The organism is Bacillus sp. ISL-45, assembly GCF_018613195.1.
In the GTDB taxonomy this organism is placed as follows: Bacteria; Bacillota; Bacilli; order Bacillales; family Cytobacillaceae; genus Mesobacillus.
Genome location: NZ_JAGGQQ010000019.1, coordinates 230686 through 286076, shown reverse-complemented (window position 1 = coordinate 286076; position 55391 = coordinate 230686). Strand labels below are relative to the sequence as shown.

General features: G+C 38.1%; 75 protein-coding genes and 1 other annotated feature (2 of these 76 only partly in view). Of the genes, 12 read left to right on the top strand and 63 right to left on the bottom strand.

Going from position 1 to position 55391, the window contains the following annotated elements; all coding sequences use genetic code 11:
* The 4 genes from J7E35_RS20680 to J7E35_RS20665 all read right to left on the bottom strand — a co-directional run.
* On the bottom strand, nt 1-1115 hold the 5' portion of the coding sequence (locus J7E35_RS20680; protein ID WP_214783418.1) for an FtsX-like permease family protein. It extends 820 nt beyond the left edge of the window; only the first 1115 of its 1935 coding nucleotides appear in the window; the start codon lies at nt 1113-1115; its stop codon lies beyond the left edge, outside the window.
* The gene (locus J7E35_RS20675) at nt 1105-1869 is read right to left on the bottom strand and encodes an ABC transporter ATP-binding protein (protein WP_214783415.1); all 765 of its coding nucleotides are present in this window, start codon (nt 1867-1869) and stop codon (nt 1105-1107) included. Before J7E35_RS20675 ends, J7E35_RS20680 begins: the two co-directional genes overlap by 11 nt.
* Nucleotides 1870-2114: 245 nt before the next feature.
* Nucleotides 2115-3101: a sensor histidine kinase gene (locus J7E35_RS20670; protein ID WP_214783412.1), complete on the bottom strand. Its 987-nt coding sequence runs from the start codon at nt 3099-3101 to the stop codon at nt 2115-2117.
* A 1-nt stretch (nt 3102) separates the two neighbouring features.
* Nucleotides 3103-3795: a response regulator transcription factor gene (locus J7E35_RS20665; protein WP_214783409.1), complete on the bottom strand. Its 693-nt coding sequence runs from the start codon at nt 3793-3795 to the stop codon at nt 3103-3105.
* A gap of 273 nt (nt 3796-4068) precedes the next feature.
* Here J7E35_RS20665 and J7E35_RS20660 point away from each other — a divergent pair, with 273 nt between their 5' ends.
* A complete protein-coding gene (locus tag J7E35_RS20660; RefSeq protein ID WP_214783406.1) occupies nt 4069-5481 on the top strand; it encodes a PQQ-dependent sugar dehydrogenase in 1413 nt (470 codons plus the stop codon).
* A 127-nt stretch (nt 5482-5608) separates the two neighbouring features.
* On the opposite strand, the gene J7E35_RS20655 is transcribed toward J7E35_RS20660, so the two are convergent.
* Both J7E35_RS20655 and J7E35_RS20650 read right to left on the bottom strand, forming a co-directional pair.
* Nucleotides 5609-6916, bottom strand: a complete 1308-nt coding sequence (locus tag J7E35_RS20655) for a DUF4179 domain-containing protein (RefSeq protein ID WP_214783403.1) — start codon at nt 6914-6916, stop codon at nt 5609-5611.
* Nucleotides 6909-7433, bottom strand: coding sequence for a sigma-70 family RNA polymerase sigma factor (locus tag J7E35_RS20650; protein WP_214783400.1), 525 nt, complete (start codon nt 7431-7433; stop codon nt 6909-6911). Before J7E35_RS20650 ends, J7E35_RS20655 begins: the two co-directional genes overlap by 8 nt.
* 201 nt (nt 7434-7634) lie before the next feature.
* On the opposite strand from J7E35_RS20650, the gene J7E35_RS20645 reads away from it, so the two are divergent.
* Nucleotides 7635-8156, top strand: a complete 522-nt coding sequence (locus tag J7E35_RS20645) for a DinB family protein (protein ID WP_214783397.1) — start codon at nt 7635-7637, stop codon at nt 8154-8156.
* Nucleotides 8157-8241: 85 nt separating this feature from the next.
* Here the strand turns inward: J7E35_RS20645 and J7E35_RS20640 are convergent, their stop codons facing one another.
* A complete protein-coding gene (locus tag J7E35_RS20640) occupies nt 8242-8448 on the bottom strand; it encodes a ChaB family protein (RefSeq protein WP_167830650.1) in 207 nt (68 codons plus the stop codon).
* Between the two features lie 171 nt (nt 8449-8619).
* Here J7E35_RS20640 and J7E35_RS20635 point away from each other — a divergent pair, with 171 nt between their 5' ends.
* Nucleotides 8620-9456 (top strand): DUF1206 domain-containing protein, encoded by an 837-nt coding sequence (locus J7E35_RS20635; protein ID WP_214783394.1) that lies wholly within the window; start codon nt 8620-8622, stop codon nt 9454-9456.
* A gap of 118 nt (nt 9457-9574) precedes the next feature.
* Here the strand turns inward: J7E35_RS20635 and J7E35_RS20630 are convergent, their stop codons facing one another.
* The 4 genes from J7E35_RS20630 to J7E35_RS20615 form a co-directional block, all read right to left on the bottom strand.
* Entirely contained in the window at nt 9575-10036 is a 462-nt protein-coding gene (locus tag J7E35_RS20630; RefSeq protein WP_214783391.1) for a hypothetical protein, read from the bottom strand.
* Nucleotides 10037-10048: 12 nt separating this feature from the next.
* On the bottom strand, nt 10049-10276 hold the full coding sequence (locus tag J7E35_RS20625; protein ID WP_214783388.1) for a hypothetical protein: 228 nt from the start codon (nt 10274-10276) through the stop codon (nt 10049-10051).
* A gap of 70 nt (nt 10277-10346) precedes the next feature.
* A complete protein-coding gene (locus tag J7E35_RS20620; protein ID WP_214783385.1) occupies nt 10347-10796 on the bottom strand; it encodes a hypothetical protein in 450 nt (149 codons plus the stop codon).
* Nucleotides 10797-10862: 66 nt separating this feature from the next.
* Nucleotides 10863-11426 carry an AAA family ATPase gene (locus J7E35_RS20615; RefSeq protein WP_214783382.1) on the bottom strand — a complete coding sequence of 188 codons (564 nt, stop codon included), beginning with the start codon at nt 11424-11426 and terminating at the stop codon, nt 10863-10865.
* Between the two features lie 134 nt (nt 11427-11560).
* On the opposite strand from J7E35_RS20615, the gene J7E35_RS20610 reads away from it, so the two are divergent.
* Nucleotides 11561-11860 carry a hypothetical protein gene (locus J7E35_RS20610; RefSeq protein ID WP_214783379.1) on the top strand — a complete coding sequence of 100 codons (300 nt, stop codon included), beginning with the start codon at nt 11561-11563 and terminating at the stop codon, nt 11858-11860.
* A 160-nt stretch (nt 11861-12020) separates the two neighbouring features.
* Here the strand turns inward: J7E35_RS20610 and J7E35_RS20605 are convergent, their stop codons facing one another.
* Together J7E35_RS20605 and J7E35_RS20600 are read right to left on the bottom strand one after the other, a co-directional pair.
* The gene (locus tag J7E35_RS20605; protein WP_214783376.1) at nt 12021-12398 is read right to left on the bottom strand and encodes a VOC family protein; all 378 of its coding nucleotides are present in this window, start codon (nt 12396-12398) and stop codon (nt 12021-12023) included.
* A gap of 74 nt (nt 12399-12472) precedes the next feature.
* The gene (locus J7E35_RS20600; protein ID WP_214783373.1) at nt 12473-12922 is read right to left on the bottom strand and encodes a DUF4362 domain-containing protein; all 450 of its coding nucleotides are present in this window, start codon (nt 12920-12922) and stop codon (nt 12473-12475) included.
* Nucleotides 12923-13012: 90 nt separating this feature from the next.
* Between J7E35_RS20600 and J7E35_RS20595 the strand changes: the two genes are divergently transcribed.
* On the top strand, nt 13013-13738 hold the full coding sequence (locus tag J7E35_RS20595) for a hypothetical protein (protein WP_214783371.1): 726 nt from the start codon (nt 13013-13015) through the stop codon (nt 13736-13738).
* 311 nt (nt 13739-14049) lie between these two features.
* On the top strand, nt 14050-14490 hold the full coding sequence (locus J7E35_RS20590) for a cell wall hydrolase (protein WP_214783672.1): 441 nt from the start codon (nt 14050-14052) through the stop codon (nt 14488-14490).
* Between the two features lie 78 nt (nt 14491-14568).
* Here the strand turns inward: J7E35_RS20590 and J7E35_RS20585 are convergent, their stop codons facing one another.
* The 3 genes from J7E35_RS20585 to J7E35_RS20575 form a co-directional block, all read right to left on the bottom strand.
* Complete coding sequence (locus J7E35_RS20585; protein ID WP_214783369.1) at nt 14569-15327, bottom strand: SDR family NAD(P)-dependent oxidoreductase; 759 nt, start codon at nt 15325-15327, stop codon at nt 14569-14571.
* A gap of 63 nt (nt 15328-15390) precedes the next feature.
* Nucleotides 15391-16074: a type 1 glutamine amidotransferase domain-containing protein gene (locus tag J7E35_RS20580; protein WP_214783368.1), complete on the bottom strand. Its 684-nt coding sequence runs from the start codon at nt 16072-16074 to the stop codon at nt 15391-15393.
* A 258-nt stretch (nt 16075-16332) separates the two neighbouring features.
* Nucleotides 16333-18138, bottom strand: a complete 1806-nt coding sequence (locus J7E35_RS20575) for a S9 family peptidase (RefSeq protein ID WP_214783366.1) — start codon at nt 18136-18138, stop codon at nt 16333-16335.
* A 346-nt stretch (nt 18139-18484) separates the two neighbouring features.
* Here J7E35_RS20575 and J7E35_RS20570 point away from each other — a divergent pair, with 346 nt between their 5' ends.
* Nucleotides 18485-18901, top strand: a complete 417-nt coding sequence (locus J7E35_RS20570; protein ID WP_214783363.1) for a GNAT family N-acetyltransferase — start codon at nt 18485-18487, stop codon at nt 18899-18901.
* A 174-nt stretch (nt 18902-19075) separates the two neighbouring features.
* Here the strand turns inward: J7E35_RS20570 and J7E35_RS20565 are convergent, their stop codons facing one another.
* The 12 genes from J7E35_RS20565 to J7E35_RS20510 form a co-directional block, all read right to left on the bottom strand.
* Nucleotides 19076-19540 carry a hypothetical protein gene (locus J7E35_RS20565; protein ID WP_214783361.1) on the bottom strand — a complete coding sequence of 155 codons (465 nt, stop codon included), beginning with the start codon at nt 19538-19540 and terminating at the stop codon, nt 19076-19078.
* Nucleotides 19541-19602: 62 nt separating this feature from the next.
* Complete coding sequence (locus J7E35_RS20560) at nt 19603-20454, bottom strand: aminoglycoside adenylyltransferase domain-containing protein (RefSeq protein WP_214783358.1); 852 nt, start codon at nt 20452-20454, stop codon at nt 19603-19605.
* A gap of 135 nt (nt 20455-20589) precedes the next feature.
* A complete protein-coding gene (locus tag J7E35_RS20555; protein WP_214783355.1) occupies nt 20590-21213 on the bottom strand; it encodes a hypothetical protein in 624 nt (207 codons plus the stop codon).
* 60 nt (nt 21214-21273) lie between these two features.
* Nucleotides 21274-22215: a prenyltransferase/squalene oxidase repeat-containing protein gene (locus tag J7E35_RS20550; RefSeq protein ID WP_214783352.1), complete on the bottom strand. Its 942-nt coding sequence runs from the start codon at nt 22213-22215 to the stop codon at nt 21274-21276.
* Between the two features lie 87 nt (nt 22216-22302).
* Nucleotides 22303-23100 (bottom strand): hypothetical protein, encoded by a 798-nt coding sequence (locus tag J7E35_RS20545; protein WP_214783349.1) that lies wholly within the window; start codon nt 23098-23100, stop codon nt 22303-22305.
* Nucleotides 23101-23223: 123 nt separating this feature from the next.
* Nucleotides 23224-23712: an NUDIX hydrolase gene (locus J7E35_RS20540; protein WP_214783346.1), complete on the bottom strand. Its 489-nt coding sequence runs from the start codon at nt 23710-23712 to the stop codon at nt 23224-23226.
* A gap of 103 nt (nt 23713-23815) precedes the next feature.
* A complete protein-coding gene (locus J7E35_RS20535; RefSeq protein ID WP_214783343.1) occupies nt 23816-24424 on the bottom strand; it encodes a DUF5694 domain-containing protein in 609 nt (202 codons plus the stop codon).
* A gap of 154 nt (nt 24425-24578) precedes the next feature.
* Nucleotides 24579-25364 carry an ABC transporter permease gene (locus J7E35_RS20530; protein ID WP_214783340.1) on the bottom strand — a complete coding sequence of 262 codons (786 nt, stop codon included), beginning with the start codon at nt 25362-25364 and terminating at the stop codon, nt 24579-24581.
* Nucleotides 25364-26119: an ABC transporter permease gene (locus J7E35_RS20525; RefSeq protein ID WP_214783337.1), complete on the bottom strand. Its 756-nt coding sequence runs from the start codon at nt 26117-26119 to the stop codon at nt 25364-25366. Before J7E35_RS20525 ends, J7E35_RS20530 begins: the two co-directional genes overlap by 1 nt.
* A gap of 4 nt (nt 26120-26123) precedes the next feature.
* Entirely contained in the window at nt 26124-27068 is a 945-nt protein-coding gene (locus tag J7E35_RS20520; RefSeq protein ID WP_214783334.1) for an ABC transporter ATP-binding protein, read from the bottom strand.
* A 431-nt stretch (nt 27069-27499) separates the two neighbouring features.
* Nucleotides 27500-27934 (bottom strand): hypothetical protein, encoded by a 435-nt coding sequence (locus J7E35_RS20515; RefSeq protein WP_214783331.1) that lies wholly within the window; start codon nt 27932-27934, stop codon nt 27500-27502.
* A 52-nt stretch (nt 27935-27986) separates the two neighbouring features.
* Nucleotides 27987-28223 carry a hypothetical protein gene (locus J7E35_RS20510; protein WP_214783328.1) on the bottom strand — a complete coding sequence of 79 codons (237 nt, stop codon included), beginning with the start codon at nt 28221-28223 and terminating at the stop codon, nt 27987-27989.
* Nucleotides 28224-28626: 403 nt separating this feature from the next.
* On the opposite strand from J7E35_RS20510, the gene J7E35_RS20505 reads away from it, so the two are divergent.
* A complete protein-coding gene (locus tag J7E35_RS20505) occupies nt 28627-28818 on the top strand; it encodes a hypothetical protein (RefSeq protein WP_214783326.1) in 192 nt (63 codons plus the stop codon).
* A gap of 183 nt (nt 28819-29001) precedes the next feature.
* On the top strand, nt 29002-29907 hold the full coding sequence (locus tag J7E35_RS20500; RefSeq protein WP_251041128.1) for an ATP-binding protein: 906 nt from the start codon (nt 29002-29004) through the stop codon (nt 29905-29907).
* A gap of 241 nt (nt 29908-30148) precedes the next feature.
* On the opposite strand, the gene J7E35_RS20495 is transcribed toward J7E35_RS20500, so the two are convergent.
* The 10 genes from J7E35_RS20495 to J7E35_RS20450 all read right to left on the bottom strand — a co-directional run bounded on the left by J7E35_RS20495 (nt 30149) and on the right by J7E35_RS20450 (nt 36687).
* Entirely contained in the window at nt 30149-30355 is a 207-nt protein-coding gene (locus J7E35_RS20495) for a hypothetical protein (RefSeq protein WP_214783321.1), read from the bottom strand.
* A 101-nt stretch (nt 30356-30456) separates the two neighbouring features.
* Nucleotides 30457-30810: a YunG family protein gene (locus J7E35_RS20490; RefSeq protein WP_214783318.1), complete on the bottom strand. Its 354-nt coding sequence runs from the start codon at nt 30808-30810 to the stop codon at nt 30457-30459.
* Between the two features lie 34 nt (nt 30811-30844).
* A complete protein-coding gene (locus J7E35_RS20485; RefSeq protein ID WP_214783315.1) occupies nt 30845-31207 on the bottom strand; it encodes a hypothetical protein in 363 nt (120 codons plus the stop codon).
* Nucleotides 31208-31300: 93 nt separating this feature from the next.
* Nucleotides 31301-31789: a hypothetical protein gene (locus J7E35_RS20480; protein WP_214783312.1), complete on the bottom strand. Its 489-nt coding sequence runs from the start codon at nt 31787-31789 to the stop codon at nt 31301-31303.
* 115 nt (nt 31790-31904) lie between these two features.
* Nucleotides 31905-32099: a hypothetical protein gene (locus tag J7E35_RS20475; protein WP_214783309.1), complete on the bottom strand. Its 195-nt coding sequence runs from the start codon at nt 32097-32099 to the stop codon at nt 31905-31907.
* 77 nt (nt 32100-32176) lie between these two features.
* Entirely contained in the window at nt 32177-32704 is a 528-nt protein-coding gene (locus tag J7E35_RS20470) for a histidine phosphatase family protein (RefSeq protein WP_214783306.1), read from the bottom strand.
* Nucleotides 32705-32781: 77 nt separating this feature from the next.
* A complete protein-coding gene (locus J7E35_RS20465) occupies nt 32782-33621 on the bottom strand; it encodes a nucleotidyltransferase domain-containing protein (protein ID WP_214783303.1) in 840 nt (279 codons plus the stop codon).
* A gap of 144 nt (nt 33622-33765) precedes the next feature.
* Nucleotides 33766-34548 carry a class I SAM-dependent methyltransferase gene (locus J7E35_RS20460; protein ID WP_214783300.1) on the bottom strand — a complete coding sequence of 261 codons (783 nt, stop codon included), beginning with the start codon at nt 34546-34548 and terminating at the stop codon, nt 33766-33768.
* Between the two features lie 151 nt (nt 34549-34699).
* Nucleotides 34700-35926 carry an MFS transporter gene (locus tag J7E35_RS20455; RefSeq protein ID WP_214783669.1) on the bottom strand — a complete coding sequence of 409 codons (1227 nt, stop codon included), beginning with the start codon at nt 35924-35926 and terminating at the stop codon, nt 34700-34702.
* A gap of 104 nt (nt 35927-36030) precedes the next feature.
* Nucleotides 36031-36687, bottom strand: coding sequence for an ArsR/SmtB family transcription factor (locus J7E35_RS20450; RefSeq protein ID WP_353050389.1), 657 nt, complete (start codon nt 36685-36687; stop codon nt 36031-36033).
* A gap of 332 nt (nt 36688-37019) precedes the next feature.
* Here J7E35_RS20450 and J7E35_RS20445 point away from each other — a divergent pair, with 332 nt between their 5' ends.
* On the top strand, nt 37020-37217 hold the full coding sequence (locus tag J7E35_RS20445) for a hypothetical protein (protein WP_214783297.1): 198 nt from the start codon (nt 37020-37022) through the stop codon (nt 37215-37217).
* Nucleotides 37218-37534: 317 nt separating this feature from the next.
* Here the strand turns inward: J7E35_RS20445 and J7E35_RS20440 are convergent, their stop codons facing one another.
* The 9 genes from J7E35_RS20440 to J7E35_RS20400 all read right to left on the bottom strand — a co-directional run bounded on the left by J7E35_RS20440 (nt 37535) and on the right by J7E35_RS20400 (nt 43323).
* Nucleotides 37535-37819, bottom strand: a complete 285-nt coding sequence (locus tag J7E35_RS20440; protein WP_214783294.1) for a hypothetical protein — start codon at nt 37817-37819, stop codon at nt 37535-37537.
* A gap of 88 nt (nt 37820-37907) precedes the next feature.
* Nucleotides 37908-38300: a GNAT family N-acetyltransferase gene (locus tag J7E35_RS20435; RefSeq protein ID WP_214783663.1), complete on the bottom strand. Its 393-nt coding sequence runs from the start codon at nt 38298-38300 to the stop codon at nt 37908-37910.
* A gap of 49 nt (nt 38301-38349) precedes the next feature.
* On the bottom strand, nt 38350-39468 hold the full coding sequence (locus J7E35_RS20430; RefSeq protein ID WP_251041125.1) for a hypothetical protein: 1119 nt from the start codon (nt 39466-39468) through the stop codon (nt 38350-38352).
* 161 nt (nt 39469-39629) lie between these two features.
* Complete coding sequence (locus J7E35_RS20425; protein WP_214783287.1) at nt 39630-40196, bottom strand: GNAT family N-acetyltransferase; 567 nt, start codon at nt 40194-40196, stop codon at nt 39630-39632.
* Between the two features lie 65 nt (nt 40197-40261).
* Nucleotides 40262-40509: a binding site (T-box leader), on the bottom strand.
* A gap of 263 nt (nt 40510-40772) precedes the next feature.
* Nucleotides 40773-41567 carry a DUF2935 domain-containing protein gene (locus J7E35_RS20420; RefSeq protein ID WP_214783284.1) on the bottom strand — a complete coding sequence of 265 codons (795 nt, stop codon included), beginning with the start codon at nt 41565-41567 and terminating at the stop codon, nt 40773-40775.
* A gap of 378 nt (nt 41568-41945) precedes the next feature.
* Nucleotides 41946-42161: a helix-turn-helix domain-containing protein gene (locus J7E35_RS20415; RefSeq protein ID WP_214783281.1), complete on the bottom strand. Its 216-nt coding sequence runs from the start codon at nt 42159-42161 to the stop codon at nt 41946-41948.
* Between the two features lie 10 nt (nt 42162-42171).
* A complete protein-coding gene (locus tag J7E35_RS20410) occupies nt 42172-42663 on the bottom strand; it encodes a DUF2975 domain-containing protein (protein ID WP_214783278.1) in 492 nt (163 codons plus the stop codon).
* Between the two features lie 168 nt (nt 42664-42831).
* Complete coding sequence (locus J7E35_RS20405) at nt 42832-43035, bottom strand: DUF3934 family protein (RefSeq protein ID WP_214783274.1); 204 nt, start codon at nt 43033-43035, stop codon at nt 42832-42834.
* A 141-nt stretch (nt 43036-43176) separates the two neighbouring features.
* On the bottom strand, nt 43177-43323 hold the full coding sequence (locus J7E35_RS20400) for a hypothetical protein (RefSeq protein WP_214783269.1): 147 nt from the start codon (nt 43321-43323) through the stop codon (nt 43177-43179).
* Between the two features lie 203 nt (nt 43324-43526).
* Between J7E35_RS20400 and J7E35_RS23620 the strand changes: the two genes are divergently transcribed.
* Nucleotides 43527-43652: a hypothetical protein gene (locus J7E35_RS23620; protein WP_285290392.1), complete on the top strand. Its 126-nt coding sequence runs from the start codon at nt 43527-43529 to the stop codon at nt 43650-43652.
* 150 nt (nt 43653-43802) lie between these two features.
* Here J7E35_RS23620 and J7E35_RS20395 read toward each other — a convergent pair whose 3' ends face one another.
* Nucleotides 43803-45338, bottom strand: a complete 1536-nt coding sequence (locus tag J7E35_RS20395) for a DUF4145 domain-containing protein (protein WP_251041123.1) — start codon at nt 45336-45338, stop codon at nt 43803-43805.
* A 310-nt stretch (nt 45339-45648) separates the two neighbouring features.
* Between J7E35_RS20395 and J7E35_RS20390 the strand changes: the two genes are divergently transcribed.
* On the top strand, nt 45649-45828 hold the full coding sequence (locus J7E35_RS20390; protein ID WP_214783266.1) for a hypothetical protein: 180 nt from the start codon (nt 45649-45651) through the stop codon (nt 45826-45828).
* A gap of 141 nt (nt 45829-45969) precedes the next feature.
* On the opposite strand, the gene J7E35_RS20385 is transcribed toward J7E35_RS20390, so the two are convergent.
* The 15 genes from J7E35_RS20385 to J7E35_RS20315 all read right to left on the bottom strand — a co-directional run.
* Nucleotides 45970-46209, bottom strand: a complete 240-nt coding sequence (locus J7E35_RS20385) for a hypothetical protein (RefSeq protein WP_214783263.1) — start codon at nt 46207-46209, stop codon at nt 45970-45972.
* Nucleotides 46210-46284: 75 nt separating this feature from the next.
* On the bottom strand, nt 46285-47160 hold the full coding sequence (locus tag J7E35_RS20380; RefSeq protein ID WP_214783260.1) for a proline iminopeptidase-family hydrolase: 876 nt from the start codon (nt 47158-47160) through the stop codon (nt 46285-46287).
* Between the two features lie 112 nt (nt 47161-47272).
* Nucleotides 47273-48097, bottom strand: coding sequence for a VanW family protein (locus tag J7E35_RS20375; protein ID WP_214783257.1), 825 nt, complete (start codon nt 48095-48097; stop codon nt 47273-47275).
* Between the two features lie 160 nt (nt 48098-48257).
* On the bottom strand, nt 48258-49178 hold the full coding sequence (locus J7E35_RS20370; protein WP_214783253.1) for a DMT family transporter: 921 nt from the start codon (nt 49176-49178) through the stop codon (nt 48258-48260).
* A 112-nt stretch (nt 49179-49290) separates the two neighbouring features.
* Nucleotides 49291-50163: a phosphotransferase family protein gene (locus J7E35_RS20365; RefSeq protein WP_214783250.1), complete on the bottom strand. Its 873-nt coding sequence runs from the start codon at nt 50161-50163 to the stop codon at nt 49291-49293.
* A gap of 68 nt (nt 50164-50231) precedes the next feature.
* The gene (locus tag J7E35_RS20360; protein ID WP_214783247.1) at nt 50232-50864 is read right to left on the bottom strand and encodes a zinc dependent phospholipase C family protein; all 633 of its coding nucleotides are present in this window, start codon (nt 50862-50864) and stop codon (nt 50232-50234) included.
* Nucleotides 50865-51012: 148 nt separating this feature from the next.
* Entirely contained in the window at nt 51013-51720 is a 708-nt protein-coding gene (locus J7E35_RS20355; protein WP_214783244.1) for a class I SAM-dependent methyltransferase, read from the bottom strand.
* Nucleotides 51721-51740: 20 nt separating this feature from the next.
* Nucleotides 51741-51968 (bottom strand): hypothetical protein, encoded by a 228-nt coding sequence (locus J7E35_RS20350; RefSeq protein ID WP_214783241.1) that lies wholly within the window; start codon nt 51966-51968, stop codon nt 51741-51743.
* Nucleotides 51969-52068: 100 nt separating this feature from the next.
* Nucleotides 52069-52245, bottom strand: coding sequence for an amino acid transporter (locus tag J7E35_RS20345; RefSeq protein ID WP_214783238.1), 177 nt, complete (start codon nt 52243-52245; stop codon nt 52069-52071).
* A gap of 72 nt (nt 52246-52317) precedes the next feature.
* Nucleotides 52318-52485: a hypothetical protein gene (locus J7E35_RS20340; protein ID WP_214783235.1), complete on the bottom strand. Its 168-nt coding sequence runs from the start codon at nt 52483-52485 to the stop codon at nt 52318-52320.
* A gap of 67 nt (nt 52486-52552) precedes the next feature.
* Nucleotides 52553-52972 carry a GNAT family N-acetyltransferase gene (locus J7E35_RS20335; RefSeq protein WP_214783232.1) on the bottom strand — a complete coding sequence of 140 codons (420 nt, stop codon included), beginning with the start codon at nt 52970-52972 and terminating at the stop codon, nt 52553-52555.
* A gap of 138 nt (nt 52973-53110) precedes the next feature.
* On the bottom strand, nt 53111-54034 hold the full coding sequence (locus tag J7E35_RS20330) for an alpha/beta fold hydrolase (protein ID WP_214783229.1): 924 nt from the start codon (nt 54032-54034) through the stop codon (nt 53111-53113).
* A 161-nt stretch (nt 54035-54195) separates the two neighbouring features.
* The gene (locus J7E35_RS23810; RefSeq protein WP_353050388.1) at nt 54196-54432 is read right to left on the bottom strand and encodes an SdpI family protein; all 237 of its coding nucleotides are present in this window, start codon (nt 54430-54432) and stop codon (nt 54196-54198) included.
* 183 nt (nt 54433-54615) lie between these two features.
* On the bottom strand, nt 54616-55134 hold the full coding sequence (locus J7E35_RS20320) for an NUDIX hydrolase (RefSeq protein ID WP_251041122.1): 519 nt from the start codon (nt 55132-55134) through the stop codon (nt 54616-54618).
* Nucleotides 55135-55234: 100 nt separating this feature from the next.
* Nucleotides 55235-55391, bottom strand: the end of a protein-coding gene (locus J7E35_RS20315; protein ID WP_214783223.1) for a class I SAM-dependent methyltransferase. It continues 608 nt past the right edge of the window; the window shows 157 of its 765 coding nt (coding positions 609-765); the start codon falls outside the window, past its right edge; its stop codon occupies nt 55235-55237.

The following is a 55391-nucleotide window of genomic DNA, read 5'->3' as shown; positions in this document are numbered from 1 at the left end:
TTATTGAAGTCCTCTAGTGACATAAAGTGATAAGTTTGATATCCTTCAACATAAATCATTTTTTCATAGTAATTGAAGATCGGAATCTTTAAATGCTCTTCCCATTCAAATGTTTCTTTAAGTTCAGCATCTGAAATTATGTTCTTTGTTTCTGACTGAAAAAAAGCTGTGTCATATGGATTGTTATTAACAGCATCCTTTTCCGAACCCTTGTAAAACGTCAATAATAACGCGCTATAAAGAATCGTAATCATGATCATCACAGTCAAAAGCATAATAATGGATGTCAGTTGTTTAAACTTATACTCAAGGCTGCTCAGGAAAAGCAATCTGCGATAATAAAATCCCGGGAATTTTTTCGCTATATTGATAAGGAAACTGCCAGATTGGCTAAGGGAAATATATAAACCCAAAAACATCGCCATTGTCCAAAGCGGGAGGAGTGCCCCTGAAGATTCCTCAAAGGTAAAATACAGAATCAATAGAGAACCGATCATTATAAGCAGACCAAATGCTCCTATGAAAGGACTTCTCATTTTAAGCGTCTCCGCAAATCTGTTGCTTTTCATGCTTAAGATCAGGCTGCTTCTTAGCGTCTCAAACAATGATTTTCCGACAGCCAGCAAAAACACTGCCAGAAAAGCTCCTATTGAGAAAACAAACATTTTACCAGAGAAATGAAATGGAACATCTTTAAGTTCGATCAAATTCATTAACAGCATGAAAAATAGTCTGGAGAATACGGCTCCAGCAAGTAAACCCGAGAGAATGGAGAGTATTGCAATCACACCATTTTCAAGGAGCAGCAATTTAGTGATGTCTCTTCTTGCCATACCCAGAGTCATGAACAGCCCAAACTCACTCCTTCTCTGTTTGATAAAAACACTGTGGGCATAGCTGATGAAGAAAACAGTAAAAATGATCAGTGCAGCACCAGGTATAGAAAGAGCATCCTGAAGGCTCTCCAATTTCTTCCCTTGCTCAACCCTGTTGTTAAAATAAACGGTCGAGAACATAAAGAAGAACATCACCGCAAAACTGTTGCATAGGTAATAAAAGATATATTTCTTATAATTAACTTTCGCCATCTTCCAGACAATTTGGTTAAATGTCATAGGTTCTCCCTCCAAGGACGGCTAAGTTATCCATGATTCGATCCAGGAACTCCTTCCTGTCCCCTTTTTTCACGATACTCGAATGAATCTTCCCGTCTTTGATAAAAACAACCTTTTGACAATAACTGGCTGCGAAAACATCATGCGTGACAAGGAGGACAGTTGTCTTAAATTCGGTAACGATTTTTTCAAAACACTCCATGATGATTGCGGAGGCTTTAGAATCTAAATTCCCTGTTGGTTCATCAGCGAATATGATGGCAGGCTCATTTACCAGCGCGCGGCTGACCGCGGTTCGCTGCTGCTGTCCGCCAGATATGTTGTAAGGGTACTTATCCAAGGTAGATTGAATTTCGAAAAGTTGAGCCAACTCCTGTACTTTCACTTCCATTTCGCTCGCCGATTTCTTTTCCAGCACCATTGGCAGCATAATATTTTCCTTAACCGTCAAGCTGTCCAAAAGATTGAACTCCTGAAACACAAACCCTAGCTTCCTACGGCGGAATAGGGCAAGTTCATCGCCTGACATTTCGCTTACTTCCTGACCGGCAATTTTCACTTCCCCAGAAGTAAGCTGATCAATGCCGCTAAGAATGTTCAGCAAAGTTGTTTTACCGCTGCCAGAAGGCCCCATTATAGCAACAAACTCTCCTTCTTTAACCGTAAGACTGACCCCATCCAGAGCAGTGGTTGAACTATCTCCACTCGACCCACCATACACCTTCACTATATTATTTGCTTCTAAAATAGCCATCCTATTCCCCCTTAAATTTCTTTCCAAGTTGCGCCGGGTTCGGACATTTAACAGCTCACCCCGAAATCTTTAACCAAGGTGTCACTGACTTAGGCGATTCCATCAGTTCTTCCCACAATTTTTGTCCGAACTAGTTACCAGTTCACTAACCTGACCCTTATATCTACATCCTAATTGGTTCATTTTCAGGCAGCCATCGATGACGCCAAAAAATACCTTACACTTTTGTAAGGTATTCAATCACTTTAACCGGCTAGCCACTTGATTCGGACCGTCGTCCCTTTGCCTGACTTGGATTGGATCTCAATCGCAGCTCCGAGTTTGTCGGCAATTTTTTTACTAAGATACAATCCGATTCCAGTTGAGTTTTGATACTTACGTCCATTTTCACCTGTAAAAAATGGCTGGAACACCCGCTCTAAATCATAGTCTGGAATTCCCACTCCTTGATCAACAAGTGATAGACAAATGTGTTCGCCCTTTCTTTCAATCTGAAAAACCAGCTTTTTGTTTCCTTCCTTTTCCCCAGAGTACTTAATGGCATTGGAAATAATCTGGTCAATTAAAATCTCATTCCACTTTGGGTCGGTGATAATAATTGCTTGCTCTTCCTCAAACTCAATTGAAGGGAAAATGGACTGGTAAATGCACTCTCTTTTTCGGGCGTTAATCAGTTTCCGCAATGTTGAGAGCAAATCAACACTCTTAAGTTCATAGTCATTTTCAAAGCTGTCCATTCTGATCATTGTTAAACCTTGTTCTATAGAAGACTGCAGGCGTTTGTTTTCCTGTTGAATCTTATTAAGCACCTCTGATGTTTCTTCTTTATTGATGATCAATTCGATCACTGATACTGGTGTCTTTAAATGGTGCATCCAGTGTGACAGAAAATAGATTCTTTCTTTATTTTGCTCCTTCAATTCGTTGTATTTTTTTGAGTTTTCACTAACTGTCTTGGATATCAAATTCGTAAAAGCTTTCTGTTCCTCCGTATGAGCTTTGAGCTCTGCGTCCTGATTCCTAAACTGTTGTGCAACTGCAGAGTTCGCAGGGTAGAATCGCAGCCAGTCCATCACCAAATAAACCACCAGCAAAAACAGGCCAATCGACACCGGGTAGAAAAACTCCATATCCGCCGGTACACTAAGATAGAAAAACAGCAGGATACTGGCCAAATTCAATATGTATATCATAATCAGCAGAAGCCTGTCCTTTAAAAAAGCTTTGAGCATGTTAATCTCCCTCAGGATACTGAAGCATGTACCCTACTCCTCTTTTGCTTTTGATTAAATCCTTTAAACCAAGATCTGACAGAGTTTGTTTAATTCTCGTCACATTTACTGTTAGCGTGTTATCATCCACGAAAGTGACCGAATCCCATACTTCTTCAATCAGCTCTTCTCTAGAGACAAACGAGTTCTTGTTTTCCATCATTTTTTTCAGCAGTTTAAAAACATTTTTGGAAAGCTCAACTTTCATTCCCTTATACTCAAGACTCATTGTCTTTTCGTCCAGGCATAATGAACCTGCACAGATGTTTTTGTCATCCTTCACAGAATATTCTCCGTACACTCTTCGCAATGTAGCTTTGACTTTTGACTGCAGCATCACAAATGTGAAAGGCTTCGTGATAAAATCATCGGCCCCTAGTTCAATCGCCATGATTTGGTCCATTTCCTGGCTTCGGGCAGAGATCATCAGGATCGGGACGGTAGATTTCTGACGGAAACTTCTGCACAAATAATAGCCATCATAATATGGCAGATTTATATCCAGTAAGACTAAATCCGGATTGATTGTTAAGAACTCTTCTTCTATATTGGTAAAATGCTTTGGTAACACTACTTCGTATCCATAGCGCTCCAAACTTTCCTTGATTAGTCCACAAAGCTGATGATCATCTTCTATTAGCATAACTTTGTACATTTTCAGAACTCCTCTTAATCTATAACTCTCTATCAATAGTATAAATTTTTTCCATTATAAAATCAGCAGAATTTTCCACAAAAAAAAGAGACAAGCCATTGTACCCTCACGTCACAATTATTTGACAGTCCATCTCGATTTTTTTAATTTCATCAAAGGCGGGCAAACAACGTTCACGAAACGCTTCCGTTATAAACATCATCTTGATTCGGTACTTACGGATTAGTCCTGCTCATATTCTTATAAAAAACCATTAACAAGGAGGCGAAAAAGATGAGGAAAGTTAAAGTTAAATTACGTCCCATTGCAGGCAGGATAAATTTACCCACTGTCATAAAAACAGCTGTCCTGCCGGGTGACTCTATTGATAGCTTATTTATCGCGACCCAGCCAGGGGAAATATTTTATATAAGCAACGGAGTTATAAGAACTTTTTTGGATATTCGCCAGCGTGTAATTAAACTGGGTGTTTCCGATGGAGGATATGATGAACGTGGGCTGCTCGGACTGGCGTTTCATCCCGAGTTTAATTACAACGGTCTATTTTACCTTCATTATTCAGTAGCTGGAACTCAAGGTCCAGGGGCTCGTTCTGGATCTTTTCAGCCCGACCCCTGTGATCCGGAAACCTTAAATCTTAAGTGGAAGAATAGAGAAACAGAATACGATCATATCGATACAGTTGAAGAATGGATTTTTCAATCGAATGGCCAAACTCAAAGACGAAGGAAACTGCTTAATCTGAAGAGGCCTTTTTTTAATCATAATGGGGTCAATAGCTTAAACTTTTCACCTGAAACAGGCAGACTTGTTTTAACTACAGGTGATGGCGGGTCTGGTTATGATCCCTTTAATTTAAGCCAGGATGAAATGGAGATTGCCGGTAAGATCATCGAAATCGATATAAGCAAAAATGCTTTTAGCTCAAATCCACCTTCAGTTACCCGGTTTGATGAGATTCCCCCTTCTATTCAGGAGACACTTACTGTCATAGCCAAAGGGGTCCGTAATATTCCAGGTATCGCCTATCAAAGATTGTATAACCAGTACATCAAATATGCCGGAAATGTCGGACAGGATTTTGCCGAGTCCATTTTTTCATTCATTCATTATCGGCCCATTCCTGTAACCCAGCTTACTCATGCTTCTTCGCGGAGAACGAAGAACGAAGGGTTCATTAATTGTGGCTGGCGAGGTTGGGAAGGTGCTTTCCCTACTCCAATTATTAAAAGCTGTTCGGAGAATTCGACTCTGGATGAGAAAACAATTGCTTTTTATGCTGAAGCAGTAAAAACTTCAGTCAGGCGTCTGCCCCCTTTGACGAATTATTTTCATCAAGAACCTCGATCTGATAAATATGGAGGAACTGCACTTACTGGTGTCCAGCCCTATATGGGAAAATCAATCCCTGAGTTATCAGGAAGCGTGGTCTTCACCGACCTTTCCCGGGCTAAAAACAATGAAGAACCAGATCAGGGGTTTTTAGCTTATACCTGGTTCAGGCCAGATGGTATATTGAATGATTTTAGTATCATTGAAACAGATTATGACTTTGGCTCTCAATCTGCTTATTATGTCAGTCTAGGAACAAACCTCGATCAATCCAGGATGTTTTTAGGAGTCTATGGCTCAATGAAAGTGACGGATTATAACCAGGGAACTGTATTTGAAGTTGTTCCAGTCTAACAAATTGCTCGACTTGGAAATTTAAATTGACAATTAAAACTTAGTGTAATCGAAAAAAAGTGGATTAGACCCATTACAAAGAAATGACGTATGCGTAACTGCATACGTCATTCCTTTGCTGCTTCTTTTATTTCTCAGGAATTTCAATTTCAAATCCTTCAAACATTTCCGGTAAAGGCTGGTGACGTGTTTTCAGTGTCAATCCCTTCTTTTTGCCAGTATCGAATTCTTTTTTAAAACTTTGATCCTTGATTCGTTCTGCAAAAGGCTTTTCATCCAGTATCAGCTTCTTTCCATTTGAATCTTCAATCCAAAGCGGGTTCATGGATGCATAATTATCAAGGAGCGCTTCACTTTTGACATCATAGTAAACGATTGTACGGTTGTCTGTATAATCGATATCCGTAATAATAATCTCACCAAATTCTCCCTGGCTCATCGTAAAAGGCAACTGGATGTTATCCAGCTTAACCGATTCTTCTTTTAAATCTTCCAGCGGAAATTCTATACGATAAGGTATAACTTTAACTCTCCGTACACGATCATCAAGAGGCTCATAGAGTCTTTGAAGTGCGGCATACTCTTTTCCATCGACTGTCTCACCATTAACCCTGCCATTCAAGAAGTTGATGACACTCCCTTTATCATCGATCAAGTAGAATTCCAGATTATGAGGATCAAACAATCCCGAGTCTGCAATGACATTCATATTCAGAACTGTGCCAGCAGGCCCCACCTTCAATGAGTCAACATTTAGCTCAGCACCCTTAAGCTTTAACACTTCGGAAAGCCTGATTACCTTGACCTCGTTTGATTGTCTGACAGGGAACTGAAACGACCAAATACCCGGCACAAGACCTACAGCATCAAATTGAACCTTCATATCAAATTGCTCAGGAAGTTCCTCTGTCGGCGTAATTTCAACTACTCCCTTATATTTCTGCGGTGTTATAAATTCACCAGAAAAACCGGAACTGAAGTTGATATCCTTTCCATCTGCTTTGATTACCGGGCGCTCAAGTTCGCCTAGCGGCAAAAGGGATTCCTGCGTGTATCCTAATGTCAATCGCGTTCCATCGTAAAATACCTCATTAATGGTCAATGTGATACCATTATCCTTTGCTGTCTGATCAACTACCTGCGTTAATCCGTTTTGTCCAGCTATCTTTAGCCCCTCATCTCCTATATCATTGAAAAAGGTTCCAACGACCGGGATATTTGAGGCAACCTTCGCCATCGCAGGAGAGACCATCGCTGAGCCGATAAATAAGCCAAACCCTACAACCGCAGCACTCATTGAGTACCAAACTATTCGCTTTTTAGGCTTCTTCATCTTTGTTTCACTAACTGTCTGTTCAATAATGTTATCTAGTTTTTCGACTGGCACGGAGATTTGGTCCATTTCATTTTTTAAATCCGGGAATTGTCTACTCATTCACACAATCCTCCTTTAATCTACCTCTTAATAAGTTCACGCCTCGGTGGATTTTCGTTTTCACTGTACCCTCAGGGCAATCGAGGATTTCAGCGATTTCCTTTACCGATAAGTCCTTATAGAACCGAAGAATCAACACTTCTTTATACTTTTCCTCCAGCTCCATCACAGCCTCAAGCAATTCAGAGTGCCGGTCACTCTCAATATAGGCGGGACTCTTACTTTCAAGCGCATCCCGTTCCATCGGGATGACCCTGTTCTTTTTCCGTAAAAGATCAACGGCATTGTTGATGAGAATCCTCGTCAGCCACGTAGAGAAGTATCGTTCTTCCTTCAAATTTCCAATTGACACAAGAGCTTTATAAACCGTCTCCTGAAAAACTTCCAGCGCATCGGCTTCATTTTTCATATAAACATACGCTATCTTGTAAAGTTTCGCTTTCTCATCTTCCATTAATTCCTGGAATGCCTTTTTGTTCCCTTTGATTGCACGGCGTACCTTTTTGATATCTGCCAAACCAGTGCCCCTCCCTTCTTCCACTGTTAGACAAACGGGATATGTAAAACGTTTCAATAATTTTTCATAAAAAAAGAGCAAGACTGAAAAAATCAGTTTGCTCTGTATATTTAAATTATACCATATCTACCCATTTTTTATCAGTCTATTATTTTTCCTAATTGCTGTTACCCTTAAGTTAGACTGCTAGGAGGATGATATATGATTAGTTATAGGATTAGCTCCGTTGAGGGTTACACGGAAAGGATTGGCGAATTAGTTTCAATGCTTGAACACACCAGAGCAATTACCCTAAAGGATATCAGTGATCTAACTCAAATGGATTTAGATTATCTCACAGATGCAGAATCAAATTCAATTGGAGCACTGTTGATGCATATAGCCTCCATTGAATTTGTCCATCAGGTAATTACGTTTGAGGAACGTGATATTAACAGCAAAGAGCTATTGAAGTGGCAGGCTGCATTAGAACTTGGACACCATGCCAGAGAAACTATATGGTTTAATCATCTTGATTTTTACTTAAATGAGCTCGCACTAGTTAGAGAACGAACGTTGTCTCAATTAAAGAGTTATAGCGATGATTGGTTATTCGAAGAAAGACAGTGGGATAATGGTGTGCGACATAATTATTACTATCTTTGGTTCCACGTGCTTGAAGACGAAATCAGCCACCGAGGACAGATTCGCATTATAAAAAGAAAACTCCAGCAACACAATTAAAAAAAGATTCTATGGCAAAATTCTTTGTAAAAAGGGCTCCCTGTGGGAAGCCCTTATCTATTAAGTTTTAAAACTATACCATCTATTAATCTTCTTCTTTCCTTACCCATTCATCATCTTCATTCTTTTCATACTCATTTTTAACGGCACTCCATGCCACCTTAAAGGCTGTTTCTTCTTCATCGTATTGCTCTGAGGCTGAATTGAATGCCTCTTTGAAAATTTCCTGGGCATGATGTGGCAGGTTATCTTTTACTGCATCTGGCAGATCTTTTAATGAATTATATGGCATAGTGCGAACCTCCTAAGATAGAATGTATCTTTTACTTTTCCCGCAATGGAGAGTGTTGAAACCATTCAGGTTGTTTGAGGAAAACCCGACTTGATACGGCCGCAGGTTTCTTTTTATGGCAAAAGGGGAACATCTTATTAATCAGAGATTCATAGAGGAAGTGTTCAATCCATGAATACGCAGTCAACTATAGAAGTCAGAAGTAAACTGAGGGAAGTAAAACCGTGGGTTAGGCGGTTTGCTCGTTTTGGCTACATTGCCAAAGGTCTTGTCTACGTTATGGTTGGAGTGCTGGCTGCCTTAGCTGCATTCGGATCCAGCGGTGACACGACCGGAACCTCGGGTGCTCTTCAATCGCTCGCTGCAATTCCATTCGGTGAAGTTGCCCTATGGTTCATTGGAATTGGCTTAATCGGTTACATTATGTGGGATTTTATCAAAGCGATTAAAGATCCTGAAAATGAAGGAACGGATGCCAAGGGATTGATTAAAAGGACAGGCTATTTCTTAAGCGGACTTATTTATACGAATTTAGCTTTGGGTGCAATAAAATTAGCCAGCAATACTGGTTCAGCCAACGGCGGGAATTCGGAGAAAACGATTTCGGCCAAGTTAATGGAGCAGCCATTTGGCGTTTGGCTGGTGGGAATAGTCGGCGCGATTATTATGGGCTACGGCTTTTATGAACTATATAGTGGTGCAAAAGGAAAATTCATATCCAAATTCAAAACCTATGAAATGAATGATAAGGAGCGCAAAATCGCACTCCTTTCTGGTAAAATTGGTCTAATCTCCAGGGGAATTGTTTTAAGTATGGTTGGGTTTTTCTTCATCCGCACTGCATATACACACAATCCAAATGAATCAAAAGGATTGGGCGGTGCATTAACAGAACTCGCAAACCAGCCATTCGGACAAATTTTACTGGCAATTGTGGCAGCTGGTTTGATTTTATACGGCATCTACCAAATTATCAAAGGCCGCTACCAACATATGAATTATGGATAGGATAATTTAAAAGCTAGTAAGGATTAGATCCTGCTAGCTTTTTTAATACACCTTTTTTACATGGAGATTACAACTTAAAAAGCAATAGAGTTTTCTCCCTGCACAACGTGATCTCTAATCATTCACCTTTCAACTTAATTTTTCCCTCTTTACCATTCCACTTAATGATTACTTCAAATGTAGTATCCTGATTATCGAGTGGTTTATAATTAGAGTCTTTCGGGATATGGGTAGTGCCTTCGCTGGAACTTGATGAAGTGAAGACCTCATTGACATCAAACGGATCGCCTTCTAATACTTGTTGAGTTGCGTTGCCATAATCATATGAAAATTCCACAGTACGCCCTAAATGTGGTTCATTGCCAATATACTTTAGCTTTAAAGTATGTTTTCGTTCATATTCCATTTCATAATGGTTTTCGAATTCTTCATGATCTCTATATTTGACCTTCCCCTCTTGGATCAACTCTGCAGACCAGTGTTCACTTGTACCTTTAAACGACTGATAGTATTCCTTTGTAGTTGTGCAGCCAGATAATATCAATAAAATACAGACAAACAGAATAGCGAATCTTTCCATCCAATCCCCCTTTTATAAATACTTCCCAGTCATCCCCGTATAATCTCGACTATCTTCTTGGTGGTAATGATTGATGCAGGAAATAGGATCACAATTGAAAAGCCAATTTGTAAAATGAATAATCAGAAGCCCATAAGGCGCAAACATCATTTCAATATATCCAAAGAAATAATCAAATATGAATATATAACCCACAAAAAACACCATAATTAAGAGTAAATATATAAAATTCTTTTCCAAAACAGCCCTCCTCTTTATTGAAAATACTTGATAGCAAAATGCTGCCTTTTTTGATCAGCACGATAAATACTTAATATCCATATTTCTCATTCCATGGTTTAATCCATTCTGCATAGTCCCCCTTTAGTACCTCTTCAGCAGTTTTGCCATCGAGTGAATAAGGGGAGCCTCCAACCCCATTCCCAACGGGGCTAGATATGCCGCCAATTATTTTTCCGTTATACATGAAAACACTGACTGATACCTTGTAGGAAAAACTTTTCTGCGGGCCGTATATTTTACTTAGAGGATGATTTTTTACAATGAATCTCTCTTGCGTGATTTCCTTTCCAATATAGGCATCAGGCTCAACTGTTTGAACAGCCCAAATCGAACTGTCTGGCTTATGAATTAATTGTTCCCTTTCGATAATATAAGAATATCTCCCTTCATATGACCTAATGGAGTACCCTTGCTCCTTTAAATAATCTTTTGCTAATTGAGCATTTTCATCTAATCTAGGTCCACAGGCTGCAAGCAATAAGACAACAAATAAAATGACTAGTTTATTAATGTGAACTCCCCCAATTAGGATAGCTCCAACGATTTATTGTCGGGCTATCTGTAAAATTTCTAGAATAACAGTTTCAACTTCTGAGTCGTCCTTTATCACAAATAAGTGATCTGCTTCCCCCTCCACTGGATCGATTACATCCTCTTTTAAAGAATCAGCCATCTGCTTATTCAATACTTCTTCAAAATTAGTATAGGAACCTCTGAATATATTGGTCCCTCGTGTGGTTTCGGCAACACGGGCTTGAAGGACATGGTATGGGATGTCAAAATGGACAATTATATGTATAAAGTCATCCTTGGGAAACAGTTCTCCAAACAGGTATAACCGGTCTTTTAGACTTCGGTTCGAGTTGCAAATGATAAGATGATGATCAGTCTGTTCTATTGCGTAATTGACAATCAACCTGGATATAGCGTGCTTGAATGTATTTGGCCCGTCCTTGGGTTGAAGCTTTTTATAATAAGTATTGATGAATTCCGCGTGGGTGTCCTGGTCCATCACCGTAGAGTTACTCAATTCTTTTTCTAAAGCACGGGCAAATGTCGTTTTTCCACTGTGAGTTTTACCAACAGTTATAATCACAAGCCTCTTCAACCTTCTGCCTCCTTAAAAAAATGAATCTCTTGAACTAATTATCATATAAATTTACAAAAAATTGAAACTTTTCTTCTCGCTAATCGTAACTACTTCAAAAGGGGGTATTCATCATCGGTAAAATCATTAGCTTTTTGGCAACTCTGGCAGCCATTGGTTTAATTAACTTTGGGGTAACTTTATTGACGAATTTTAGTTTTATAGATATTTCAGTTTTTGTGGGATTGGCCAGTGTATTTCTCATTTATTTCTTCAGCTCTACAGGCGGAGTTGCAAGCCGCAGCATTGATATGCAAGTTCAGGGTGAAACGGGAATCAAAATGAACCACACAAAACAAACTTTTTCACCTTCATATGCTTTTTACGCTTCGATTCTCTATTTAATTGGATCAGTGATAGCCACATTTTTTATGTACAAAGAATACTTTATGTGATTGTTTGGAATAGAATTGGCATTCGAGTATGATTCGGACTTTTCATACTCGATTTATTTTTATACCAAAGTAAAAACTCAGCATGATCTTGTAAAATAAGGGGCATTAAAAAAGCCGCTTTCTAAAGAAAACGGTCAAGGCCAGCTGGCTTTATGCAATTTTATTTTTGCATCACTGCAAAGTAATTCTCCTCATCATCAGCAAAATTAAATACTTTTCCTGAAGGCATGTTTACAATTTCCCCGACTATAACATTTTTATTGGATAAGTCACTGCGCAATTCCTCAAGATTGTCGGAATAAAACATTAAAGATGGTGTACCAAGATGGAGTCCAGGCGACATTTTGGCTACAAATTCTTTATTATGGAGTACGATGCTTGTTTCAGAATCTGAGCTCTGAGCGATCTCAATCCATCTAAACCCTTGCCCATTATCCTCCTCTGCTTTAACAACAAAACCGACTTTTTCAGTCCAGAACTTTACAGCAGCATCCTGATCATTTACATACAACATAATTTGACCGATTTTTTTTATCATGAAATTTTCACTCCTTGTAAATAGTCTCTAGAAAGTTTCTACAATTATTGGCCAAAATCCTCCTGCATTAATTATTAATCTTCAATCACCAGGACTATTACATCCTGCTTCTGGTTGCTGCACTCCTCTAAAACATAGTCAGTGCGTGACTCTCTCTTAACCACTGTAACCCCTTTGCAGGTTACTTCTTCAATACTCCCTGTTCCGTATCCGTCTCTAGTAGAATCATAGATTGAATGGATTTCTGTGCCGTCAAATTCGAGGTCGTGGAGCATAGGAGCTCCCTCAGTTGTATAATTAACGATCCTGATTTTATCTTTTTCACCTTGCTCAACATGCTCCACAAATGTATAAAACCTCTCTAAATTCGTAATGTCCCCATGCATATCGACTATATCATCCGGTGCCTGAATGTATTCAGGAGGTTCAGGAAGATCGGCAGCTTCCTCTGGAATAGCTTGCTCCTCGGGTTGACATCCTGTAAGCACAAAAATTAACAGGATCAAGAATCTGAATCTTTTCATCATTGCCATATCACCACTTCCAAGTGTTCATTTAAATAATAATGGGTATTCTGTATGTATCTTTGATTTTAATAAAGGTGTGTTGTTTATATGAAAGATAAACTTTTCTCAGAGGTTGCTGTCCCAATTGAACCTCCTTTTGGCTTCATTCCAGGTAAGGAATCTGAGCGGGATTTTACATTCGATAAAGAAACTCGCTTTAAGGATTACATATTGGAAAAGAATGGTCAATCCCATGATATTAGTCTCGATGATAAGGGGAAATGGTACTTCTTCACACGATTCGAATGTGACACTCTCGATGAATTGAAGCTTTCGAGGCAGATTTTCAGGCCTCCCTATCTAAAAGATGAGGAACTAAAGCTGATTGATCTAATGGCCAAGTTGGATATCAAACCAATATACGAAGGACACGATAAAGCATATGGCCATGTCCTCTCGCTGGTCCCTGAGCTGGATTCTGTTTCAGCTTTTAAGCAGGCCAGGATAGCCAATTACGATGGCAGCGACGACCCGACGATTATCAAGAAAATCCATTTTATCGAGAATGAGTACAAAGGAGAGAAAACTCGTTTTATTTCAGGTTTCGAGACCAGATCCTTTGCAACAGTATCAGAAAACGAGTTTTATGCAAAAGAAATTCACCTTCCTGGCAATGCACTTAATTACTTGAAACTCTTTGTCTATTTCTCAAGATATGCCATCCTTCCATCACAGCAGATGATGCCAAGGTTCCTCGGAAACCTGTGGGCGTCAACCCAGAGTTTAAACACTACCGCCAACCCGGCGCTTTATAAGAGTGAAGGGATTGAATGATTTACACTCCGCCTCTTATGGTATTAGGTTTTTGACCTAAATTTGTAAATCTCCTCTTTCTCGGGCACAAGTTCGGCATTCTTGTGACCGAGTCATGTTTCTTCTCTTGTACGTTAACATGCTTGCTTTTTATAATTTCTAAACCATGTCATCCTTCGATTAGAGCCCTTGAGTTTTCAGTTCAGCGAAGCTAAATCAAAATGGAGCAAACGATTTGTCCCAGACCTCTAATGATGTTATCTCACGCTATTCTGAACCTCTTAACATTATTACAAGCTGTTTTTAATACAATTCTTGTAGAGGTGATAAAAATGCCAAGGGTAAAATATGTCGAGAGTGACGTTGCATTGATTGCAAGGATGATGAGGGCGGAAGCTGAAGGTGAAGGACCGCTGGGGATGCTTATGGTTGGAAATGTAGTTGTTAATCGACTGAAAGCGAATTGTCTGGATTTTAAAGATTTAAGGTCTGTACGAGACGTAATTTTTCAAATTCAAGGAGGAAATTATTCATTCGAGGCTGTACAAAAGGGCAATGTTTTTTATAACAGAGCAAGAAGTGTAGAAAAGAGATTGGCTAAACAAACCTTGGAATATTGGAGACAACAACCTTCCAAGTATGCACTTTGGTATTTTAATCCGTATGCTCCTTGTCCTCCTACATGGTACAACCAGCCATTCGCAGGACAATATAAGCAACATTGTTACTATGAACCAATTGCTAATACATGCGAAAATGCTTATAGATGGTAGACACCTCAACAACAAGGGTGATTCATAAAAATAAAATAGCCGGGGCAAAGTTCTCTATCGCCCCGGCTCATCTTCATTTTATTTCGTGTTAGTAAACCCGCCATCAATGCGTATGACTTCTCCATTAATATACTCTGCTTTGGATGTTAGCAGGAATGTTACCAGTTCAGCTACTTCCTCCGGCTTGCCCAAGCGTCTCTGAGGAATCCCTTTAGTTGCGTTTTCCTTCATTGCTGGATTTGCCTCGTAAAAAGCCTTTACCATTGGTGTCTCGGTTGGTCCCGGGGCAATGGCGTTCACTCGAAGTCCATCTTTTCCATACTCTGCGACCATGCTCTTCGTTAAACCGATTATTCCGTGTTTTGTAGCAGAATAGGTCACTACCGAATCCTGACCAATTACGCCTGCACTTGAAGCGGTGTTCACAATCGATCCTCCGCCATTCTTCAGCATAACCCCCGCCACATAACGGACACCATAAAGTGCTCCCAAAAGGTTGATCCCGACGATTTGTTCAATTTCTTCAATGGATGAATCGAGGAAATACGAACCGCTTCCTGAGATTCCCGCATTATTAAAGAAGTAGTCGATTTTGCCGAATTGTTCAACGGTCTGATCAACATAATTTTTAACATCTGCTTGCTTTGAAACATCTGCTTTGATGAAAATAGCTTCGACGCCGAGCTTTCTTACCATCTCGACTGTTTCATTTCCACCTTTCTCGCTGATATCAACCACTGCAATATTCACTTTTTCTTCGGCTAATCTAACTGCCGTCGCCTGTCCTAATCCACTTCCGCCTCCTGTGATAACGGCGACTTTATTCCCGTTTGCCATCTTACATCAACACTCCTTAACGAATTTTCCAACTTGAGTTATTTTTTCCTTAAGGCCGGAATTTTATTTCCCCTTCTTCTCCAGTGCCTTAACCAGCTCTTCTCCCATTAACTCAGAAGAAAATGGATCCCGGCTCGTCACAAGCTGCTCGTCTGCCCAGACAGCATGTCCTGTCTTTTCAAGGTCTCCCTGGTCATAATCGCTGATTTTTCGCATTTCCTGTTCGAGACTGAACGGAAGGATATCTAACAAACCTTCTGGCTCTATTTCATCTGGATAACCGGTCACTTTTTTACCAGCGATAAAGCTATCGCCATTTGGACGCTTTGCAAACACTAGCGGTGCAGGCCCATGACATTCTGCAGCGACAATGCCGCCGCCATCGTAAATACTGTTCAGGATATTGTGCAGATCCTCATTTTTCGCCAAATCATACATTGCACCATGTCCGCCTACTACAAGCACGACATCGTAATCATCAGCCTTCACATCTGAAAGCTTCATCGTATCATCCGCTTTCCCGGACTCATAAAGCTTCTTATATTTACCTTTCGGATCGTATTCTTCACTGATGCTCATTTTATCGATAACCGGCTTGCCTCCAAGCGGTGATGCCAGGTCTACCTGATGGCCTGCCTCTTCAAGAAGCTGCATAGGGGCGAATAATTCTTCTCCCCACCAGCCAGTTTCATAATTGTTTTCCTCATCCTTATGTCCACTTGATAAAACAGCTAATACTTTTGCCATTAAAAATTCCTCCTTTTACTGATAACAGAGTGTATTTTCCCTAATGCGCCTCACATTACTCTTAAAATCCACTTCCTCCTTTTGCCAATGAAAAGGTGTCATTGTAATTTTGAGCCTCTTGGGGATAATAGGAAGAAAAACCAGCTGGGCGTCCAGGCGGTTATGTCTGCTAAAATATGTGCTCTCTCTCGGCTGCTCTATAAAAAAACTCCCCTCCACGGGAATGTTCTCCGATGGATGGGGAGTGTTAGTAAAGATTTATTCTGCTAAAACCTTCGCTTCAACAAACTGATCAAAAAACTCAAGGATCGAGGTGTTCACAAGAATCTCGTTTTCCTTTTTAGAGAATCCGTGCCCCTCGTCTTCAAGTACAAGGTATTTTACATCGCGGCCTTTTTCCTGCAATGCTTTGACGATTTGGTCAGATTCCTGCTTGACGACGCGAGGGTCGTTTGCACCCTGGATGATCAGCATTGGTTTTGTCATCGTATCCAGATAAGTGATCGGCGAATACTCTGTCAGCTTATCGAAGTCCTTGACCGGGTCACCAACCCACTGATTCATGATTGGTTTCCAGTGCTCAGGCACGGATTCAATGAATGAGAAAAGATTGGATGGTCCGAAAATGTCCACTACTGCTTTAAAGTATTCCGGATGGCGGCCGTGCAAAAGCAATGCCATATAACCACCAAAGCTTCCACCCATCAATAATGTTTTCTCTCTGTCAGCCAATCCGTTTTCGTAAAGGTACTCAAGGCCAGCAATATTATCAAGGCGTGGTCCTTCACCCCAGTTGCCCTCGACCATCTTCGTGAAAGCCAGACCATAACCCGTTGATCCGCGGAAATTCGGTGCGAAAATACTGTAGCCTCTGTTCACGAGGAACTGGAACATCGCACGGAAAAATTTCCTCTCTGCAGCCTGCGGGCCACCATGCGGCCAAAGGATAATATGGCCATTGCTCACTTCTTGCTTGGCCTTGAAAAATAATGCTTCCATCACCATACCATCATAAGAAGGGTATGTCAGGACTTCAGGATCAACAAGCTCCTCTTCCTTGACTCCTGGAACAGCCAAGTTCGTCAGCATCTTCCACTCATCACTGCCCGCTTCCTTCATGTAAATGTTATTAGGCTTCGTTGCAGAGCCGGCTAAAATGTATACATTCCCACTCTTGGCGACTGTGCCACCCTGGATGATCGAAGCTGGCAATTGACTGTTTGTATATGTGCCTTCTGCCAAATCGTATTGATATAAATAATCATTGACGCCTTTTGAAGTGACAAAATAAAGGCTGTTTGAGCTCTTATCATATCGGATAGGGCCGAATTCTTCTTTTTCGATCGAAAGAACCTTGGTGAACTCATGAGTCTTGAGATTGAATTTTGCAAGATAATCAAAATCCTCACTATATGTGGTGACAAAGTAGTACTCCTCACCAACAAACACTCCCTCGCCAACGGTGAATTGCTCATCTGTTTCTGGTGTCAGAGAGTACGATTTTCCATCCTGAAAGATAAATCCTGGCGCATATGTATTCGCATATTGTTTTAGATAGGCGAAATTATTTTCTTCTTCGTCAACAGCCACTAAAAAGCAAGCAGCACCCTCACCCTCAAGGACAATGCTCTCCTCACCCGATTCAATATCATAACGGTAAATATTCAGATAGGTCTCATTTCCCTTGGTAGAAGTATAGTATAGACGTTGATCGTCCTTAGATAAAAACGGAAACATATGCCTGTGTCCTTCAGCCGTGCGGAGCGGCACCATCTCGCCACCTGCAGGAGGAAGTGCATATAACTGGCCATTTTCATCACCATCATTATCGAAACCAACCACCATAAAGCTTCCATCATGCGAATAACGCAAGGCCTGACAGGTCTGGTCAATGAATGTCAGCGGATATGGATACTGGTTCGGCAAATCCATTGCCCACAAATTGTATTTCCCTGTTAAATTGGTACTGAAAACCAACTGTTTCTCGTCTGGACTCACCGTAAATGATTGAATATTAAAGGTACGATAAAAATTCTTTACATCCGGCTTCTTAAATTTGATCACATTCCCCAACCCCTAATCTTTTTGAAATTTCTATCTATACAGAAAACTTAAACAGAAATAGGGCTAAATGTCCAGCTAAAGCCTTAATGGAAAATAGAAAAAGTGTCCGTCATAGGGGTTCTGAATAAATAACGCATTCTTCCACAATAACCAAAAAAGCGACAAAGTCTGAAAATAAAGTCTAATCCTGCGCTTTCCCGAGAAATAATTCTCAAACTTTCTGAAGGATTTCCCCTCTTAAAATTGAATTTTAATAATATAGAATACCGACTGGAGGGTCACTGATTTGTTACTTTACTTTTGATTCATATCAACTGCCTACTAACAATTGAGGAGTTGATAGATAATGTTATATAAAAATTCACTTGAGAGTATTACGCCTGAAATGCTTGAAGGTTTTTTTGTCGGTTGGCCGACACCGCCAAGTCCCGATACTCATTTAAAATTACTTAAAAACAGCAGCAAAGTGGTCTTAGCGATCGATAAAGATACTGACCAAGTTGTTGGATTCATCACCGCAATCAGTGATGGAGTACTCTCTGCCTATATTCCCTTCCTTGAAGTGCGGCCTGAGTACAAAAACAGAGGAATCGGCAAGGAACTAGTCCATCGAATGATGAACGAACTAGCTGAAATATATATGATTGACTTGTGTTGTGACGATGACCTGGTCCCCTATTACGAAAAGCTCGGCATGATAAAAGCAAATGGATTGCTTTTAAGAAATTATGAGAAGCAGTCAGGGAGTACGGAAGGATTTTAAGTTTATGAATTTAAATTTCATCCCAGAGTCTCTCACAACCAGATAGTGATCTAAGAAAAAAATTCAGTCCTTCCCGTTTAGGACTGATTTTTTTCCTGGCTATTATTTACCTGTATTCTTACTAAAGTTAATTATCGTCATACGCTATGCTTTCTACCCATTGTTCATCTCTTATCAGACAACCAGTTTGTTTGTATTTGTTTTTACAAAAAGAGTAAAATACATGGCCACAAGGATTATAAGTATAGTTGCAAAATATAAGGTTATTAAACCAGGAATTACTGTTTTCATCGTGTCAGAATCTTGAGCAATCCATAAAAGGATTGAACTGCTGAATGCTAGCAAGTGGCATCCCAGTGAAAAAAGGAAAGCTCTTTTTGAATTGGTAAAATTAGATAGCTGAAGCCTTTTTATTTGCTTTGACAGTACAACAGCAAAGACAATAATAGCCAGTAAATAGAACAGCCCAAGAATAAAAATTGGAAATGATGAAGGAGGAAGATGAATGTTTAAAACTCTTTCAGCAATGCCAACTTCATCTAACCAAAATACAAGATGTGCAACGAATATAAGAATACAAGCACCAAAGAAAATTAATTCACTAATTATAAGTCGAAAGAACATGCTTTTAGTGGACATAAGCCTCTCCTCTTTGATATAAAAACTAACTATAAAAAATAGCTATATGTACGGTTCACTAATTACTTGTTAATCAGACAGGTCCTTGAGGAATTTTTAGGTGAAGCATTATTACAGTGGTTAATAAGAAATTTAGAGAAATTTAAGGCGCTATCCAATCTAACCACTTCTGAGTCAAAAGTCTTTTCTTTTTTACCATTACGTATATTCATTGCTTCCTTAATTATATTGTGCCATTCCACCGGAAGTTCCGTTAATCCATATTCACCAGCGTCCAGCTTGGAAACTATATCGTTTTCCTTGATTGTGAAAAATTGACGGAGTAAGCCGAGAACGGTCCATTCTATTTCAAAATCGATTTGGCTGGTCGGCAGCTGAACCAAATGATCAAGTGATTTTTCTGCCATTTGTATTCGGTATGTCCAGTAAGAATTCATGTTTTCAACTACAAAAGCAGTTAACGTCTGTGGCTGAGTATCTAGATTAAAGTCTAGTATATCTGGTCCTAAAATCTTTATTCCTTTACTCATTAAAACCCACCAGGTTATCGGGTTAAAATTAAAGTAATCGCCGAATGCCAGCTCACCATTGTTATAGTACGGATATTCAATGTTATTATCACTGCTATTGTGGAGTTTCCCCATATCCTCGCGAAGAGCATATACACCGTCCATTTCCGGCTTACTATATTTGTTCTCAATTGTTCTATGAATATCTGTTAAAGCTTCTGAATCTCGCACTGTTAACCTGCGATTTGTTAACGTGATAAAGTCAATGTCACTTGAATCATCAACGTAGGCACCCAATGCGATGGAGCCATGTATATATAACCCTTCGATGGTGCCAGGCAGATGTTCATTTAATAGGGTTATATAATCCTTTAAGACATTTTCGACAATCTCAGGTAATACCATTACTAAATCCCCTTTTCAAAAACTTGCAATAGCAAATTCGAATTTGAAATTAATTTAGTTTAAATGTTAAAAATCAACATACAGTTACCTCGATCCTTTGAGGATTGTGACACATAATTTAATTAAATTCAGTCTCTATTTCTGATTTACATTCTTTTCTTCAATCTTAACTTTTAACACTAACACCGTATCATCTTGGTTAATTATTTCTTTAATAGTTTCCTCATCCTGTAAATTAACCGTACGAAGCGAATCATTTTCCGTTTCCCTGTATACCGCCAGGATTTTTGTTTCATCCATTTCCAACTCTACTTCTTCCTTACCTATGGCATAGTCCCATGTACTGAGACGATTAGCAGTAGATTCTTTTTTAATGATCTGGGGTTGAGTCCATACATCAGGACCAAAAAGAAATACCAAGGGGTCTTCAGAGTTTGGATTGATCATTCCAAAACCCATTGACCCTTCGTTAACTTTATTTGGACTGTTTCCATAGGATAATCGTGTTAGCGGTTGAGTTACTTTTGTTCCATCATTGTATCGTTCTACCCAAAGATTCACCCAGCTTTTATCTGCATTATACAAAGTGAAGTCAAAATCAAATAAAATCCCTAAATTCAAATCCTCAAAAGTATTCACATATTCAGAATCGGAATTAACAGAGATAGTAGCGACTTTGTCATCTAAATTAGAACAGCCAGAACTCAATACTAATACCAAAATGAAGATAAAACTGTGAATTAAATAGTTTTTATTCAAAGATCTGCATCCCCCAGTCTTTCAATGAATCAATTTAAATTTAAAATACTAGTAGAATATCTATTCCAAGTAACCGAACGCCCTTAATTGCTTATATCTATTAACAGCAAGAATCCCTTTCCAGTATCCCCGTGCAATTTCATATTCTTCTGGATAGATTCCCCAATTCCATGAAATGTCCCATATTCCTTCTTCAGACATTTGTTCTATATACATAAGGAGATTCTGGTCAACCAATGCCCCTAACCTTTCACGAAGAGGGTGGTCAGGATGATCGATAAAATCTAAAGGCAGTGCTTTATAGCCTTCAGACCAAGCGGAGACATCTTTATCAACACTTTTTTCAGCTATAATCAGAATGCGTTCATAAACATTTTCGAAAGAGATAGGATTTCTAGAGTTAAAAATTGCTTCTTGAGGCTTGATAATTATTAGAAATTGCTGATAGTTGTTAATTTCATGCCTGTCCATTTCCTTCTTGTTCATTAAGTGACTGACAGCTTTATCAATCGTACCCCAGCCTATTTCCGCTGCATCGCTTTGCTCATCTGACCAATGAACAAGAAAGGCAGCCAATTCAACGCTTGGGTTGAATGACCAATTTTCTTGAACACCTTCATGCCAATGCCACCAAGGTGCATGGGGAAAGTTATTGTTCTCGGGCAATATCGGATTCCACATTCCAGTTTCAGTATTAACTGTATTTAATAAGTAAGAAATCATTGACCTAACGATTGGATCGTTTTTTCCTGCACCAATCTCCATCAAAATTTGTCCGGCCGCCCATGTAGCCATTGGAGTAGAGTATGGTGACCAAAAATCTGGTTCAATGCCATGTCCAAAGCCACCATCATCATTTTGATAGATTTTTAGTTGTTCAATGACGCTCTCTTTGCTGCCATTTTCAAATATAAATACAAACCGGGAGAGTTCTAATTCTCTTGCTTTTGAAAGAATATACACTTTCGCTTTTTCATAACCAATTCTCGATAACTCGTTCACTTTTTAAACCTCTCTCCTTATTCATTGGAAATCAATCAAATCGTGAAATTTTAGCGCTTTCAAAACATCCATTGTCCAAATGCTCTTCTAAACGAATGCTCCCTCTTCATCAACATTCCAATTTAAGATAAAATGGCCATCTTCAGCTTGAGTATTTATTTCATTTGCTAAACTTTGGATCACATACTCATTAATAGCTGAAAACATTGGACTTTCAGGAGAAGAAGCAAAGAAGAAAGGCTTGGCGCAATAGGTGGTTGTCCACTTACTTGAGTCGGTTTCAATGATTTCAAATATATCCCTCTGTAATTGCCCTAGAATAATGGACTTTAAAGGTTCGTCTATTCTAACTGCCAGACGGTGGAGGGACAAAGCTTCCAAAAAGTAAAATCGCCTTTCTTCCTTTGAAGTGTGAATTGTACTCATAGAGTCTATCGCTGTGTCAATAACATCCTTAATCTCATCTTGTGGTACTAGTTCACGAAACTCGTATAAAAATCCTGCTAATTCAGCGCATGGGTTATCTGACCAACCATTGCACAGTTGATCCGGTCTCGGATGCCAGCACTTTAGCTCATTGTCAAATGTGTCAATTATGAACTTTATACCCTTTTGAACAATTTCTTCTTTGGATGTGGCACCCACTTCACTAAGATACTGAAAAGCCATACTCGTATCCATACTATTCGGAATAACACTATGACCTTCTCCCATATTTTTAAATCCGCCATTTTCTCCTTGATACTGTTTTAATAAAGAAATAACCTTTTCAGGGTGACCATTTTCAAAATGGAAACGAAATAATTCCTGTTCCAGGTCTCGTCCAAAAGTCATTAAATACCTGCGAGCCTTTTGGAAATTTTCATATGATAATTTGTGAACCATTATCCTTCTCCTTGAATGTTCTCCGTTATATTTAGAAAAAAAATATCTGCTAGACGTCTATTCAGTTATTCCAGAAAGTTACTCGTTTACTGCTTCACCGCTCTAATAGAATGGTAAAACCCTTTACTTCGTTATTCCAGTCTTGTATTTGACCGTAAAGCTGGGAGATTTCACATATTCCATGTAATTTACTTCTCCATTAAACTCCAAATAGGCTTGATAGCGAGTCCGAATGGCTGGATGTGTAATGAAGTCAAGAACGCGGTCTTTCTCTACCCAGCGGCTATCCGTTGTTTCTTCAGAAACGGCTAACTGGCCGCCAACAGGTTTACATGCGAAATCAAAAATCACTTGGGTAGGAACATCCGTCACGCCATCATACCATTTAAAAGTTCCTGTATTTGAATACACTCCCACTAAATGGCTCACCTCAACATTAATTCCACTTTCTTCTTTGATCTCACGAATTAATGCATCCAGCAGATTTTCTCCAGCTTCAACTTGTCCTCCTGGGTAAACCCAACCGCCGTCACGAGTTTTTACTATAAGGATTTTTCCTGCCGAATCTTCAACAAACCCGCCTGCGGACACGATATGCGTAGGGAATGACATGGTTCGACCTCCTTCCTTGGAACTCTTATTGCATTATAGTTCTTACGTGCTTGATCGTTTGAAGGGAAAGTATTTCTTCGAGTCACTTTTCTTTTTATCCTAACTAACAGAGGTAATCACTTACGACTTTCACATCAAACAAGTTACTCTCTTTTAAAAATTGCAGCAATAAATGAAGGTGTGCAGCACCATATAAAACAAATATTCGATCTTCATTTGAATCAATAAGACTAACCATGTTTTTATAGATTAGAAGATTTCGATAATACCAATACTTTGCAGTCCAAACAGCTCCAGTTGGATGATCCTTATCACCGACTAGAGACAATTTCAAATACATTTCTTGTCCTCTTAGAACATTTTGCGAATCATTCATCCGAAGCAAGAATTCTTTTATCGAGTGCTTTTTTTTATACGTATTTGATTCACATACTATTTCCTGTGCTAACATGGTAAATGCCTTATATTTGTCAGTGCCTTTCCATTCCTCTAAACCTGATAAATCCGGGATATCGTCTTCGTCTTTATTCCAATCCACCGCATAAACTCTTTTATGGCCGCAAACCTTAGCCAAACGGAACCCTATTTGATCGATCTCATTAATGGTTATCGTATAATCGCCCTTTATAAAAGTTTGATATTGATTATTCAGCACTTCCTCATTCTCATGTAATACTTCTAATGCAACTTTGGTTGGTTCGTATTTTCTCAAACAGTTGATGACATCAAGAATCTCGTTTTGCCTCGTTTTGATAAAATATCCTCTTTTTCAGTCATAAACAGATCACCATTATCTTGTTCGGAAAAATGGTCAGTACCAAGAATTAGTATAGATGGTTTAATAATTAACGACCTAAGTAAAACAATTATATATTCTTCAATAACGCCCCATTCTTCCGTGCCAGTTTTTCCATTACAGAGACTAGAAATACTGACAAAATTAAGTAACAGACCCCTATGAAAATTTCTTTACCAAGCAAATGATATACATCATAATTCTCCAGGCTATAGATCGAGCGTAGCGCTTCGATGCTATGGGTTAGCGGGAGCATACGGGCTAGCAATTCAAGGGGTTCTGGTAATAATGTGACTGAAAAGTTGACTCCGCAGAAAACCTGGAAAAACGCCAAAGATATATTCAGGAATAAGTTAACATTAGAAAACAAAAGGCTCACTGAGGCAAAAAGCAATGAGAAGCTTATGACAGAAAACATGGTAATCAGGATCAGCATTAGCAGGGTATCCATATTGCCGGCCGGCATTTTAATATCAAACAACATCCACCCTATAATCAAGCCTACAATGAATACAAATAACCCATCCAGCAGAGGTACAATCCCCTTCCGTAAGATGATTAGCAGTGTCGGAGTCGGTGAAGCAATATTCAGTTCCAACGTTCCATATCTTCGTTCCATCCTGAACATATTCATATAGTTGATCATGATGGTCTGACAGGTATAATAAGCAATGTTGCCAATCACAACGAATTTTAAATAATCCGATCCGACTAGTGAACTGGCTAATGTTGCAAAAAAGATATAATGCATGAACGGATCTACAATACGGAATAAGATAAATAATCGAATCGTTTGAAAGGAATAGATCGCTTTATATGATAGGTTAGTAAAACCATATTTATTGATTAAAAACATCAGATCGCCCCCAGACTGCCGGTCTTACGCAACACTACCTCGATTTTTTTCACAATAAAGTAAGCCAGCAATAAATAAATCAAGCTAACCAAAATTGAAATCCCCATAGATAAAAACATCGTTTGGGATAACCCCAATGTATCTTGTACTGACTTAATCCCCCAGGTCATTGGTATTAGGTAAGCAATGACTTTTAGCCCAACTGGAAACTGTTCAACCGGGATGAACACCCCGCAAAGCAAGATCATCGGTGTTAGAATCAGGTTTTGGAAATCGAAAACATTTTGAGAAGCAACAAATACAATGGCTAAAATAAGTCCAACAACACTTAAAGAAAACATCAGAACGAGTATGGAAAGTAAGAAGTAACCGTAGTTGGCGATTCCGATACTGAATTGAAAAATAAATCGTGCGTAAATAAAACTTAAAATCATGGAGATCAGGGCAATAACAGAATTACTTAATGCTTTAGTCAAAATGACCGCAAACAAGGAAGCCGGCGCAGCAATTAGCAGCTTAAGTGTGTCATTCCACTTCTGGGAGATCAATGCAGATCCTGATGAATACAATACATAGCTCCACATGCTGATCAAAGCAGATGCCAACACAAATTTGTCTGAATTAATATCTCCCCTTACTTGCTTTAAAAAGTAAACAATCGACAAAAACATAAGCGGCTGGAAAAATAGCAGAAATTGATACATCTTATTATTAAAGTTAGTAAAATATTTAATTTCTCTTATAAGCAGATACATATTCTCACCCTACATCCTTCATATGATAGATATAGGCATCCTCAAGCGATATGTCTCTCTTACTCAATTTTAAAATATCTCCATATTGGATTAAGTAGGCTGATACCTTTTCAAGATCATTTTCATTCACTTCAAAATTCAAGCTAAAATAAGGCTCTTTAATGACTTCGATTTCGAGTTTATTAAGGTAGTGGTCTGCTTTTAGCTTTTCAATATCATAAATACTCATCGTAGCTTCGTAAAGATTAAGGTGGTTACAGCTCTGCTTTATGAAATCTGGTTGGCCAATGAGGCTTATTTTCCCGCCTTTAATAAAAGCAATACGATCGCAAAGCTCATCGGCTTCCTGCATATAATGAGTAGTTAAGATGATGGTAATCCCTTTGCTTGATAAATCTCTTACAATATCCCTCAATAATTTTGCCCCGATAGGATCCAAGCCTATGGTCGGTTCATCAAGAAACAGGATCTCGGGGTTATTAATTAAACACCTTGCGATATGTAATCGTTGGGTCATACCCTTGGAATAGGTATGGATTTTTTGATCCTCAGCGTCCTCTAATTTAACAAGGTTTAATAAATCCTTAATTAACACAGCTTGTTCTTTATTTTTAATCTTATAAAGTGTACAAAAATAATGCATATACTCTTTTGCGGTAAGTCTTCCATAAACGCCTCTTTCGCCGCCGTAAACAAAGTTGATCCTATTGCGAATCATATGACTCTCAGATACTACATCATAGCCTAGAACTTTTGCTAACCCAGCAGTAGGCAGCAATAAAGTCGTTAAGATTTTGATCGTAGTCGTTTTACCAGCCCCATTCGGCCCCAGCAAACCAAATACTTCCCCCTTTTTCACATCAAAAGAAACATCATCCAAGGCATTTTTCAAGCCCGTTTTCAATTTATAAGAACGTGAAAGTCCCTTAACCTCAATAACCTTTTCCATTTTTATCCCCCTAAACTATTTTCTTTACTGATAAATATTACCATAATTTCTCATAACTTCTATATATTATTTAAATATTCTTACAAAAAAATTCATCTCTATTTACAGCAGGAAAAGTATATAACTACAGAAATGCAAAAAAAGCGCATTCCAGAAGGAGTACGCTTTTTAGCTTAATCAAAACCTAAGATATTCATTAGAAAATTATAAAATACCTCTAATAATCATCTGGATCAATTCTCTATATTGTGCTTAAATACCTTTACCATTTCTTCCACATACCTTTAAAATCATTTATCTCAGTGTATAATAAATTACTAATAATCAAACTAACCTCATTTGTCCCAATAGTTAATACATCATCACCTTCTGTTTTGGGTGCCCAGTAAACAAGTTGCTCCAATTTTTCTTTATAGGAGTCCTTCTGATTCCTATTCACTTGATAAAATTAACTTTCTTGTTTTGATATCATAAATTTTATAATCAATTTCGACCATATGATCTTTTGTAGCTGTAACCTCACAATAATAAGGAACTGACCTTCCATAAGCATCAAGGTCAGGTATATCACTGAATATAAAGATTTCCCCTGAATCAACCATTCTAAAGTCCGCTAATGAAGAACGGCCTGCTGAATCAATTTCAATCACACATTCTCCACTAATGATGTCATATTCCTTTAGTACAACATATTTTATGCTTGGTAGAGTTACCGCCAAAATTAAAACACCCATTGAAAGACCTAAAATGCTTTTCCCTACTTCTAAAACAGGGTAAGATTTTTCGCGAAACATTGCAATAAAACTAAATAAGGCAATGATGACAAACAAAGTTCCCATAAAGAGCATTAAATAATAAACAAACACCTTTTCACTTCCTAAAATGGATGAATGGAATTATGTATGAATAGGATCCAGCCTAAAAGAATGGAGCCGGAATTCCATATCCACCTACAATTAAACATAATAACCCACCGAACATAAACAAAATTTTAATAAACCAGAAATTAAAAGAAATAGACAATGGAGTAATATACCGAATATGGTCATAAGTTTTATTGTTGAAAAATCGCTCTTTTGTCGCATGGAAAAACATATATATTGCAAAAACTCCGACTAAAAAGCTGAAAATGCCAGCATAGAAATCTTTCCCCATTCTTCCACCTGTTCCTTTTAAAAGTCTTACCGCTTATTATACCTACTTCTTAATATCTATTTTAGTCTATGTCCTTCGGTTCTTTAAGGGGACAAAAAAAGGAATTTAACTAGATTTCGTTAATGGAAGGTCAATTAAATCGCACTCGTCTTCTGGTATCACCGCTTCCTGGAAATTTTGAGCCGCGGGGAAAGGAAACGAAATGGTATACACGATGTATCTAAGCAAGAATGATTAATCCTTTTACATTGCCTATTTTCCTATTTCATCAACTATGTTTAATGTTTCTGGAAATTCAAAAGGAACTAAAAATGTCTTTTGGTTGAATTTTCCTGCTATTCATGGTTCCCTACCTAAGATACAATAATTTCAGTGTTACTATCATTGAAAAGGGAAGAATCAAATGAAAAATAAAGAATTTGTTTTATCATTTAAAGAAATGGACCCGAATAATCTGCCTAATTATTATGAGTATGGCTATTTAATTCATCAGATTAAGGAAAAGTTGTTTGGTACCTATGGGATAGAATTCGGGTTATTTGCTGATGATCAAACATCTAACGAGATATGGGAGATCCTTGAAGAAGACCTCTAGTCAAAAAGCGAAAGGGTCCATCTGGCCTTCCATATACTTGATGTGATTGAAACAGAGACCGTTTCTTCTAATCATACAGAAAAAGTCATGGAGTTAATTACCAAGCCCAGAATGGATAATTCCGTTTATTATTATCCGGACTTTAAGGTCGCCCTTGCACGTGTTCCCATTTTCCAGAATCACATGGATACAACTCATGATTTGGTTTTATGTGAAAGTCGACATCATTTAGAGGAGTTTCTTCCTTATGTCCTAAGAAGAAAGCGAGAATACATCCGCAACTATGTGACCATTTATACAGATACAGACGATGGAGTAGAAACCGGGAAAGAAAAAATCACTAACCTGGTGAATAGGAATGAAGTATTCTTGGAAGAAAAAATAAAGAAAGAAATTTATCGTTCCATTGATGAATTCTTTTCCGAAAGTAAAGAGTTTTATACGAAATATAACATTCCTTTTAAAAGAGGAATCCTGCTTTACGGAAAGCCTGGAAATGGCAAAACCACTCTTGTTAAATCGATTGCTAACAGCATATCCGCACCGGTCGCTTATTGGCAGATTACAGAATATACATCTAGTTATTCGATTAAGGAAGTCTTTACATCGGTGTCAAAAATGGCTCCAATGGTCTTGGTAATTGAGGATATTGACTCTATGCCAGAACACGTCCGATCTTACTTTCTAAACACCCTGGATGGAGCCACTTCTAAAGAAGGAATCTTTCTGATCGGAACAACAAACTATCCAGAAAGAATTGATCCTGCTTTGATAAACCGGGCTGGACGTTTTGACCGGGCCTATGAACTAAAATTGCCATCAAAAGCAATGCGTTCTCTTTACTTACAACGTAAAAATATCCAACAATTTATTACAGCTGATGATTTCGATCGGGTCGTTCAAGCTTCCAAAGGATTTTCATTTGCACAGCTGAATGAATTATACACAGCAATCGCTCTTCAATATCATTATGAGCAGGTTGTGGACATTGAGCATATTTATACAGAACTCCAAGCCGCCAATAACAAATCCAAGAAAAAAGATTGGGAGATGGAATCCGAAAATCACCGTGTGGGTTTTGGTTTTTAGGGGAAAGATGTCGAATAATTAAGTTGAAACCTTTGATCAAGGTATATCTTGCATTTTTTATATTTTTCCACAAGAAGAAGCAAAGGAATGAGTCAGTGCTCCTCTGCTTCTTTTCTGGATGATATTTTAGTATTTTGCAGCCTTTAACGTTTTATAACCAAATTATGTGAAATTCAAATATTACACCAGTTTCTTGACTTTTTCTTTGGATGCTAGGAATTACTTCTTCGCTGTAATTTCTTTACTCTTTATCATTTCCCTTTTTTTCTATCTGTTTTACTTTATGCAGGATCTGAAAGAGTATGGTTGTGGTAAAAGAAAATTGAACTATAAATAAAAGTAAATAAATGAATTCAATATTTTCTCCGCCAATAACAGGACCCAATCCATAAACAAAAATAAAACTTCCTATGAAGGTTATGATGAAAACAAACAACCAATTATCCATAATCTTTCTCCTTTCACTAGAACTTCTCCCATTATGCTATTAGAGAAATAATGGAATATATTATGCTAACCTCCATTCCCAGTTATAGTTTACCGTACCGTTTATCTTCTATTTAAATGATCCATTACACTCTGTTTTAGAAACTCATATTGTTCCTGATTTGTATCCAAGAATGCTTCATCTCTATTCGACGGAATATCCATATACTTAATATCTTCATTGAACTGTGAATCCGTAAAATCATAATATTCATCATTGATTTCGTTATAATAATGCCATCCTCCAGATAATAGTGTCTTTCTTATTTGTCCTCCAAGCAGGTCATTCACTACTAATGCAGTAACACCGCACTGGCCTTTTGCTGGATTGTCTTTAGTCCATTTTGAACTTGAATTTATTGACCAAGAGTTTAATAATGCTTCTTGCATATCTGCATTAGATATAATTTTCCGCATTTTGTAAAATCCCCTTTATTAACTTCAGAATTAATTACTCATTGGTCAATCGTTTTGTTTCATCTACCAATGAAATTTTGTCCAAAAATCCAATAACATTTAAATCTAACATATATGCAGGATTCTCCAAGTTGCGATATTTTACTTCCCTCTTCATTACCAATGTGCCTGGTGAATATCCTCCGCTCGAAACTTGCATTGTAATCTCCTTGATTTCCCCGCCTTCCATCACTTTTAACTTAAATGCCTCACAATTATAATCTAAACAATTAACATCATAAGTTTGTTCCATCCATTTTACATAATCTGCTTCATTTGGTTTTGTTAAAACAAATGTAGTGCTAACAATCAAAATTACTCCTATGATAGACAAGCCAATCCATTTTCTTTTATTCATAAAACACTCTCCCTAATAGCACAGGTGCACCATTTGTTTAATAATGATTCCATACAAAGCACGGAAACCTGATAGATCAACAACCCAGAAGTATTAGATAACTCCTACAATATCTTCAGGCCCAATATATGCAAGAGTGTTATTCGGACACGCAATAACCTCCCAGCTTTCTTCTTCGATTGAATCTTTCATTACGCCTACTTGCCAGCTTTCATACCTTTCGTGATAGCCCCATATAAAGAGAACTTCACCTGTATCAAATGTCAATAATAAGTGAGGACTCATATGGTGTACTGAGATGTCTATGATTTCTTTTAATCTCAACTCACATATTAATTTTGAAGCTTCAGCCCACTCTAATTCAGGTAATTGATTATGAGACGGAATGGTTGTGGGCATTGAAGCGAATAAACAAAATTCACTCTCTATATTGATATACACCTGCCCGTTAATTCGCTTGGAATTTGTATCATTTTCTGAAAGGAGTATCTTAAGTCCGTAAAAATTAATTCCTTCTATTTTTGCCCCAACACATAAAGATTTTAATATCTTACTGGCATTGCTAATGTCATTACTATCCACTTACTTTGTTCCCCCTTATCTGATTATTGAGCTATCCAGCGGCATTGAATATGTTATTCAGAAAAAAAGACGATTAATCCTTTCTAGATTACCGCCCGGTAACGTAAATGGTAAATCACTTATCATTATCTACATCACTTTTATTAGCTTCTATTCCATAATTTTTTTCGATTAATTGGGTAACAACAGATTGGTTAATCCCTTCCCTGACTGCTTTTAAAATGACTAAATACAAAATAAGGACACTTACAATCAAAAAAACAATATTAAATAGCAGAATAAAACCTGGCACACCTACATTGGATATCATTTTTACACCCCATTGCTAATGTTAGCCTTGTTATCGATAATGATCTAAAAAAGATAAAGATTGTGGTACACCTGTAATCAAGAAAATTCATAAGTTTTATAATCACCAGTATCGGATGAAAACCTTAATATATTTCTGTCACTTGGTATTCCTTCGAAATAAGCTCCAATACAACCTGTTGTGCATCTGTGGCCAGCAATAAGAATATTTAACTCTCTTATTCTACGCTGATTCTCAAGTTCCCTCATAAAACTAAATACCCTATTTATAAACGCATCAGGGTCTTCAATCCCTTTATAAACCTTGGAATCAGGTAATGGACCAGCCATCTTAACCTCGTTAACGCTTAACCTGTCTGCTTCTCCTAAATCAAAAACATCCAGTCTGTCATCTTTAACAGCATTTAGGCCGGTAACTATTTCTGCTGTTTGCAAAGCTCGAGCCTGCGGGGAAGAAAAGACAAAATCGAATTTAATGTTTTGCAGCCTGTTTCGCAATGCTTTAGCTTGTTCTATTCCATGCTCATTTAATGGCAAACCCTTTCTCCCTTGCATTTTTCGTTCTTTATTCAGATCTGTTTGCCCATGTCTGATTACATAAATCAAGTATATTCCCCCCTTTTTTAACATTCTTCTTGTTAAACAATCATGATTACGAGAAATTGCCGTCTAATGCGTATCCATTAAATTACCATATCTATGACTTTTCTGATATGCCCTTCATCCTCCGCAATCTCCACTTGATTGCTTAAGTATTTATTCAGTCTAAAAATTTCCGGAACAATACTGACAACTGTTTTCATGATCAGATCTGCATTCCAGCCGCATTCCCAACTTTTTAAAAGCGATAATTGCTCTTTATTCAATTTACTTCTTTCGCCCTCAATCTTTGACCAAACACCGTAAGGGCTATCCAGATGTTCTTCCATTTCCATATACCATCCAGAAACGACTAACCATCGGACTCGATCTAAATTCGCTAGTGCGTAATATATTTCTCCCCTCATGACGGCACGATAAGTTTCTTGTATGAATGCCAGAAGTTTTCCTCGCCAAAACTCAACCTCGTCTGCTGAAGGTTTATAAACTTTATGAGATGATTCATGAATGACTTCACTAATGATATTATTCGGATCGTAAAGTACCTTATATCCTTTTAGCCAAATAGATGGAACAACATCTTCAGGTGCATGATACCAGCTGTCTATTTTTACAAAGGAATCATAATGGGTAACAATAACTGGTGACGAAGGATTAAAATCCTCGTAAAATAAAACATTTCCCCATTTAGCTGCCCTGTTACGTTTATTCTTAATAAAATCTGCTTTCAGTTTTGGATTAACAATAATGTGTAAATCTATATCCGAGTAATTATCAAAGTTCCCTCTCGCTAACGAACCCGCTTGATAAATAGCCAACACATCTGAATCTGAAGTTAAATCCATTAATGCATTCCCCAAAAGAATGCCACGATGTTTCGGCAAAGATAAATCCCTTTCAAAATGTTTACTTACAAATCCCACACATAATTCCCATCTCCTTATTTTTAGAAAACCTTTCTAGCTGAACTATTCTACATTTGGAAATGAAATTCCTTTTTTAATTAACCCACGTCCTCTTTTTCAAAGAAAAAAAGCGTTAATCCTTAGATCAACGCTTGATAAGATCTACACCTTACGACCAATATATAAGAAATGCTGACTTGTGCAAAAAAGATTTTCATCGGTGCTTAAACGATAACCGATTTCTATCCACTTTCTGTACTCACTTTCTTCTAAAGAGGTTATTTCTTTTTCCTTATAACCTAGTATATTTTCAATACCAGCAAATGTTAACTCCTTTAATCCACAGCTATCCATAAATTCTCTTGCTCCTTTAGGTTTTATAAAATACGCGGTCGTAAAACCTTTTCCTCCTTTATTTTCTCCATTTTGTAAATAACCGAGGATTCCTTGAACAGATTCAATCGGATATAAATTCATTATATGGTCCTGTACAGGTGCATAGCAGGATATAAACGTAGCTATCATAATTCCGTTGGGCTTTAATAATTTCAACGCCCCATCGACTGCCTTTCTCCTTTCAGGTTCCTTTAACAAATGGTATAACGGTCCCATTAATAGAATCACATCGTACTGATTCTCAAAACCCTCCAGCTCCAAGGCATTGCCGTGGATGTATCCCTCTAATGTAATTCCCCTTTCAAATGATTTTTGTTTTGCTATTTCAATATTTTTTTCCGAAAGATCTAAAAGAGTTACTTGATGTCCTTTTTCGGCTAAATAGATGGAATACCTGCCTGGTCCACCGCCAATATCGAAGATTTCTAGATTCTTCTCTTTTATAAAATCATCAAGGTATCGTTTGGTAACATCAAATTCAATTTTATGGCGATTCAGCCTTTCCCATTCGTTAAATTCATGATCATACCAATACTCGATTTCATTCATCTTACAGCCTCCTGATAAGGATTTTAAACAAAGTATAATCCTATAAAATTAGGAGTTCTTACAAAGTTTTGTATTTTTTCTTACATTTAAATTTGCCTTATAACTTAGGGAATTAAAAAAGTGCATCACCACATTGGGGTGATGCACCGATTTAATCAAGATTAATCGTTTCCTTCAAACGCACTTTTGAAAGTACTCCTGCCATGAATGGAAGGAGCGCAACCAATCCTATTGCCCAATTGACGCCAAGAAGATCGGCGATGATTCCTGCCATTAATGCCCCAAATGCATAGCCGCTGTCACGCCAGAAGCGGTATACTCCCATAGAGGAAGCTCTCCATTCCGGGTCGGCAACATCACTGATCGCTGCTTGTAAGGTTGGGTAAACCATCGCAGTGCCCAGACCCAACAAAATAGCTCCTATAAACCATAGTAAATATTGATTGGCAGCGAGTATGAACCAAAGTGCAGCAGCTTGCGTCCACATGCCATAAGTAATCAAAACTTTTCTGCCGATTTTATCGCTTAATGTACCCGTGAACAATTGAAAAATACCCCAAGCAGCTGGATATACCGCTACAATTGTACCGAGTTGCCCTACAGATAATCCTGCAGCAGTGAAGTAGATAGGGAAAAGACCCCAGGCCATACCATCCTTTAGGTTGGTTGATAAGCCGGCAAAACTAATGGTTGATAAGTTCTTGTTCTTCCAGGTTGTCAAAACAAAAACTTCTTTTGCCGATCGAGTTTTACCGGGGCTGACGGTGCCACTATTCTTAATCTGAAGATTCAAATGCTCAGCTGTATCCTTGACGATCAACGAAAGGATAATTCCGATCACAACAATACCAATTCCTATATAGAATGGCTCAGGCCTTAATGAATATGTTGAAGCAATATACCCGGAAACAGCAGCCATGATCGCAACACCAGAATAGCCGGCAAACTCATTCCAACCAACAGCGGAACCACGCTGGTTCGGTTTCGAAAGATCGATTTTCATATTCACCGTCATCGACCATGCCAGTCCCTGGTTAATTCCGAGCAGGATGTTTGCAACAATGATAACCCACCATGCATGTGCGAAGATAATGAGGATAGGTACGAAAAGGCCAACAAACCAACCGAGCAATAATACTTTCTTGCGTCCAAGCCAATCTGCAATTTGACCTGCGAAATAGTTTACAATGGCTTTAGAAAATCCAAAACTGATAACGAATGATAGTGCAGCACTTGCAGATGCCAGTCCGAACTGCTCTTTTCCAAGCAATGGTAAAACGGTACGCTCTATCCCGACCATTGAACCGACGAACAGATTTGTCACGACCAACAGGACAAATTGCACGATGTTTTCCTTGATTCCGTTTTTCGGCTGTATCCTGATCACCTCCAAAAATAAAGCCCCGAAAAATTCTTCCGGCTCTTATATTTGCTACTTTCAATTTAACTGCTTATGAAGCAGGTAAATGTGTTAAAAAGTTTTTAGTGCTGTATTTGTTTCCATTCATTAATTCCTGCATCCAGCAATGTAGCTTGATATCCTCTTGATTTTAGAAACTCTACCGCTTCAGTTGCATATACACAATAGGGTCCCCGGCAGTATGCTACAATCTCTTTTTCTTTTGGCAATGAATCCAGATGTTCTTCTAATTCCGAAATCGGCACCGATAAAGCGTGAGGCAAATGACCATGCTTATATTCTTCAAACGGTCTTACATCCAATAAAGTGACAGCACCGCTATTCAACTTTTCACCTAACTCCTCAAACGAGATAGGATTTAGTGAATTTTCTCTCAGGATGTGACCTTCCCTTACAAGCTTCACATCTGATATTCGCTCCTCAGCCGTTCCTCTTAACGCCAATACAAGCATCAATACTTGTTCGCTGGCCAAACGATAAATAACATAATTTTTGTCCTTTGAGTAAGTGACAAGCTTAGAGTCATGCAAGGTCTGGAGATGCTTTGAGGTGTTGGCTATGCTCATTCTCGTATCCAAAGCCAAAGCTTCAACCGTTTTGGGACCTTGAGTCAACAGGTCAAGAAGTTCAATCCTCTTTGGACTGGATATTGCCTTTCCAATCCGCGAAAACTCGCCATATATGAAATCCTTAAATTCCCGAGCTCCGATAATAAACACCTCCAAAAAACAACTATTCAACTGATTAGTTGAATAGTAACATTCTAACATTCTCTTTGTAAATATTAAATAAAACCACGCCAAAGTATTGACTTGTTGGAATGGTTTTATTTTTTGTTATTTAATTAAAAAGATTTACAATTGGTTTTTCAGATTCAGAGGCCCTGCTCCATATGGCGGGTCATTGGCGATGATTATTTAAAACAGTATTAGGTCCGTAGCCAAACTGATCCGTTAATATTTAAAGTCTCATGAATAGATAGGCATTCCTAAAAACGGAAAATATTGTATAATTATATAAAGATAGAAGAAGGATATGGGGGTAGGATCAAATGAAGGATAAATTAAGTGGGCTATTTAGTCTGTTAAGAGGAATTGGAGCACTAGCCCTAACTTTATCTTTTTTTGAAATAGGCAAAGAGTTCTTTCAAACGAATTTATTATGGTTTTTAGTATCCCTTTGGGTCGGATTGGCAGGTTCTTTTATTATTGAAAAAATGGAAAAGACCACTAAAAAAAATGAGTTATAATCATTTTATGAGGTTGCTTTGTTAGATTAAGCATAGGGGAGGATTTAAGCTTCAAAAAATCACAGGGTACGTCCCAGTACTTTTGAGTATTGGCCGATAAATCTCTCCTATCGGATACTTTTCCTCAGTCACCGCTTCCGTTTGGCCGATAGAACCCTTCTATTGGACACTTTTCCTCGGTCACAGCCTCCGTTTGGCCGATAGAGCTCTTCTACCGGGCACTTTCAGTCGTACTATAATCCATTTTAACCAATAATGCGTTTTTAGGATTATAGTAACTAGATCAGAACGTACTTTTTCTAAAATAACCAATCCTATTAAACCAATCCCTCTTTTTTCCTCTGTACTAGATAAATGATCAGACCTATTGGACCCGTTAAGATTGTTAATCCCCAGAAGATATGTCTCTTGATCCCCACAAAATATTTGTCAGAATCATAGTACACCCAAATTCCGATTACGATGAATACTGCAAAAATTGCAGCAATTTCAATTTCATGCCCACTAAAATCTGTATTCCTGGCCAAGCCCCATCCCATGATTTCAACACCCTGTACCGTTTTATATATAAACTTTACGAGTGTGTTAAAAAAAGGTTTCAATATTCAGTTAATAAAATTAACCAGAAGACATTTAGTGGATAGTATATTTAAATATGAGTTCACCATTTGGATCTCTTTCATTGGTGTATTAAAATCCCAAGTCTTTGTATAATCTTTGGGCTATTGTGATTTCCTCGATAATACTTAAATAGTAGACAACCTGAACACCATACTCTTTTGAAACTTTATCAATAAGATTCACCATGGCATTTTTTCCAAAACCCTTGCCTTGAAATTTTTCTTCAATCATTATCCTATCAATCCAAGTATCTTTGTTTGGACCAAAAGAACCGTACATAGCAAATCCAATGACTTCCTCATCAAAATATATAGCTGCCGGATGCCATTCATGATAACGTCCAGCTTCTTTTAAACACTCGTCCACGGTTTCGATGAATCTTTCCTGGCCTGGTTTTAATTTTATATATTTCACAGTGCATTCATTTGTATGATCAATATCTCTAGAGTACACTTCGTTCATCATTTGGTTAAAACTCCCTACTTGAATGTTAACAGTCTTTGCGCTTCTTTTAATTAACAAATAGGTGATAACTCTCCCCCTCTTTTATATACCTTCCCTTAATTTCCCCAACTCCTTCCACTGTTAGCGAGTCCATATTTTCGACAGGTTTCTCTTTTAATACTAGTCTCAGTTTAGTAATGTTTTGAATTCTATCTTTGAACTGTGCCATAACAGGTTGATGCATCAGAAAATGTTGATTGCCCATTTTAACTTTCAGAAAGTTTTTATGTAAAAGTGTATCTTCCATGAATACGATATTCATGGGGTCAAAAGATACTGCTGTCACTTCACCCTCAATAGTCAGAGGAAAACCTGCTTGTTCTTCAAAGGTTATAAATTCATTTCTCCTGCTTTCAAGGGAAAAATTGATCGCTGCGTCCGTGTCTAAGCTTACTTCCATATGGTGTTGAGGTTCGGTATTAATATTCCCTGCCGTCTTTTTGAAAAAATCATATAAAGAGTCTTCTCTTTCCAGAAAATCTACCTTCCAGCCTGGTGAAAACTCATCTAATAATAAACACATAAACAATCCGGAACTATAGCAGCTCCTCCGTATATGGGAGGTAGATTCATATTGGTTTAGTAAAGATTCTCCGTACTTTTTCAAAACCGTCTCATTTTCTAAGGGACTTTTCTCCATAAATGCCTTGAATTCAACATACCAAGCAGGTCCCTCTACCGTTTCTATCAAGGTTTCATATAAATGGTATTCTTTAATTTTCGAAACTCTTTCATCTCTAAGGAATATGAATGTAGAGAGATATTGCTGCTTCTTTTGAGGGTCATTTTCCAGCAAAGCATGGTAAAGGGAGAATCTTTCAAGGTTCCTTAAAGAAATATTTTCTATCGATAATGGATAAGTAATCCCCAGAATTTCATTTGGAAACCGCTTTTCGCCCTTCAGATATTGATAACCGTGAAATAATTCATGTACGAGAATCGAAAACAAGCTTTCATAGTCCTCAAATAATTCTAAATCTACAATTGCAGTTGGATATTCTTCATAAAGAATATGGGTACAACCCATAAACTGTTCATCCCATTTTAATTTTTTTCGTGCCCGGTTGAATTTAGGATGATTGAATAAATATACGTGCGAACGATCAAAGAAGGCATAAGCTACCATTTCAAATCCCGGCCAATATTGATCCAGCTTTGATTTTGTTAAATCTTTAGAGGTTCGGATCGTATAATACTCCATGTCAGTTTTCCCCCTTGCTCCAAAAGTATTTTTAATGAAGAATTTCCACAAAAAGACGCATGAATCCTCCTGGGAAATCTGCAAGTCTATGAAATTATCGAATAGAAGCATGTATCGGTCAGCCTGCTGCCGTCAGCCGATAAATCATCATTACGTAAAACACCTTCTAGTTCAAATCCAAGTTTTTCAGGGATTGCTCGGCTTTTCAGATTAGTAGATTCACATCTTATTTCAATTCTCTTAAATTCAAGTTGATTTAGCCCATAAACAGTCAATGCTTTTACCCCTTCTGTCATATAGCCGTTTCCCCCAAACTTCGTATTAATCCAATAACCAATTTCACATTTAGGAATGGACCAGTCAATCCCTTGAAGGCTGACAGTCCCAATGAAATCATTTGTCTCTTTTCGAAATATGAGAAAACGGAAGCTTTCCCTCTTTAAAAACTTGATATGGGCATTTCTCAGGTTAATCTCCGTTTCTTCAACTGCAGGAAGCTTTTGCGCAAATGGCAGCCATGCTTTTAACTCATCAAAAGAATCCCTTATCGCCTGGTTAACAATATTTCCGTCACCAGTAGGATGTGGTGCCCGAAGTAATAATCTTTCTGTTTCTATCTGGGATGGAATATCGAATAATATAGGATTTGGCATTTTATTTCCCCTCACCGTTCTATGGATTTTTGCATAAAAAAAACGCTCGCCCACAAGAAATGAATCTTGAGGACGAGAGTTTGACTTCGCGGTACCACCTCAGTTTGTTGATTTGTCGCCAAACCAACCTCTTCAGGTACGTTCATACCCTATCTTTATATCGGAAGAATCCGTCTTGTGATCCCTGATTTATAATCAGATTGGCAAGAAGCTCCGAGACTTTATTTATTAAGCGGAATATTACTCCCTTTCAGCATCCAGGAGCTCTCTAAAAATATTCAAGCATAACTACTCTTCTCTTCAACGCTTATATTATATGGATTTTTTAAATATTTTAGCTGTTAATCCATTTGTTGTCAATAAATTCCTTTCTATGGTTTCTCGGTAAAGCAAGCATAGATTCTCGTTTTCTCCTTTTTTCTGGCATCATTATCTGTTTTCTTTTCTTTTAAGTAGATAAGTGATGCAAGTAAACAGGTATGTTTAACTTTAAAAAAAATTAATATGTCCTAGGTGGTGAGTATGGCTTCTAAAATAAAAATCGCTGCTCTGTACCGAATCTGAAACAATGTTTTGTTATTGCTTTGCTGTTGTAAGGTGAGTATCAAATAAATCTATAATCTCTAAGAATCTCTCCGCTTCTCTAAATGTATGGTCCGCCAAGAGTGGATGAATATTACTTTTAATTCGGCAAGCCTCTATTAATTCTCTTGCTGTCTTTTTAAAATCCCTTAATGAAGCGACTGAAACTCTATTTTGATCCAGGAATTGATCCAGGATTGGCACTGTTTCAGATTGCGGTCGCATGGAGTCTAAATCAACCGCCTGGAATACCAACTGATCAAAATCATGACTAAACTCATTTGCTTGTTCTACTAGTTTTCTTTCAGAAGGATCTAAGAGATGTCCGATGAATTTTGCATGGTCGGCCATAATCTTTAAAAAGAAAAGATTTTCTTGAATGATCTTATCAGGTTCGGGGGCTAGTTTTCCTTCGTTAAGTTCTTTTAACCTGTTGGCAAAATAAGCTGCCTCTCTGCTAACATGGTCAACCAATAAAGGAAAATTATTTGTCCTGATTTCACAGCGTAAGGTTAGCCCTAGCACCTTTCTTTTGTAACTCCATATAGCAACAGCTGCTTGGTAAACTTCATTGTTAAAAGCTTGAATTTGGCGTATATCCGTGTTTATAGAAAACCTTGCCAGTTTTTCCTCGATTCGTTCAAAGAGAGTAATAAATTGCTGAGCCTCAGCAATCAATTGCTGTTGTTCATAAGTAAATCCGAGGCTTAAAAACAGAGCATGTTCCTTCATGATTCTGGACCAAAACTGAATTTCGTCCAACGACCTAGCGACAATTGGATTAGCCATTTTCCCCACCCCTTATACAGACTTCACCCCCATAATATGTTTGTGTATATGTCCTTATTCTTGCATGCTATTCAAACTATTATATTTATCCGATTAAATCTAACTCGGTCCAGCTGAAATTTTCAATAAAAAAGTACGGTAATCCTTTCTGTCCTGGATTACCGCACACTATATTTGTAGAACAAGTAAGTATTTTAGTTCATTCTTTCCATCTAGATAATCACCGTTCAATCCTATTATCTTTGACGGAAAAGACTCACTAATATAGCCATTTTTGAAGACACATACCTTGAATTATTTTTTAACATCAAAATTTATAATTGTTGCTCCTTACATTTTAAAACCTTGATCAGCACTTTACCGATTCTCCCGTGGTTTTTAATATTCTTCATCCTCTTTATATTCGAGAATATCTCCGGGCTGGCATTCTAACGCTTTGCAAATGGCCTCCAATGTGGAAAGCCTGATCGCTTTTGCTTTTCCGTTTTTCAATATAGACAGGTTTGCCATCGTGATTCCGACCCGGTCTGAAAGTTCTGTTACGCTCATTTTCCTCTTCGCCAACATCACATCAATATTGATTATAATTGCCATTGTTTTCACCTCAGACTATTAAGTCGTTTTCTTCCTTGATTTCGATGGCTTCTTGTAAAAGACGCTGCAGGACTGCCGCAAAAACAGCAACCACAAGTGGAGCAAAAATCATGCCCATTCCAATGAGGATCAAGCCAGGCGCATCATCAACCTCCGCTAAAACATAGACGAATGGGAGGGCAACCACGTATAAGCCGCTGATAATGATCGCACTATTTTTAATTTTCTTTAAAGCTAATACAGATAAGTCAGAGAAAGCCTGGTTTCTATCGATATACGTTAAAAGGTTAAAGGATTGATACAGAGCGAAGTAAAATGGAACGGCCGAAACATACATAACCATTAAAATGGCGTAAACTGTAAAAGCCAGATCTGAACCCCTTTCCACTGCTTCATTCGCTTCAGACGCAATCTGAGGCAATACAAACAGGCATAAAGCGAGAACTGGAAGGCCAATTAAAATAACTGCTACCTTCAAAAAAATTGTTGACCCTTTTTTCATAACAAGCACCTCATTCATATAGTGTCAATTTGAATTTACCATGTTATTTATCGTTTTACAATAAATTTTTATTAATTCTTATCATTATTTTATTGAAACATAATAACAAAATAAACAAAAAAGCGTCAATCCCATTAATGGATCAACGCCTCTAGTGTGCAACAGTCATTATTTTTCAGAACTATCATCATTATTACCTGCCCTGGAAGCATTCCCGTGTTTCACACCTTTACTCTTATACGGTTTGGCATTCTTGGCTTTTTTCGCACTAGCCTGCCAGCGATTCCAGCCTTTCTTACCAGTTCCTCTGCCTGTTCCGCTCTTACCCTTAGCTTTACTCAAAAAATCATCTCCATCTTCTTGGACGTTCATTGATTAGTTTTAACCATTTCTCTCTAGTAAAAACCAAACATAATGAAGTATAAGCATACAACAGTCAGACAGTAATATCTACAAAATAAAAACAGTCCAATTCACTTGAAATCGGACTGCTGCTTGTTGAGTTATAGTATGTTAATGCACCCGAATGATTTCATAGATATCTTCATCATGATGAACCCTTGTATGCTTCGATTCGATTCTTTCAAATTCCTCATTTCCGACCTTTGGTAAATCTCCCATCCACCAGCTTTTGAATTCATAGATAAGGTCAGCTAACATTGCGATTCCTCCCGGAAATGAATAATGTTTATTTACACTCTTATTATACTTGTGAATAGTTTCACATGTAAAGCGCTTTCATTAAATCCGGAATAGCAAAATAATATAGAATTATGAGAAATTTATCCAAGGTTATAGGAACAGATTCAGAATAAACATTCCTGCTTTGAACAAAATACTTATGTTCAAAAGGAGGTGTACACATGCCAAATCAAAATGACAACAAGTTCAGGAAAATTCAATCAGAAAGCTTCAAGCAAGGCAAATCACAAGAGGAATATTCGGCTGAACTGGAAATGAACAAGCTGAAAGCGCAAAAGAGAAAGTAACCAAAGTGCAGAACAAAAAGCGCAAGCGTCGCTAGGGGCTAGGCGCTGGAGCAGGATTACAATAACTTATATAGTTACCACAACTAATTAATTTAATAATTTCCTAAGAACGAAAAAATGCCGTGGCATCACCACGGCATTTTGTCATGTTTATTCATCCTTCAATAAAGGAATATCCACTTCGACTCCCAATCGCGTCAAGACCTTACCCAGTGTCTCAAGTCCCGACTTCGGATTAATTTTCGTTTCTAAGTAGTAGACTTCACCCGAGAGCTGTGATTGGTAGGTATGAAGCTGCGTAAATGGCCGCTGATCAGGATGTATCGGCTGAAGTGCAATGGCATAACGCTTGCCATTATCAGTAGAACCAAGAATGATTCCTTTTTCTGCAAGATCATGCAGGGGCAGGCGATTTTCTTCAATCCATTTCAACGCTTCCTTCCAAATAATCGGAACGCTATTTCCTTCAATTACTGACTTTTGGGCTCTGAGCCTCACATTCACATATAATGTTTCCCATTTCTTGTAACCTTTCCGCTCCTCTGGAATGTCGCCATCTGCCTGGTCAGCATTATTCGTTACCTTTGCCTTCAACTGATCGAACAATTTCTCAACAGTCCCTACACCTACATTGTCATACTTCGCTAAAATGACAAGCTCCATTGGAAGCTGGCCAACAGTATAGATTTGATCTTCATTCAACTGCCTTAACAAACTTGGAATTCCTGTGAATTCCTCCGAAGTTAGCGGAACCTTTTTCAATTCTTCTGTCACAACAATATGACTCGCTTTGTAAAAGAAGAACAGCTCCCCCTGACGCTTCATTGTCAGGTGCCGGCGAACTTTCTCTTCTTCGATGAAGGCTCCAAGCTCTTCGAAAAACTGCTCATCATTCTTCTCGTTGTATCGTTTCACATTTTTGTGCAGGCCATCAAGATTGCCAGGAAGCTCACTCATGATCCGCGCTTCCTGCTCAGCACCGAGGCGGATAAGAAAGGTTTCCGATTTATCGAAACGCTGCGGCAACAGAAATGCATCACGCAAGAAATATGGAATCTCAAGAGACCTTCCTTTGTAAGTGATCGTCCGGATCGTTGTAAAGCCGGGTGTTTCCTGGACCTCTGCAGCAGGTGCAGCAACAGCCGCCGCTACTTCTTCCTGTGCCTGAGTTTCAGCTTGTTGCAGTGGAGGATTTTTCAACAGGTCCTCCAATCCCTTCAACCTGATCTCAAGCTCGGTCATGTCGAACGCCTTTTCTGCCTGCGGGGATGGATCCTGATATTCCGGCACGACCACATCCACTGGACCGTACACCTCAACATACCATTTCACAATGCTATACAAAGCTTCCCATGATAAAAGCGCCTCAGAAAAGCGAAACATCCGCGCATCATGTGCCGCCTGGTTTCCCATTCTCCTCACCAAATGCAGTGCGTCGCGAATCTCAGGAATCAAGTAACCCTGGTCATTGAGCAAATCCAGCTGCTCCTTCAAACCAGTCCAAGCATCCACAGCAATTGCCTCTTCTTTCGTCACCTGCTGCAAAATATTTTCAATAAACACCCGTGAATGCGTAAGCATCGTTCTTGGGCTTGAAAAAATACTATTTTCTAACTCTTTGGCCAATAATGCCAATTCCTTTGAAATCGGCTCTAAAAATTGATAAAAATATGTATTCGCACTCATAAAATGGTCCCCCGATTGTAGTCTAACTATGATTTTAACATAATAATAGGATCATCTAAGTGTAAACCGTAAATTGGAAGTCATTCTTAAGGTGTTCTGAAATTTTATTGGCGATAATTTCATTTTATTGGCTATAAAAAGATTTTATTGGCGATTTTCACATTTTTATTGGCGAATCGGAAATCCACAGTATTTATTACTAATTTTTCATTTTAATTACAAACCCTCACCCACTCTAAAAAAAAGACATAAAATGTACTCTCCATGCGAAACTATATAAAACAAGGATTCATTTCCCAGGAGGATAATTATGAGAAAAGTCAAATGCATCAATAATGAAGGCTTAGAGCTGGAATTCAACGTAGGGGACCAATATGAAGTTGATCGAGAGTTTGAAGCGACCTATATCGTCACAAATAAACTTGGCAAAAAGCATACAGTATTCAAAACTCACTTTGAACATGTTGAGGAAGCTGATCCGGCTATCTAGTCCCTCCACATTTGAACATATTGATCCGCTAGGGTGGCAGCATCCATTAGCGCAGTTAAGTTTTCTTCCCCGCAACCCAATCCACTCCCATCATTCCAAGACCAACAAAAAAACCTCTCGACATCTCGAGAGATTTTTTCATTATGCGTATTGGATTCCAGCAGCCTTGACCTTATTGAGATCCCCGGAACTGCAAGGTGTAACGCCGTATGTCATGCCGCAGCTTGGGCAGTTTTTGATGACCGTTTCCATCGTGAACATTTCACCGCATTCGCAAGCAATCTGGTGCGCGACACGTGGCTTTATCTTTTCCTTGCCCTTGCTTTTCACATGGTCAACAATCGCTTTGCCATCTTCTAATCTAGAACATCCACAGCTCATGAGAAAAAACTCCTTTATGACTTAATTAACACTATTAACTTAGCATAAAGGTTTCACAAGGGAGTGTAGCAAAAGTCACACCTGGCGATCTTCTTTCATAAGAAAATCACCAATCACCTGCAGATATTCTTCCGGCTCTTCCATATATGGCATATGGGCACTTTTTTCAAAAACATGGAACTCTGCTCCTGGTGTCAACTTGGCGTAATACTGCGTCGATTCCGGAGTCGCCTCATCATAACGGCCGCAAGTATAGAGCGTTGGACTGTCGATTTCATTTAATTGAGATGTACAATCAAATGTCTTGAGATTTCCCTTCACCGTAAATTCTGAAGGTCCCCACATCGTTTCATACACAACAGGGTTCTTCATGCCCGCTCCTGCCTTAAGCCATTCCAAATCTGGCTCACCGCGGAAAACGAATTGCTTATTAAACTCTTTAATTGCAGCCTTAAACTCTTCAGAATCGGTCTCTCCGCTTTCTTCGCAGCGCAAAATGGTTTCCTGCACCTCAACTGGCAGCTTGGCGATATTATGCTTCTGATCCTCTTCCCACATCGGGGCACTCAAGCATGGACTTGAAAAAATGACACTCTTTACTCCAATTGGCTTTGTCAGAACATAAGCCGCCGCCAATGTCGTACCCCAGGAATGTCCAAGAATATGTACTTCGTCGAGCTCAAGTGCCTCCCGAACCTGCCCTAACTCCTCAACGAACCGTTCAATCTTCCATAATGAAAGATCATCCGGACGGTCCGACTTTCCGCAGCCAAGCTGATCATACATTACCACAGGGCGATCCTTTCCAAGCTCCTTCAATCTCTTTAACGAATAAGTCGAAGATCCTGGCCCTCCATGTAAAATAATCACAGGTGTCCCTTCTGCTTCCTTATTGTAAACCTCATACCAGACTCTTCCGCCAGTAACCTTAACAAAACCTTCTTCGTACATATGTAATCCTCCTATATACTTTTTTCACTATTTCCAAAGCTTGCAACACGTTCTACTTATTTATGAGCATAAATTCTGTATGACCTTGTAAACTAACACAAAAGTACACACATCAAATATTTTTGACAATGTCTTGCTCCAGCAAAGGTTCATACATCATAATCGCGTGATTTTCTGTAACGAACTGATCATCAATCTGTATTTTATCATGGTTATATACTTTACGATGAATTCGATTATGCCTGACATATCCTCCCCAATATTCTAAAGTGATTGCGTGCTCACGTTCATATACTTCATATGTTTGGAGTGGAGGTGAATCTGATCTCCATTCACCAACTAAATGGGTGTCATTTAGATAAACTACTAATTGATAAGTGTTATTCGTTTCATTTTTAATCTGTAAGTCAAGATAATTATAAGCACATGTAGCTCCACTTCCAAAAGGTTGACTTCTTTTGGAATCGGGAAAAACATCATAGCTATGGCGGTATCTTTCAGTGACGGTTAAGGGAGTGTGTAATGTCATCCAATAAATCAAATTCGATAGTTGGCATAGCCCCCCACCTACCCCGGTAGTGACTTTGCCATAATGAAGGATCATTCCATCCACATACCCTTTACTTTTCGTTGTATTGCCAAGTAAACGCCAATAAGAAAAGGTTTCCCCTGGCCGGATGATGATTTTGTTCAGCTTTTGAGTAGCGATTTCGAGATTCTTTACCTTATTATGCTGTAACCACATATCTACATTCTTCAATTCCCGAAGGAGTAAAGTTTGATGGGCGAGCACCTGATATTTCAGCGGATGAACTTCTTTTTTCAAAGAGAATTTCTTGTTCCCAAAGATCCAATCAAAATATCTCTTGGAACGGTAATATTTTTTTCCAAGATAAATTCTTATTGGGCTTCTTTTGATTGGCTTTAAAGATTCCATATGGCCTCCTTACAATTCTCTATACTAAAAATAAACTAAAGGTACTTAATTCAATACCTAATAAATTCGCCTAAACAGCGTCATTTCCTTTTTCGCCGAGCATATAAAAAAAAGTGTCCCAATCGTTACGAGACACTCTTTGCTTAGTCTATTAGTAATACTATGCTTCTTCAGCCACTTGTACTGTTTTCTTTTTAGAAAAAGAAGTAATGAACACTCCGGTAAAAACTAGACATCCTCCAATGATCTGTGGCACGGAAATCACCTCACCAAGAACAAAGAAGGCGAACAGGGTTCCAAACACCGGGATGAGATTCAAGGAAATCGATGCCTTCGACGGTCCAATCATCGCAACCCCTCGATTCCATAATAAAAAAGAACAAATCGACGGAAAGATTCCTATGTAAAATAAAGCAGTCCACTCCTCAAGACCCACCGTACCAACCGGAACAATTGACAGTTCGATCGCCACTGCAGGAATCATCAGCATAAATCCGATCGCTAGGGTAAAACCGAATATTGCCAGAGAAGGGAGTTTTCCTGAGATCTTTTTTATATAAATGGAATACAGTGCCCATGAGATGACCGCCAGCACCATAATTAAATCCCCAACATTAAACTGCAAGGCCAGCATTCTTTCAACCGAACCATGTGTGATGACGACTAGCACCCCAAGCATCGAAATCGCCATTGATATCCAATACTTCAGCTCCATTTTTTCTCCAATCAAGAGTGCGGACAGCAGGAAAATAAACAATGGGCTCGTGCTGTTCAACAAAGTTGCATTGATGGCCGTCGTATAATTGACAGCCCAGTAGATCAGCAGATTGAAGCCAATCACACCCGTGACCGCCAGGAACAAAAGCAGCTTGAAATGCTCCCGGAGTGAAGCTCTTTCATTTTTGAACAGTCTGATGATCACTGGAGACATAATCAGTACCCCAATCCCCAGACGAGTGAACGAAATCGTCACCGGCGGAAGGGAACCAGCGAGGAACTTTCCCGCCACGGCATTGCCGCCCCAAAACAAAGCAGCTATAACCAGCAGCAAATACGGTGCCTTTCCAAGTTTCTGGAGCATCTCTTCTTCCCCCTTCTTCCCCAGTTTATTACTTATTATCATACAGATTTCTTAAATGTTCTTAGGCAGCTTTAGGATTTTTAAAAAAAACCCCTTTAAGAGAAGAAGAATCCTACCTATAGCCTTTGATTCCATTTTCAAAAGCCTGTCGATCGTCAACTTCAATCCCATGCAGCGCCTCCTGCATGGCGAAAGTACTTTTATAAAAATGAACACGGTTAGCTATTTCCTTGCCGTTTGGATATCGATCAATACACATATTTAAAAAATCTTCGCCATAGCTCGCACGTATTCCTACAAAGTCATATGCCGAATCCCCTATACCAGAGCCGCCAAAATCGATGATCCCGGAAATTTCACTTGTTTCTTGGTTCCATAAGATGTTGGATGCACCGAAATCCCCATGTATCAATGCAAGATTTATATTTGAAAGTGACTCCGCTTTTAGAAAATTCTCGAAGGATTCCGTTACTGCCTCTTGGGATTCTTTTCTCATAAAAGGAAATAATTTATGTTTAATTTTTTTATAAAGATCACTCATTTCCTCACGAGGATGACGTAAATCCAAATGTAATTCACAAATTGCTGTTTCTCCAGAGGCAGAATGTAGTTCTGCAAGTAAAGAAGCCAGTTGTGATGCCAGCCCTCTAACCTGCTCATCATTCTTGATTTCGAGCAGACTGTCTTTCCACAAAGGATTGCCTTCAATCAAGTGATAACCACTAAAAACCTTTCCAGGTTCTAACTCGTCAAAAGACTCATAAACTGGAACTGGGATTGGAAGAGATACTTTATTTTCTATGTATCTCAAAATCTTGGTTTCCCTTCTTAATTGCACGATCCCTTGTTCATATTTTGGAAATCGGAAGACCAGAGAATCATTAACAACAATCACGTCATTATTCTGGCCGATTTCATTAACATAAAAATCCTTAATGATCAAATTAGGGTAGTCACGCTGTATACTTTCGATGAATTTATTCATTAATAAAGCTCCCAAAAAAATGATTATATATAAACAACATTAACCGTTTTGTGTGAATAACTTTATGGTCATCTACAGGTTTGTTTTTTAAGAATCGGTTTGATGTTCAGTATTCCCTGATCAACGGATGTCTCTATATAACCCACCATCTGATTAAAAGTAAAGACATTAAGCTCTTCATCTATGACTTCTTTATCGTACTCCATGTCTCCTAATACATAAGGAACAAATTTTTCAACATCTTTGGAAGTGACTTCTTCCAAGTCGATGATTGAAGGAAAATGATTAAAGGACTTCCTCAATTCACCTGTTAAGCCATAGTGTTCTAATAACTTTCCATTTAGTAATCGGAAATCATTATGATATAACTTATATAGTCCTTCATCGGCATCCATTCTGTCCTTTAACCAAGAAAGATAAAATCCTCTTAACCAAATATCATCAGCAATTAAATGAGCAAAGTACCCCAGTATATAAGGATGATCTATTTGCGAACCATATTTATGTATAAACCCTTTATAATCAACACTTCTTGAATAATCGTGCACATCCCCTATAAAGAAATGTGATAGATTTTTTTCATGGTGTGAAAAAACAGCATCAGGAGCAATGCTTCCAAGCAAAAATGAGGTCTTGTCCTCAATTGATAATGCCTGTGCAATTTTTTCCCCAATAATCGAATGCATTATTCTTGATCCCAATAATACTCTCCCCTTTTATTCCTTATCATCTATTTTATTTCAATGAAAACATAGAGGATTCCTTTGTTTTCCGAATTTTTTAAAAAAAGCTGCAACACAACCTTTTCCTGACCAGTCGTATATTTCAATAACACGGTCGCTAAAGACATTATTTCAAAGAGGCTTTAATTATGAGAAATTGAGGGCTGTTCATAAGCGTTTCATATTTTTCTGGTGCTTTTGCCTTGAAGTTCATTGTAGGCTTTGGTTCAATGACTTTTTCAATTGAGAAATAGTTCAGAGTTTCGTTCAAAATTATATGCAGAGGTCTTCGATAAAAGGGAACCTCAAATGATTTCCCTTCTTTGATCCAGTTATCAATAATCATTTCAGTAGAGAAATAGTGAGCATTCTGGAGTAATTTCACATCTGTAAATGGATGGTGAATGGAAAACAAAAATACTCCATTCGGCTTTAGGACCCTTTGAAATTCACTAAAAGTAAGACTCCAATCCTTTATATAATGAAGAGTTAAAGAACTAATAATAAAATCAAAAGAGTTATCTTTAAAGGGCAAGTTTGCTTCCAGATCCAAACAGAGAACAGTGGCTTTATCTCCAACACGCCTTATAGTTGAACGAACCATCTCAGGGCTAATATCAGCTGCAACCACATTGGCTCCTCTGCTGGCTAATTCCTGAGTATACCAGCCCGCAGCACAACCAGCATCAAGAATATCCATATTAGTTAAACTTTGTGGTAACTGTCTCAACATTGAGGGTCTTTCATATTCGGTATTATATAAGCTTTCTATGTCCACTGTATTTGTATAAACACTGGCTAGGCTATCGAAGGTGTCTCTTATTTTATCCTTCATACTTCACCTCTTTTTAAAAATTAATTTCTCTTTCTCATTAAATAGACTAAAAAGCCACTTAAAACAAATAAAACCGCCCCACCTAAAACCTTTACAAACGAGACACCAATTCGAACAGTATCACCACTTGCCTGTTTTATCTCGTTGACTGTCCACCAGCTATTAATTGAAGATTCATATATTGCAAAGTACAGCCATATCAAAAAACAGATAATAACAAATAAAATGACACCGGTTTTTCTAATCATTACTTGCCCCTTTGTCTTCAAAAATCACAGTTCTTGTGCTCAACTTCCGCTTTCGCTTAATAAAAAGCCGGCTTTAAGCAGCCGGTTAGAGAGTCGATTGTTACGTCAAAAATTTAGCTATAATGATAAAGAGTATAGATAGTGAAAAGAAGCCGATCATGAAATATCCAAAATATCTTAATGGTTTCGGTAAACCTTTTATATCTACATTGGTTGGGTACCCTTCGATGTTACTCATATGCTCCATTGCGTCATTAATGGGTTTTTTATCTGACATGTTAGCCCTCCTTGATATAGATACATCCTCATATTTAATATTCAATATCTTTCCGGGCAATTCCTTCCTAAGCTAACGAGCTGACTCATCATCTCCTGAAGGGTTGTTATAATAGTAATTTTTTATGTTATTACCAGAATTATTGCCAAAACCATTCTTTGCTGGAGAGATCAAAAATCCTAAGACCATACCCATAGAAAATGCCAATGCTGTATACGTAAAAACTCCACTTTTTCTCATCCTTAACTCCTCCTTTTTAATGGTACACGCCATAACAATTCTTAGTATAAAAAAATCGAACAAGTTATTATATAGATTTAAAGTAAATAATCTCTGGATCGTCTTCATCTAAATTTTCAATAAAACCACTCTGTATGAATCCATTTGCCTTAAAAACTTCTTGCATTTCGTGATTCGATTTATTCGTTGAAGAAAAAATTTTCAACGTTGGGGAAATGCTTGTGAAATATTCAATAAGCGATGTAGCATATCCTTTTCGTCTTTCAGTTGGTTTAACAATGATCAGGGATATAAAGCTACAATCAAAGAAACGAGTATCAAATATTAAAAAGCCAACAATATGATTCATATCTTTGACAACTATACATCTCTCGTCTTCTATCGAATTCCTTATGTATGCACGCCTTCTATTGTTGCCGATTACTTCCTCATCAATTTTCACAATACTGTCTAGATCAAGGAGTTGAGCTATCTCTAAAGATTTCAAAATGCAATCTCCCTTAACTTTTAAGATTAAGTCATATCCGTCATATACTTGTCTCTCCGTTATTTGAAAAAGCAAAAACAAGGCTAAATGTAGTAAGAAATCTTTTATCCAGGCTTTATGATTCGCTAACATCTGTTATTAGAATGGTTGATTTCTTCTTATCATTTTTATAATACTGTCTATTACAATCTTAGGATTTTCGAGATGGACTGAGTGCCCCGTGTCTGCTTCAATTTCTTCTGTATTGCTGGTTAACTCGGTTAACAGCAGCTGATTTTTCTTCCAGCTTTCAGTTTGGTTTTTTGCGCTGATCACAATAACTGGTAAATCCTGCCGCAATGGTTTGGCAGCTAATAGTTGCGAAGCGGATGTAATGGAATCCACATATTCTTGGTATGCTGATTTATATGCGCCTAGCGTATATCCGATATAGTTAAGTGATTCATCATATTCCTTTGCAAGGAACTTCCTGCCTATCTTCTGTTTTAACACTCTTGGTATACCGACTAATGAGGTCACATATCCAAATGTCACTAGCCTCTTAAATTTCTTTATACGTTTAATATTCTCCTGAGAAAGCATATACTGATTCTCGTGTGCAGCATCCTCCAAAACAAGGCCTACAACCTCATCTGGGTACATACTTGCAAAGAGTCTCATAGAAAGAGCACCAAATGAATGGCCGACTAGTATATAAGGTGGTTTTATTTTGAGGTGACGAAGGATTTCCCTTATTTCCTCGACACTATCTAAAGAGGTCATAGTTTTCCTCTTCGTCTTGCTCCATCCGTAATTCCCTCGATCATAAGAAATGACACGAGCATGCTTAGAAATTTCCGGCTGTATATAACACCAATCAATTGAGATGGAACTGAACCCTGCTTCAAGTATGACAGTGACAGGTCCTTCCCCGCTTACAATTGCATGCACCTCTGACAATTTTGTTTTAATGATCTGTCCAGGCGGACTAACTTTGTTTTTTCTATTCATATATAAGTTCCAAAGTGTAAGGGGCACGCCAATGATGCCTAATGTATTTCTAGCTATCGTAGGTAAACTCATCACTCCCTCCATTTTATACCAAAATTGTCTCTGAAGATTATAATTCGTTAATGGGTAAAATGATTCCTTCCTTTTTCCATCTGGATATTAAAAAATGCCGCCTGTTTTGGCGACATAACTTATTACAATAACTTTTATACCTGGAATGTAAATCATTTATCTCATCTCTTTGAAATTTTAGTTTCAACTAAAATAAAAATAATTACTATTGAAACGCCAAGCGTGATTAGATTTAGAATTGCACTTTTAAATATAAACGAAATTAAAAGTATTAGAATTCCGAAAATAATCATTAATCTGCTGCTATATTTATTTGCCTGTTCCCAATTTTCCTCCCTTCTCATTGAACTCGCAGTTCTATATCCATAAAGACTATTAATCTTTTTCGGTGGAAACAAAGATAGTATGATCCCAGCTATCGACTGTCTAGATAAAAAAAGTGTTCCAATGAAGACTATTGGAACATGAAATCGATTGTCTAGATGAAAAAAGTGTTCCAACGAAGGCTATTGGAACATGTAATTATGATAATTGCTCCAAATAATAACCCTTCATTTATGACTCCCCCCATTTAATTAGCATTATAAAATTCTAAGTTGTTCCATAGAATTCAAGGAGTTTTCAGCAAGAAAATCCTTTGCCATATAATAGGCGTTTGCTGTAAAGAGCTGGGTTTTAATTGAGTTTTCTTTTAACGCCTTTCCAAACTCAAGGAAATCAATCAAGTGGACTTTAATATTTTCATTGTCATCTAAATCTTGGTCCGATTCTTTATAAGCATCAGTAATAAGATAAGTTATGACTTTATTAGTTTGAGTGGCTGGATTGACCATGTATTCACCTAATTTTATTGGCCTGATGCTTGATGTGAATCCCGTTTCTTCGCTTAATTCTCTTAGTATTCCTTCCTCGTATGTTTCGTTTTCTTCCATTTTGCCAGCAGGAATTTCTAAATAGAATTCACCGCCAGCATGGCGATATTGTTCAACAAGTACAACCTTTTTTCCCTTGGTGATGACGATGGCGTTAACCCAATCAGAGTATTCATTTACATAGTATTCATTTTGAACAGATCCATTTGGAAGTTGACATTCATCCATTCACAAATTTCCAAAAGGCGATTTATAAAGATACTCTGACTTTAATGTTTTCCATTTCATACTGTTCTCCATTCAGTTTTATATCATTTGGCTTACCAGTTTACTTACTAGCAGCAATAGTAAATTCCCATGGGATATTTTCGCCATTCCACCCTCGATGTTCTTCGAATTTTTGCAGTTTAAAGCCCGCTGCAATGGAAGAGTTAATGATATCACTGATCGTGTAGTATCTGACACGAACACCAGGGAAGTCTTCT

Excerpts from the sequence above, each read along its gene's own strand:
- J7E35_RS20660 (WP_214783406.1), top strand. The coding sequence starts at position 4,069 with ATGAGGAAAGTTAAAGTTAAATTACGTCCCATTGCAGGCAGGATAAAT.
- J7E35_RS20475 (WP_214783309.1), bottom strand. The coding sequence starts at position 32,099 with ATGATATCCAATGTAGGTGTGCCAGGTTTTATTCTGCTATTTAATATT.
- J7E35_RS20490 (WP_214783318.1), bottom strand. The coding sequence starts at position 30,810 with ATGCGGAAAATTATATCTAATGCAGATATGCAAGAAGCATTATTAAAC.
- J7E35_RS20595 (WP_214783371.1), top strand. The coding sequence starts at position 13,013 with ATGAAAGATAAACTTTTCTCAGAGGTTGCTGTCCCAATTGAACCTCCT.
- J7E35_RS20380 (WP_214783260.1), bottom strand. The coding sequence starts at position 47,160 with ATGTACGAAGAAGGTTTTGTTAAGGTTACTGGCGGAAGAGTCTGGTAT.
- J7E35_RS20540 (WP_214783346.1), bottom strand. The coding sequence starts at position 23,712 with ATGTCATTCCCTACGCATATCGTGTCCGCAGGCGGGTTTGTTGAAGAT.
- J7E35_RS20635 (WP_214783394.1), top strand. The coding sequence starts at position 8,620 with ATGAATACGCAGTCAACTATAGAAGTCAGAAGTAAACTGAGGGAAGTA.
- J7E35_RS20585 (WP_214783369.1), bottom strand. The coding sequence starts at position 15,327 with ATGGCAAACGGGAATAAAGTCGCCGTTATCACAGGAGGCGGAAGTGGA.
- J7E35_RS20340 (WP_214783235.1), bottom strand. The coding sequence starts at position 52,485 with ATGAGAAAAAGTGGAGTTTTTACGTATACAGCATTGGCATTTTCTATG.
- J7E35_RS20545 (WP_214783349.1), bottom strand. The coding sequence starts at position 23,100 with ATGGTTCACAAATTATCATATGAAAATTTCCAAAAGGCTCGCAGGTAT.
- J7E35_RS20675 (WP_214783415.1), bottom strand. The coding sequence starts at position 1,869 with ATGGCTATTTTAGAAGCAAATAATATAGTGAAGGTGTATGGTGGGTCG.
- J7E35_RS20570 (WP_214783363.1), top strand. The coding sequence starts at position 18,485 with ATGTTATATAAAAATTCACTTGAGAGTATTACGCCTGAAATGCTTGAA.
- J7E35_RS20355 (WP_214783244.1), bottom strand. The coding sequence starts at position 51,720 with ATGAAGGATAAAATAAGAGACACCTTCGATAGCCTAGCCAGTGTTTAT.
- J7E35_RS20400 (WP_214783269.1), bottom strand. The coding sequence starts at position 43,323 with ATGTTAGCTGACCTTATCTATGAATTCAAAAGCTGGTGGATGGGAGAT.
- J7E35_RS20320 (WP_251041122.1), bottom strand. The coding sequence starts at position 55,134 with ATGGATGAATGTCAACTTCCAAATGGATCTGTTCAAAATGAATACTAT.
- J7E35_RS20665 (WP_214783409.1), bottom strand. The coding sequence starts at position 3,795 with ATGTACAAAGTTATGCTAATAGAAGATGATCATCAGCTTTGTGGACTA.
- J7E35_RS20500 (WP_251041128.1), top strand. The coding sequence starts at position 29,002 with ATGGATACAACTCATGATTTGGTTTTATGTGAAAGTCGACATCATTTA.
- J7E35_RS20495 (WP_214783321.1), bottom strand. The coding sequence starts at position 30,355 with ATGGATAATTGGTTGTTTGTTTTCATCATAACCTTCATAGGAAGTTTT.
- J7E35_RS20485 (WP_214783315.1), bottom strand. The coding sequence starts at position 31,207 with ATGAATAAAAGAAAATGGATTGGCTTGTCTATCATAGGAGTAATTTTG.
- J7E35_RS23620 (WP_285290392.1), top strand. The coding sequence starts at position 43,527 with ATGCCAAATCAAAATGACAACAAGTTCAGGAAAATTCAATCAGAAAGC.
- J7E35_RS20385 (WP_214783263.1), bottom strand. The coding sequence starts at position 46,209 with ATGAGCTGTGGATGTTCTAGATTAGAAGATGGCAAAGCGATTGTTGAC.
- J7E35_RS20530 (WP_214783340.1), bottom strand. The coding sequence starts at position 25,364 with ATGTTTTTAATCAATAAATATGGTTTTACTAACCTATCATATAAAGCG.
- J7E35_RS20580 (WP_214783368.1), bottom strand. The coding sequence starts at position 16,074 with ATGGCAAAAGTATTAGCTGTTTTATCAAGTGGACATAAGGATGAGGAA.
- J7E35_RS20640 (WP_167830650.1), bottom strand. The coding sequence starts at position 8,448 with ATGCCATATAATTCATTAAAAGATCTGCCAGATGCAGTAAAAGATAAC.
- J7E35_RS20525 (WP_214783337.1), bottom strand. The coding sequence starts at position 26,119 with ATGTATCTGCTTATAAGAGAAATTAAATATTTTACTAACTTTAATAAT.
- J7E35_RS20345 (WP_214783238.1), bottom strand. The coding sequence starts at position 52,245 with ATGTCAGATAAAAAACCCATTAATGACGCAATGGAGCATATGAGTAAC.
- J7E35_RS20445 (WP_214783297.1), top strand. The coding sequence starts at position 37,020 with ATGAAGGATAAATTAAGTGGGCTATTTAGTCTGTTAAGAGGAATTGGA.
- J7E35_RS20520 (WP_214783334.1), bottom strand. The coding sequence starts at position 27,068 with ATGGAAAAGGTTATTGAGGTTAAGGGACTTTCACGTTCTTATAAATTG.
- J7E35_RS20410 (WP_214783278.1), bottom strand. The coding sequence starts at position 42,663 with ATGAAAAAAGGGTCAACAATTTTTTTGAAGGTAGCAGTTATTTTAATT.
- J7E35_RS20350 (WP_214783241.1), bottom strand. The coding sequence starts at position 51,968 with ATGATTAGAAAAACCGGTGTCATTTTATTTGTTATTATCTGTTTTTTG.
- J7E35_RS20330 (WP_214783229.1), bottom strand. The coding sequence starts at position 54,034 with ATGAGTTTACCTACGATAGCTAGAAATACATTAGGCATCATTGGCGTG.
- J7E35_RS20405 (WP_214783274.1), bottom strand. The coding sequence starts at position 43,035 with ATGAACGTCCAAGAAGATGGAGATGATTTTTTGAGTAAAGCTAAGGGT.
- J7E35_RS20395 (WP_251041123.1), bottom strand. The coding sequence starts at position 45,338 with ATGAGTGCGAATACATATTTTTATCAATTTTTAGAGCCGATTTCAAAG.
- J7E35_RS20425 (WP_214783287.1), bottom strand. The coding sequence starts at position 40,196 with ATGCCAAATCCTATATTATTCGATATTCCATCCCAGATAGAAACAGAA.
- J7E35_RS20415 (WP_214783281.1), bottom strand. The coding sequence starts at position 42,161 with ATGGCAATTATAATCAATATTGATGTGATGTTGGCGAAGAGGAAAATG.
- J7E35_RS20510 (WP_214783328.1), bottom strand. The coding sequence starts at position 28,223 with ATGGGGAAAGATTTCTATGCTGGCATTTTCAGCTTTTTAGTCGGAGTT.
- J7E35_RS20600 (WP_214783373.1), bottom strand. The coding sequence starts at position 12,922 with ATGAAAAGATTCAGATTCTTGATCCTGTTAATTTTTGTGCTTACAGGA.
- J7E35_RS20505 (WP_214783326.1), top strand. The coding sequence starts at position 28,627 with ATGAAAAATAAAGAATTTGTTTTATCATTTAAAGAAATGGACCCGAAT.
- J7E35_RS20645 (WP_214783397.1), top strand. The coding sequence starts at position 7,635 with ATGATTAGTTATAGGATTAGCTCCGTTGAGGGTTACACGGAAAGGATT.
- J7E35_RS20375 (WP_214783257.1), bottom strand. The coding sequence starts at position 48,097 with ATGGAATCTTTAAAGCCAATCAAAAGAAGCCCAATAAGAATTTATCTT.
- J7E35_RS20430 (WP_251041125.1), bottom strand. The coding sequence starts at position 39,468 with ATGGTAGCTTATGCCTTCTTTGATCGTTCGCACGTATATTTATTCAAT.
- J7E35_RS20560 (WP_214783358.1), bottom strand. The coding sequence starts at position 20,454 with ATGGTATTACCTGAGATTGTCGAAAATGTCTTAAAGGATTATATAACC.
- J7E35_RS20655 (WP_214783403.1), bottom strand. The coding sequence starts at position 6,916 with ATGAGTAGACAATTCCCGGATTTAAAAAATGAAATGGACCAAATCTCC.
- J7E35_RS20565 (WP_214783361.1), bottom strand. The coding sequence starts at position 19,540 with ATGTCCACTAAAAGCATGTTCTTTCGACTTATAATTAGTGAATTAATT.
- J7E35_RS20435 (WP_214783663.1), bottom strand. The coding sequence starts at position 38,300 with ATGAACGAAGTGTACTCTAGAGATATTGATCATACAAATGAATGCACT.
- J7E35_RS20460 (WP_214783300.1), bottom strand. The coding sequence starts at position 34,548 with ATGAATGAAATCGAGTATTGGTATGATCATGAATTTAACGAATGGGAA.
- J7E35_RS20590 (WP_214783672.1), top strand. The coding sequence starts at position 14,050 with ATGCCAAGGGTAAAATATGTCGAGAGTGACGTTGCATTGATTGCAAGG.
- J7E35_RS20420 (WP_214783284.1), bottom strand. The coding sequence starts at position 41,567 with ATGGCTAATCCAATTGTCGCTAGGTCGTTGGACGAAATTCAGTTTTGG.
- J7E35_RS20605 (WP_214783376.1), bottom strand. The coding sequence starts at position 12,398 with ATGATAAAAAAAATCGGTCAAATTATGTTGTATGTAAATGATCAGGAT.
- J7E35_RS20390 (WP_214783266.1), top strand. The coding sequence starts at position 45,649 with ATGAGAAAAGTCAAATGCATCAATAATGAAGGCTTAGAGCTGGAATTC.
- J7E35_RS20630 (WP_214783391.1), bottom strand. The coding sequence starts at position 10,036 with ATGGAAAGATTCGCTATTCTGTTTGTCTGTATTTTATTGATATTATCT.
- J7E35_RS20365 (WP_214783250.1), bottom strand. The coding sequence starts at position 50,163 with ATGAATAAATTCATCGAAAGTATACAGCGTGACTACCCTAATTTGATC.
- J7E35_RS20670 (WP_214783412.1), bottom strand. The coding sequence starts at position 3,101 with ATGCTCAAAGCTTTTTTAAAGGACAGGCTTCTGCTGATTATGATATAC.
- J7E35_RS20370 (WP_214783253.1), bottom strand. The coding sequence starts at position 49,178 with ATGCTCCAGAAACTTGGAAAGGCACCGTATTTGCTGCTGGTTATAGCT.